This window comes from Paucilactobacillus nenjiangensis, assembly GCF_008632615.1.
Classification (GTDB): Bacteria; Bacillota; Bacilli; order Lactobacillales; family Lactobacillaceae; genus Paucilactobacillus; species Paucilactobacillus nenjiangensis.
On record NZ_CP043939.1, the window covers coordinates 1 to 57,671 of the forward strand.

The 57,671-nt window shown below is 38.2% G+C and carries 52 protein-coding genes, 1 tRNA gene and 3 pseudogenes (1 of these 56 running past the window's edge); 44 read left to right on the plus strand and 12 right to left on the minus strand.

Annotated elements, in window-relative coordinates; genetic code table 11:
• From dnaA to F0161_RS00070, 14 genes and pseudogenes are all read left to right on the plus strand, one after another.
• A complete protein-coding gene (gene dnaA, locus F0161_RS00005) occupies positions 1-1,317 on the plus strand; it encodes a chromosomal replication initiator protein DnaA (protein WP_150202939.1) in 1,317 nt (438 codons plus the stop codon).
• A gap of 165 nt (positions 1,318-1,482) precedes the next feature.
• Entirely contained in the window at positions 1,483-2,622 is a 1,140-nt protein-coding gene (dnaN, locus tag F0161_RS00010; RefSeq protein WP_150202941.1) for a DNA polymerase III subunit beta, read from the plus strand.
• A gap of 244 nt (positions 2,623-2,866) precedes the next feature.
• Positions 2,867-3,091 (plus strand): S4 domain-containing protein YaaA, encoded by a 225-nt coding sequence (gene yaaA, locus F0161_RS00015; protein WP_137601945.1) that lies wholly within the window; start codon positions 2,867-2,869, stop codon positions 3,089-3,091.
• A gap of 8 nt (positions 3,092-3,099) precedes the next feature.
• Positions 3,100-4,218, plus strand: a complete 1,119-nt coding sequence (recF, locus tag F0161_RS00020; RefSeq protein WP_150202943.1) for a DNA replication/repair protein RecF — start codon at positions 3,100-3,102, stop codon at positions 4,216-4,218.
• Positions 4,219-4,265: 47 nt separating this feature from the next.
• Positions 4,266-6,209, plus strand: a complete 1,944-nt coding sequence (gyrB, locus tag F0161_RS00025) for a DNA topoisomerase (ATP-hydrolyzing) subunit B (RefSeq protein ID WP_150202945.1) — start codon at positions 4,266-4,268, stop codon at positions 6,207-6,209.
• A gap of 82 nt (positions 6,210-6,291) precedes the next feature.
• Entirely contained in the window at positions 6,292-8,772 is a 2,481-nt protein-coding gene (gyrA, locus tag F0161_RS00030) for a DNA gyrase subunit A (RefSeq protein WP_390904537.1), read from the plus strand.
• A 206-nt stretch (positions 8,773-8,978) separates the two neighbouring features.
• Positions 8,979-9,275, plus strand: coding sequence for a 30S ribosomal protein S6 (gene rpsF / locus F0161_RS00035; RefSeq protein ID WP_137602803.1), 297 nt, complete (start codon positions 8,979-8,981; stop codon positions 9,273-9,275).
• A gap of 40 nt (positions 9,276-9,315) precedes the next feature.
• Positions 9,316-9,837, plus strand: a complete 522-nt coding sequence (gene ssb, locus F0161_RS00040) for a single-stranded DNA-binding protein (protein ID WP_137602802.1) — start codon at positions 9,316-9,318, stop codon at positions 9,835-9,837.
• 27 nt (positions 9,838-9,864) lie between these two features.
• A complete protein-coding gene (gene rpsR, locus F0161_RS00045; RefSeq protein WP_137602801.1) occupies positions 9,865-10,107 on the plus strand; it encodes a 30S ribosomal protein S18 in 243 nt (80 codons plus the stop codon).
• 480 nt (positions 10,108-10,587) lie between these two features.
• The gene (ltrA, locus tag F0161_RS00050; protein WP_150204603.1) at positions 10,588-11,973 is read left to right on the plus strand and encodes a group II intron reverse transcriptase/maturase; all 1,386 of its coding nucleotides are present in this window, start codon (positions 10,588-10,590) and stop codon (positions 11,971-11,973) included.
• A 178-nt stretch (positions 11,974-12,151) separates the two neighbouring features.
• Entirely contained in the window at positions 12,152-12,478 is a 327-nt protein-coding gene (locus F0161_RS00055; RefSeq protein WP_137602800.1) for an Arc family DNA-binding protein, read from the plus strand.
• A 10-nt stretch (positions 12,479-12,488) separates the two neighbouring features.
• On the plus strand, positions 12,489-13,313 hold the full coding sequence (locus tag F0161_RS00060) for an SPFH domain-containing protein (RefSeq protein ID WP_150202949.1): 825 nt from the start codon (positions 12,489-12,491) through the stop codon (positions 13,311-13,313).
• 107 nt (positions 13,314-13,420) lie between these two features.
• Positions 13,421-14,185: an IclR family transcriptional regulator gene (locus tag F0161_RS00065; RefSeq protein ID WP_150202952.1), complete on the plus strand. Its 765-nt coding sequence runs from the start codon at positions 13,421-13,423 to the stop codon at positions 14,183-14,185.
• 128 nt (positions 14,186-14,313) lie between these two features.
• Positions 14,314-14,960, plus strand: a pseudogene (locus tag F0161_RS00070) (bifunctional 2-keto-4-hydroxyglutarate aldolase/2-keto-3-deoxy-6-phosphogluconate aldolase).
• A 139-nt stretch (positions 14,961-15,099) separates the two neighbouring features.
• Here F0161_RS00070 and ltrA (F0161_RS00075) read toward each other — a convergent pair.
• From ltrA (F0161_RS00075) to F0161_RS00090, 4 genes and pseudogenes are all read right to left on the minus strand, one after another.
• A pseudogene (gene ltrA / locus F0161_RS00075) lies at positions 15,100-16,397 on the minus strand (group II intron reverse transcriptase/maturase).
• A 493-nt stretch (positions 16,398-16,890) separates the two neighbouring features.
• Positions 16,891-18,240, minus strand: a pseudogene (locus tag F0161_RS00080) (PTS galactitol transporter subunit IIC).
• Between the two features lie 34 nt (positions 18,241-18,274).
• Positions 18,275-19,081, minus strand: coding sequence for a gluconate 5-dehydrogenase (locus F0161_RS00085; protein ID WP_318635343.1), 807 nt, complete (start codon positions 19,079-19,081; stop codon positions 18,275-18,277).
• 272 nt (positions 19,082-19,353) lie between these two features.
• On the minus strand, positions 19,354-20,301 hold the full coding sequence (locus tag F0161_RS00090) for a sugar kinase (protein ID WP_150202956.1): 948 nt from the start codon (positions 20,299-20,301) through the stop codon (positions 19,354-19,356).
• Positions 20,302-20,491: 190 nt separating this feature from the next.
• On the opposite strand from F0161_RS00090, the gene F0161_RS00095 reads away from it, so the two are divergent.
• The 4 genes from F0161_RS00095 (at position 20,492) to F0161_RS00110 (ending at position 25,621) form a co-directional block, all read left to right on the plus strand.
• A complete protein-coding gene (locus F0161_RS00095) occupies positions 20,492-22,516 on the plus strand; it encodes a DHH family phosphoesterase (protein ID WP_137601301.1) in 2,025 nt (674 codons plus the stop codon).
• Between the two features lie 5 nt (positions 22,517-22,521).
• Positions 22,522-22,974, plus strand: a complete 453-nt coding sequence (gene rplI / locus F0161_RS00100) for a 50S ribosomal protein L9 (protein WP_137601259.1) — start codon at positions 22,522-22,524, stop codon at positions 22,972-22,974.
• A gap of 19 nt (positions 22,975-22,993) precedes the next feature.
• Positions 22,994-24,379 carry a replicative DNA helicase gene (gene dnaB, locus F0161_RS00105; protein ID WP_150202958.1) on the plus strand — a complete coding sequence of 462 codons (1,386 nt, stop codon included), beginning with the start codon at positions 22,994-22,996 and terminating at the stop codon, positions 24,377-24,379.
• 66 nt (positions 24,380-24,445) lie between these two features.
• Positions 24,446-25,621: an MFS transporter gene (locus F0161_RS00110; RefSeq protein WP_225423144.1), complete on the plus strand. Its 1,176-nt coding sequence runs from the start codon at positions 24,446-24,448 to the stop codon at positions 25,619-25,621.
• Between the two features lie 44 nt (positions 25,622-25,665).
• Here the strand turns inward: F0161_RS00110 and F0161_RS00115 are convergent, their stop codons facing one another.
• Positions 25,666-26,127: a phage tail protein gene (locus F0161_RS00115; protein ID WP_150202962.1), complete on the minus strand. Its 462-nt coding sequence runs from the start codon at positions 26,125-26,127 to the stop codon at positions 25,666-25,668.
• A gap of 144 nt (positions 26,128-26,271) precedes the next feature.
• On the opposite strand from F0161_RS00115, the gene gloA2 reads away from it, so the two are divergent.
• Positions 26,272-26,652, plus strand: coding sequence for an SMU1112c/YaeR family gloxylase I-like metalloprotein (gene gloA2, locus F0161_RS00120; RefSeq protein ID WP_150202964.1), 381 nt, complete (start codon positions 26,272-26,274; stop codon positions 26,650-26,652).
• A gap of 87 nt (positions 26,653-26,739) precedes the next feature.
• Here gloA2 and F0161_RS00125 read toward each other — a convergent pair.
• A tRNA-Lys gene (locus F0161_RS00125) sits at positions 26,740-26,812 on the minus strand.
• A gap of 281 nt (positions 26,813-27,093) precedes the next feature.
• Here F0161_RS00125 and yycF point away from each other — a divergent pair.
• The 7 genes from yycF to rlmH all read left to right on the plus strand — a co-directional run bounded on the left by yycF (position 27,094) and on the right by rlmH (position 35,148).
• The gene (gene yycF / locus F0161_RS00130) at positions 27,094-27,795 is read left to right on the plus strand and encodes a response regulator YycF (RefSeq protein ID WP_137601263.1); all 702 of its coding nucleotides are present in this window, start codon (positions 27,094-27,096) and stop codon (positions 27,793-27,795) included.
• 14 nt (positions 27,796-27,809) lie between these two features.
• Positions 27,810-29,675 (plus strand): cell wall metabolism sensor histidine kinase WalK, encoded by a 1,866-nt coding sequence (gene walK, locus F0161_RS00135; protein ID WP_137601264.1) that lies wholly within the window; start codon positions 27,810-27,812, stop codon positions 29,673-29,675.
• On the plus strand, positions 29,656-30,966 hold the full coding sequence (locus F0161_RS00140) for a YycH family regulatory protein (RefSeq protein ID WP_190318878.1): 1,311 nt from the start codon (positions 29,656-29,658) through the stop codon (positions 30,964-30,966). Before walK ends, F0161_RS00140 begins: the two co-directional genes overlap by 20 nt.
• A gap of 17 nt (positions 30,967-30,983) precedes the next feature.
• On the plus strand, positions 30,984-31,820 hold the full coding sequence (locus F0161_RS00145) for a two-component system regulatory protein YycI (protein WP_150202968.1): 837 nt from the start codon (positions 30,984-30,986) through the stop codon (positions 31,818-31,820).
• 13 nt (positions 31,821-31,833) lie between these two features.
• On the plus strand, positions 31,834-32,640 hold the full coding sequence (locus F0161_RS00150; protein ID WP_225423145.1) for an MBL fold metallo-hydrolase: 807 nt from the start codon (positions 31,834-31,836) through the stop codon (positions 32,638-32,640).
• Positions 32,641-32,726: 86 nt separating this feature from the next.
• Positions 32,727-34,028: a S1C family serine protease gene (locus F0161_RS00155; RefSeq protein WP_150202972.1), complete on the plus strand. Its 1,302-nt coding sequence runs from the start codon at positions 32,727-32,729 to the stop codon at positions 34,026-34,028.
• 640 nt (positions 34,029-34,668) lie between these two features.
• Positions 34,669-35,148, plus strand: a complete 480-nt coding sequence (rlmH, locus tag F0161_RS00160) for a 23S rRNA (pseudouridine(1915)-N(3))-methyltransferase RlmH (RefSeq protein WP_150202974.1) — start codon at positions 34,669-34,671, stop codon at positions 35,146-35,148.
• A 43-nt stretch (positions 35,149-35,191) separates the two neighbouring features.
• Here rlmH and F0161_RS00165 read toward each other — a convergent pair whose 3' ends face one another.
• The gene (locus tag F0161_RS00165; protein WP_150202976.1) at positions 35,192-36,052 is read right to left on the minus strand and encodes an FUSC family protein; all 861 of its coding nucleotides are present in this window, start codon (positions 36,050-36,052) and stop codon (positions 35,192-35,194) included.
• Positions 36,053-36,421: 369 nt separating this feature from the next.
• Here F0161_RS00165 and F0161_RS00170 point away from each other — a divergent pair, with 369 nt between their 5' ends.
• The 12 genes from F0161_RS00170 to F0161_RS00220 all read left to right on the plus strand — a co-directional run bounded on the left by F0161_RS00170 (position 36,422) and on the right by F0161_RS00220 (position 47,981).
• Positions 36,422-38,368 carry an elongation factor G gene (locus F0161_RS00170; protein ID WP_150202978.1) on the plus strand — a complete coding sequence of 649 codons (1,947 nt, stop codon included), beginning with the start codon at positions 36,422-36,424 and terminating at the stop codon, positions 38,366-38,368.
• A gap of 633 nt (positions 38,369-39,001) precedes the next feature.
• Positions 39,002-40,384 carry an Nramp family divalent metal transporter gene (locus F0161_RS00175; protein ID WP_150202980.1) on the plus strand — a complete coding sequence of 461 codons (1,383 nt, stop codon included), beginning with the start codon at positions 39,002-39,004 and terminating at the stop codon, positions 40,382-40,384.
• A 13-nt stretch (positions 40,385-40,397) separates the two neighbouring features.
• Entirely contained in the window at positions 40,398-40,859 is a 462-nt protein-coding gene (locus tag F0161_RS00180; RefSeq protein ID WP_150202982.1) for a universal stress protein, read from the plus strand.
• Positions 40,860-41,186: 327 nt separating this feature from the next.
• Positions 41,187-42,146: an FAD:protein FMN transferase gene (locus F0161_RS00185; RefSeq protein ID WP_150202985.1), complete on the plus strand. Its 960-nt coding sequence runs from the start codon at positions 41,187-41,189 to the stop codon at positions 42,144-42,146.
• Between the two features lie 22 nt (positions 42,147-42,168).
• A complete protein-coding gene (locus F0161_RS00190) occupies positions 42,169-42,798 on the plus strand; it encodes an NADPH-dependent FMN reductase (protein ID WP_137601276.1) in 630 nt (209 codons plus the stop codon).
• The gene (locus tag F0161_RS00195) at positions 42,798-44,093 is read left to right on the plus strand and encodes an NADPH-dependent oxidoreductase (RefSeq protein ID WP_150202987.1); all 1,296 of its coding nucleotides are present in this window, start codon (positions 42,798-42,800) and stop codon (positions 44,091-44,093) included. Before F0161_RS00190 ends, F0161_RS00195 begins: the two co-directional genes overlap by 1 nt.
• Before the next feature lie 171 nt (positions 44,094-44,264).
• Positions 44,265-45,119, plus strand: a complete 855-nt coding sequence (locus F0161_RS00200) for a helix-turn-helix transcriptional regulator (RefSeq protein ID WP_137601278.1) — start codon at positions 44,265-44,267, stop codon at positions 45,117-45,119.
• Positions 45,120-45,444: 325 nt separating this feature from the next.
• A complete protein-coding gene (locus F0161_RS00205) occupies positions 45,445-46,650 on the plus strand; it encodes an MFS transporter (RefSeq protein WP_150202989.1) in 1,206 nt (401 codons plus the stop codon).
• A gap of 79 nt (positions 46,651-46,729) precedes the next feature.
• Positions 46,730-46,912, plus strand: a complete 183-nt coding sequence (locus F0161_RS00210) for a MarR family transcriptional regulator (protein ID WP_150202991.1) — start codon at positions 46,730-46,732, stop codon at positions 46,910-46,912.
• Between the two features lie 181 nt (positions 46,913-47,093).
• Positions 47,094-47,249, plus strand: a complete 156-nt coding sequence (locus F0161_RS11510; protein WP_225423147.1) for a TetR/AcrR family transcriptional regulator — start codon at positions 47,094-47,096, stop codon at positions 47,247-47,249.
• Between the two features lie 6 nt (positions 47,250-47,255).
• Complete coding sequence (locus tag F0161_RS00215; protein ID WP_225423149.1) at positions 47,256-47,660, plus strand: LmrA/YxaF family transcription factor; 405 nt, start codon at positions 47,256-47,258, stop codon at positions 47,658-47,660.
• A gap of 12 nt (positions 47,661-47,672) precedes the next feature.
• Positions 47,673-47,981: a winged helix-turn-helix transcriptional regulator gene (locus F0161_RS00220; protein WP_150202993.1), complete on the plus strand. Its 309-nt coding sequence runs from the start codon at positions 47,673-47,675 to the stop codon at positions 47,979-47,981.
• Between the two features lie 60 nt (positions 47,982-48,041).
• Here F0161_RS00220 and F0161_RS00225 read toward each other — a convergent pair whose 3' ends face one another.
• Together F0161_RS00225 and F0161_RS00230 are read right to left on the minus strand one after the other, a co-directional pair.
• On the minus strand, positions 48,042-48,521 hold the full coding sequence (locus F0161_RS00225; protein ID WP_137601283.1) for a helix-turn-helix domain-containing protein: 480 nt from the start codon (positions 48,519-48,521) through the stop codon (positions 48,042-48,044).
• 60 nt (positions 48,522-48,581) lie between these two features.
• Positions 48,582-49,811 (minus strand): FAD-dependent oxidoreductase, encoded by a 1,230-nt coding sequence (locus F0161_RS00230; protein ID WP_225423262.1) that lies wholly within the window; start codon positions 49,809-49,811, stop codon positions 48,582-48,584.
• A 265-nt stretch (positions 49,812-50,076) separates the two neighbouring features.
• On the opposite strand from F0161_RS00230, the gene F0161_RS00235 reads away from it, so the two are divergent.
• Entirely contained in the window at positions 50,077-51,006 is a 930-nt protein-coding gene (locus F0161_RS00235; RefSeq protein WP_150202997.1) for a DUF7916 family protein, read from the plus strand.
• Between the two features lie 62 nt (positions 51,007-51,068).
• Here the strand turns inward: F0161_RS00235 and F0161_RS11370 are convergent, their stop codons facing one another.
• The gene (locus F0161_RS11370) at positions 51,069-51,209 is read right to left on the minus strand and encodes a hypothetical protein (protein ID WP_170175896.1); all 141 of its coding nucleotides are present in this window, start codon (positions 51,207-51,209) and stop codon (positions 51,069-51,071) included.
• A 231-nt stretch (positions 51,210-51,440) separates the two neighbouring features.
• Between F0161_RS11370 and F0161_RS00240 the strand changes: the two genes are divergently transcribed.
• Both F0161_RS00240 and F0161_RS00245 read left to right on the plus strand, forming a co-directional pair.
• A complete protein-coding gene (locus tag F0161_RS00240; RefSeq protein ID WP_150202999.1) occupies positions 51,441-53,234 on the plus strand; it encodes a heavy metal translocating P-type ATPase in 1,794 nt (597 codons plus the stop codon).
• 105 nt (positions 53,235-53,339) lie between these two features.
• Positions 53,340-54,011 carry a YoaK family protein gene (locus F0161_RS00245; RefSeq protein WP_137601286.1) on the plus strand — a complete coding sequence of 224 codons (672 nt, stop codon included), beginning with the start codon at positions 53,340-53,342 and terminating at the stop codon, positions 54,009-54,011.
• A gap of 1 nt (position 54,012) precedes the next feature.
• Here F0161_RS00245 and F0161_RS00250 read toward each other — a convergent pair whose 3' ends face one another.
• Positions 54,013-54,255 (minus strand): DUF1905 domain-containing protein, encoded by a 243-nt coding sequence (locus F0161_RS00250; protein WP_225423264.1) that lies wholly within the window; start codon positions 54,253-54,255, stop codon positions 54,013-54,015.
• Positions 54,256-54,721: 466 nt separating this feature from the next.
• Here F0161_RS00250 and F0161_RS00255 point away from each other — a divergent pair, with 466 nt between their 5' ends.
• Together F0161_RS00255 and F0161_RS00260 are read left to right on the plus strand one after the other, a co-directional pair.
• Positions 54,722-55,657: a 2-dehydropantoate 2-reductase gene (locus F0161_RS00255; RefSeq protein WP_150203001.1), complete on the plus strand. Its 936-nt coding sequence runs from the start codon at positions 54,722-54,724 to the stop codon at positions 55,655-55,657.
• A gap of 181 nt (positions 55,658-55,838) precedes the next feature.
• Positions 55,839-56,501, plus strand: a complete 663-nt coding sequence (locus tag F0161_RS00260; RefSeq protein WP_137601289.1) for a Crp/Fnr family transcriptional regulator — start codon at positions 55,839-55,841, stop codon at positions 56,499-56,501.
• A gap of 67 nt (positions 56,502-56,568) precedes the next feature.
• Here the strand turns inward: F0161_RS00260 and F0161_RS00265 are convergent, their stop codons facing one another.
• Positions 56,569-57,222, minus strand: coding sequence for an NAD(P)H-binding protein (locus F0161_RS00265; protein ID WP_150203003.1), 654 nt, complete (start codon positions 57,220-57,222; stop codon positions 56,569-56,571).
• A 324-nt stretch (positions 57,223-57,546) separates the two neighbouring features.
• Here F0161_RS00265 and F0161_RS00270 point away from each other — a divergent pair, with 324 nt between their 5' ends.
• Positions 57,547-57,671 carry the 5' portion of an ABC transporter ATP-binding protein gene (locus F0161_RS00270; protein ID WP_150203005.1) on the plus strand. It continues 1,612 nt past the right edge of the window, so 125 of the gene's 1,737 nt are visible here — the first part of the coding sequence; its start codon is at positions 57,547-57,549; the stop codon falls past the right edge of the window.

The window sequence follows — 57,671 nt, forward strand, 5'->3', positions numbered from 1 at the left end:
TTGACTGATTTAGAGTCATTTTGGAACAAAATTAAAGAATCTTTTAAGAATGATGTCACGAGTGTGACTTATAACAATTTAATAGACCCCGCCAAAATCATTTCTTTTGACGATGATCTATTAACTATTGAACTACCTTCGACTTTTCATAAAGATTACTGGGTAAAATCACTAACGCCCAAGGTACAACAGTATACCTTTAAAGAAATTGGCCGTAATATCACTCCTTACTATATCGTGGAAAGTGATCAAATAACCTCAAGTACCCCATCAAAGGATATTCGCTCATTTAAAGTTGATACTGCTTTAAATCCACGCTATACCTTTGATACGTACGTGATTGGTAAAGGTAACCAGATGGCCCATGCTGCTGCCTTAGTCGTTTCTGAAGAACCTGGTAAAATGTACAATCCACTCTTCTTCTATGGTGGCGTTGGCCTTGGTAAAACGCATTTGATGCACGCCATTGGTAATAAAATGATGGAAGATAATAGTAATACACGAGTTAAGTATGTTACTAGTGAGGCCTTCACCAACGATTTTATTAACGCTATTCAAACCGGGCAACAAGAACAATTTCGGCAAGAATACCGGCAACTAGATTTATTATTAGTTGATGATATACAATTCTTTGCTGATAAAGAAGGTACTCAAGAAGAATTTTTCCATACCTTCAACGCTTTATATGAAGAAAACAAACAAATTGTACTAACTTCGGATCGCTTACCAAACGAAATCCCAAAGCTTCAAGATCGCTTAGTTTCTCGTTTTAAATGGGGCTTATCCGTTGATATCACCACCCCCGATTTAGAAACACGCATTGCCATCTTGCGTAGTAAAGCACAAGCCGATCATATCGATATCCCGAATGATACTCTCAATTATATTGCCACCCAAGTAGATTCAAACGTTCGTGAGCTTGAAGGCGCTTTGTCCAGAGTTCAAGCCTTTTCTCATTTAATGAAAAAAGATATCACGACCGAATTAGCGGCAGAATCATTGAAAGCATTAAAATTAGAGGGTGTCCAAAACCTCACGGTAGATGTGATTCAAGAAAAAGTCGCCGCTTACTACAACTTATCGGTGGCGGATTTACGTGGTAAAAAACGAGTTAAGCAAATTGTTGTCCCAAGACAAATCGCGATGTTCCTCACGCGAGATTTAACCGATAATTCATTACCAAAAATTGGTGAAGCCTTTGGTGGTAAAGATCATTCCACTGTTTTACACTCGATTGATAAAATCGAAGGTGAGATTAAAACCAATGCTAATTTGCAAGAAGACGTACAAAACCTTAAAATAGAACTTAAACCTTAGTTGTGGAAAACTTTAGGTAACTCACATAAGTTTTCCACAGGTTATCAACAGTGGAAAACTCTTGATACTAATAAGTGCACCGCAGTTATCCACAATATGAACAGGGCCTACTACTTCTACTGTTTTTAAATATAATTATATATAGACTGGCGAGGATTAAAATTCATGAAATTTACAATCAACCGTTCCGCATTTATTAATAAACTAAATGACGTATTAAGAGCAATCTCTTCAAAAACAACGATTCCAATATTAACGGGTATCAAAATCGTCGTTACTGATAATGACGTTACACTGACAGGTAGTGATGCGGATATTACGATTGAATCTGTGTTAGCTAACAGTGATGAAAAATTAGAATTAGATGTAGCATCAGCTGGATCAATTGTCTTACCAGCACGTTTTTTTAGTGAAATCATTAAAAAATTACCTGACAAACAAGTAACCATTGAGGTAACAGATGGTTTTCAAACACAAATTACATCAGGAACAGCAGCTTTTACTATTAATGGTCAAGATGCTAACAATTATCCTCATCTACCTGAAATTGATGGCGATAATACAATTAGTCTGGCAGGCGATGTTTTAAAAGAAGTCATTGGACAAACTGTTTTGGCTGTTTCTACCCAAGAAAGTCGACCAATTTTAACTGGAGTTCACTTAATTTTAAGCGAAAATCAATTATTAGCCGTTGCGACTGATAGTCATCGTTTAGCTCAACGAAAAATTGCTTTACCAGCTGCCGTTGCAGAAACCCATGATGTGATTATTCCAGGTAAGAGTTTACAAGAATTATCACGAATGATTGCTGATGGTAATCAGGAGATTCAATTACGAATAGCTGACAATCAAGTGTTATTCTTATTAGGCGACACACTGTTTTATTCACGCTTACTGGAAGGAAACTATCCTGATACGACACGGTTGATTCCAGATTCATCAGATACAACTGTTGAATTAAATGCTGCGACCTTTTTAGCTGCAATTGAACGGGCATCACTACTGTCACATGAAAGTCGTAATAATGTTGTCAAACTTAATGTGCAGCCGGAAGATCAATTAGCAGAAATTAGTGGTAACTCTCCAGATGTCGGAAATGTAGAAGAACAAATTGGTGTTGAAAATGTGGACGGGCAACCCGTTGAAATCTCATTTAACCCTGATTATATGAAGGATGCACTCCGGTCATTTGGACAAAGCCAAATTAAAATGTCATTTACTTCTGCCTTACGACCATTTACGTTAGTACCGACAGAAAATGAAGATAATTTTATTCAATTAATTACGCCAGTTCGAACATATTAATGTGACAAGTAAGCTTAAACGACTATTCTACGGAATAGTCGTTTTTTTGTTGTCGAGCAGAAAAAAACAAACCGATAAAATTGAATTTAACGTTATAACAAAAAATTAGCGCATTTAAGGCATTTAGGTCAAAAATATCAAAAAACGGTTTGCACGCTGAAATCGCAAAAATTAACGACGGTAGATTGTTTTTAACTTGTGTAAAAGGTATAATAGAGGTTGAATAAAAAAGTAGGTGAAAAGTTTGGAAGAACCTGTAATTGTGTACAATGATCAACCATTTATTACTGTTGGCCAGTTGTTAAAAGAAGAGGGCATTATTCCAACTGGTGGCGCAGCCAAATGGTTTTTAAGTGAAAATGAAGTTTTTGTAAATGGAGAACAAGATCAACGACGTGGTAGAAAACTATATACCGATGACTTTGTCGAAGTTCCTGGTTTTGGTTCTTATGTTATTAAGGATAAGTAGGCAAACGAATGATTTTAACTGATTTACATTTACGAAATTTTCGCAATTATGATGATTTAGAGGTGGCTTTTTCTCCAGGGATTAATGTCATGATTGGTGAAAATGCTCAGGGTAAAACAAATTTGCTAGAATCAATTTACGTCTTAGCCTTAACCAAAAGTCACCGGACTGCTAATGATAAAGAATTAATCAAATGGCAAGCTAACGAAGCTTTTCTCAGTGGACATGTCAAAAAAGAAAATGACAAATTCCCACTAGAATTAATTTTTAGTTCGAAAGGGAAAAAAGCCAAAGTTAATCACTTGGAACAAGCAAAATTATCTCAATATGTTGGGCAGCTAAATGTGATTTTATTTGCTCCAGAAGACTTATCGTTAGTTAAAGGGGCGCCAGCCATGCGTCGGCGTTTCATGGATATGGAATTTGGTCAAATGAGTAATAAATACTTGTATAACTCTGGTCAATATCGAACCATTTTGAAACAGCGCAATCAATATTTAAAACAGTTACAACAGCGGAAACAAAAAGATCGGGTTTTTCTACAAGTGTTATCGGATCAACTAGCTGCCTATGGGGCGGAAATCATGGTTGCTCGTGTCACTTTTTTAAAACAATTAGAAACGTGGGCACAGGTTATCCATGAAGAAATTTCACAAGGCAAGGAACAGTTAACTTTCCAGTATGCGTCACAAATTGAGGTAGCTGAGAATGCAACGGTTGAGTCGGTTTACGATTTGTTATTGGCAGAATTAACCAAAAATGAGGAACGTGAAATTGAACAGGGAAGTACAATGTACGGACCACAACGAGACGATTTAAAATTTATGGTGAATGGTAATAATGTGCAGACTTATGGTTCACAAGGACAACAACGAACCACGGCATTATCAGTTAAATTAGCTGAAATTGATTTAATGAAAGAACAAACCGGAGAATATCCGCTGTTACTGTTAGATGATGTGTTGTCTGAACTAGATGATGAGCGCCAAACACATTTACTGACAGCGATTCAAGATAAGGTGCAAACCTTTTTAACCACCACTAGTTTAAGTGGAATCGCGCGACAACTAATTAAAGAACCCAAGATTTTTGAAATTGAGCACGGTGTGTTACTAAACGAGGACTAAAAATATAGGTTTTATGGGAAATATTTGGACATTTTAGGAGGGCTAGAATGAGTACTGAAAAGGAAACAAAAGCAGAATTAGCTAAAGAATATGATGCCAGCCAGATTCAAGTGCTGGAAGGGCTTGAAGCCGTTCGTAAACGTCCCGGGATGTATATTGGAACAACGACATCACAAGGTCTCCATCATTTAGTATGGGAAATTGTTGATAATGGGATCGATGAAGCACTGGCAGGATTTGCTAATCATATTACGGTCACGGTTGAAAAAGATAATAGTGTGACGGTGACTGATAATGGACGGGGAATTCCAGTTGATGTCCAAGCCAAAACAGGAAAATCAGCTCTCGAAACTGTCTTTACGATCTTGCATGCCGGTGGTAAATTTGGCGGCGGTGGATACAAGGTTTCAGGTGGTCTTCATGGGGTTGGGGCATCGGTTGTCAATGCACTGTCTACAGAACTTGATGCCAAAGTTATTCGTGATGGTAAAGAATACTACGTCGATTTTTCACGTGGTAAAGTTGTGACCCCAATCAAAGTTATTGGAACTCGACCTGAAGATGAACACGGCACAATTGTCCATTTTGTACCCGATCCTGATATTTTCCGTGAAACTACGACGTATGACATTAAGGTGCTAACGACTCGGATTCGTGAGTTAGCTTTCTTAAATAAGGGCCTTAAAATTAGTATTACTGATAATCGTCCTGAAGAACCAACCACTGAAGTTTTCCATTATGAAGGTGGAATTCGTCATTACGTTGAATATTTAAATGCAAACAAAGAAGTTCTTTTTGAACCGCCAATTTATTTGGAAGCACAAGAAAAGGGAATCACAGTTGAAGTTTCGTTACAATATACCGATGATTTCCATAATAACTTGTTGACCTTTACTAATAACATTAATACCTATGAAGGTGGAACTCATGAAACTGGGTTTAAAACGGCGTTAACACGGGTCATTAATGATTATGGTAAGAAAAATGGAATTCTAAAAGATAATGATGATTCATTGTCTGGAGATGATGTGCGTGAAGGTTTAACCGCTGTCGTATCAATCAAGCATCCGGATCCTCAATTTGAAGGACAAACCAAGACCAAATTAGGAAATTCTGATGCGAGAACGGCTACGGATCACTTGTTTAGTGAAACGTTTAGTCGCTTTATGATGGAAAATCCTGACGTGGCAAAGAAAATTGTTGAAAAAGGAATTTTGGCTTCTAAAGCACGAATTGCCGCTAAACATGCTCGTGAAGTTACGCGGAAAAAGAGTGGTTTAGAAATCAGTAATTTACCTGGTAAATTGGCTGATAATACTAGTAAAGATCCTGCAATTTCAGAATTATTTATCGTCGAAGGAGATTCTGCTGGTGGTTCTGCTAAACAAGGGCGGTCACGATTGACTCAGGCAATTTTACCTATTCGTGGGAAGATCTTGAACGTTGAAAAAGCTAGTTTGGATAAAATTCTGGCTAATGAAGAAATTCGTTCATTGTTTACTGCTTTAGGTACTGGTTTTGGAAATGAATTCGATGTTTCAAAAGCTAACTATCATAAATTAGTCATCATGACGGATGCCGATGTCGATGGAGCACATATTCGTACCTTATTGTTGACGTTGTTCTATCGCTTTATGCGGCCAATGGTTGAAGCAGGATACGTTTATATTGCTCAGCCACCTTTGTACCAAGTTCGCCAAGGAAAATTCGTGCAATATATTGATTCCGATGAAGAATTAGATACTGTGCTTGGTTCATTACAACCATCACCAAAACCAGTAATTCAACGATACAAAGGGCTTGGTGAAATGGATGCTGAACAGCTTTGGGAAACAACGATGGATCCATCAAAACGTCGCTTATTGCGAGTTAGTTTAGATGACGCTATCGAGGCAGATCAAGTCTTTTCAATGTTGATGGGTGACAAAGTTCAACCACGACGTGAATTTATTGAAGAAAATGCAACATTCGTAGAAAACTTAGATTTATAAAATGTTTTAAAAGGGAGGAACAGTCGTGGCTGAAGATGATATTTCAGGAACAAAGATAACCGACGTAAACCTATCGTCACAGATGAGAACGTCATTCTTGGATTACGCAATGAGTGTCATTGTCGCTCGTGCGTTACCAGATGTTCGTGATGGGTTAAAACCGGTTCATCGTCGAATTTTATACGGTATGATTGAATTAGGAGTCACTCCAGATAAGCCATATAAGAAATCCGCTCGTATTGTTGGGGATGTTATGGGTAAGTATCATCCTCATGGGGATTCTGCAATTTATGAATCTATGGTCCGGATGGCGCAAGATTTTAGTTATCGTAATATGCTGGTTGACGGGCATGGAAACTTTGGTTCTGTCGACGGTGATGGTGCTGCTGCCATGCGTTATACCGAAGCTAGAATGAGTAAGATTGCCATGGAAATGGTGCGTGATATCAATAAAGACACCGTAGATTTTGTTGATAATTACGATGGTACCGAACGCGAACCTTCAATTTTACCAGCTCGTTTTCCTAATTTATTAGTGAACGGTGCTTCTGGTATTGCCGTGGGGATGGCGACAAATATTCCAACTCATAATTTAGCAGAAGTCATTGGTGCCATTCATATTTTGATGGATAATCCAGATGCTACTACTGCTGATTTGATGGAAGCTGTCCCAGGCCCTGATTTCCCAACTGGTGGGATTGTGATGGGTAAATCGGGAATTCGTAAAGCATACGAAACCGGCCGTGGAACAATTATTGTTCGTGCGAAAGTTGATATTGAAGAACTTAAAAACGGTAAACAGCGAATTGTTGTGACTGAATTGCCTTATATGGTTAACAAGGCAAAATTAATCGAACGAATTGCTGAATTAGCCCGGGACAAGCGAATTGAAGGAATTACCGATGCTAACGATGAATCTGACCGTGAAGGAATGCGGATTTCCATTGATGTTCGTCGTGATGTCAGCGCGGAAGTTGTTTTAAATAATTTATACAAATTAACGTTATTGCAAACATCATTTAGTTTTAATATGTTGGCGATTGTTAAGGGAACGCCAAAAGTTCTCAGTTTAAAGCAGATTCTAGTTTATTATCTGGAACATCAAGAAGAAGTCGTACGTCGTCGGACTGAATTTGATCTTAAAAAAGCTCAAGCTCGTGCACATATTCTTGAAGGATTACGAATTGCTTTAGATCATATCGATGCCATTATCGCCATCATTCGTGGTTCACAAACCAGTGAAATCGCTAAGAATCAATTAATTGAAAATTATTCTTTATCAGAACGTCAAGCTCAAGCTATCTTAGACATGCGTTTGGTACGTTTAACAGGTTTGGAACGAGACAAGATTGAGGATGAATATAACGGATTAATGGATTCAATTGCCGATTATAAGGATATCTTGGCGCATCAAGAACGTATTCAACAGGTTATTTACCAAGAATTGCTTGAAATTCAAGAAAAATTTGGTGATCCTCGTCGAACTGAATTACAAGTTGGAGATGTGACTAGCATTGAAGATGAAGATTTGATTGAAGAGGAAGATGTGATTGTTTCTTTAACCCATAACGGTTATATTAAACGATTGCCAGTTGATGAGTTCAAAACTCAAAACCGTGGTGGTCGGGGAGTTCAAGGTATGGGCGTGCATGACGATGATTTCATTGAGCAAATGATTTCTACATCAACTCATGACATGCTACTGTTCTTCACGAACACAGGTAAGGTATTCTCGATGAAGGGGTATGAAATCCCTGAATACGGGCGTACCGCTAAGGGAATTCCAATTATTAACTTGCTGGGAATTGATTCTGAAGAAAAAATATCAGCCGTTGTCAATGTTTCACGTGAAACAAACAATGATGATAACTTCCTATTCTTTACGACTCTTAAAGGTACTGTGAAGAGAACTCCAGTTTCAGAATTTACTCATATTCGTAATAATGGTCTCAAATCAATTACCCTTAAAGAAGGGGATTCATTGATTGGAGTTTCAATTATTGCTGAAAATCAAAATATGATTATTGGAACTCACTTAGGATATGCGGTTAGCTTTAGAGGTTCCGATGTTCGTTCGATGGGACGTTCCGCTTCAGGTGTTCGAGGAATTCGTTTACGTGACAATGATTACGTGATTGGTGTAGATATTCTAGAAGCCGACAGCAAAGTCTTTATCATTAGTGAAAAAGGGTTTGGTAAGCAAACTAGCGCTAGTGAATATCCTATTAAGGGCCGTGGTGGTAAAGGAATCAAGACAGCCAATGTTACTGCGAAGAATGGTCCTTTAGCGGGAATGACAACTGTTTCCGGGGACGAAGATATCATGTTGGTTACAGATAAAGGTGTGATTATTCGTTTTGATGTAGCGAACGTTTCACAAACTGGTCGTGCAACCTTAGGAGTTCATTTAATTAAAATGGATGACGATACACACGTTGCGACGATGACCAAAGTTGCGAAAGAAGAAGACGAATCTGAAGACGATTCAGAAGCAACAACTGAGGGCACTGAAGCTACAGTAAACACTCCTGAAACAACTGATGATTCATCAACTGACAAATAATTTAAATAAATAAAATGTAAAACCTGAATTGCGAGCGTATATAATATATGTATCGTAATTCAGGTTTTTTTGTCTTTATGTCCTTGTTTTATTTTTAGTAGCATGCTATAATTTTTGTTTGTGAGTATACGTTTTTTACGTTTTACTTTCCTTGTTCCACTCAATTGGAAGTGGGACCAATAGTCCATAAGGAGGTGTAACAGTCAATGGAAGCAACGCGTTATGAAATTACGTACATCGTTCGTCCTGATCTTGATGATGCAGCTAAAACTGCCCTTGTTGAACGTTTTGACAAGATCGTCACAGACGACGGTGCTACTATCGTTGATTCAAAAGACTGGTCTACTCGTCGATTTGCATACGAAATCGCAAATTATAATGAAGGTACTTACCACATTATCAATTTGACAGCAAATGACGACAAAGCTTTAAACGAATTCGATCGTTTAGCTAAGATCAGCGAAGATATTCTTCGTCACATGATTATTAAACGTGAAGACTAATATCCAGTAGAAAGATAACTTTAGAAGGGAGTATTTAGCTATGATTAATCGTGCAGTACTTGTTGGACGTTTAACTAGAGATACTGAGTTGCGATACACAACTAGTGGAACAGCAGTGGGAACTTTCTCACTCGCAGTTAACCGTCAGTTCACTAACCAAGCTGGTGAACGTGAAGCTGACTTCATTAACTGTGTAATTTGGAGAAAATCTGCAGAGAATTTCTCTAATTTCACACACAAGGGATCTTTAGTTGGTATCGAAGGACGGATTCAAACCCGTAACTACGAAAACCAACAGGGACAACGGGTTTATGTTACTGAAGTAGTTGTTGAAAACTTCTCACTTCTTGAACCTCGTTCACAAAATCAAAACTCTGCCCAAACCGGCAATTCAAGTTTTGACAATCATGCATCAAATACCCCCCAGGGTGCGTCAACTAATGATAATCCGTTTGGTTCACCAAGCAGCACTGGTAACAAAGATTCTAGTGCGGCAGCTAACGATCCATTCGCTAGCAATGGCCAATCAATCGACATTTCTGATGATGACCTACCATTTTAATTACTTTAGAATGAGGAGGGAACTTCAATGGCTCAACAACAAAGAAGAGGTGGCGCCCGTCGCCGTCGCAAGGTAGATTTTATTGCTGCCAATCATATCGAATACATCGATTACAAAGACACTGATTTGCTCAAGCGTTTCATTTCTGAACGCGGTAAGATTTTGCCACGTCGTGTTTCTGGCGTTAGCGCTAAGAACCAACGTCGTTTGACTCAAGCAATCAAACGTTCACGTATCATGGGATTATTACCATTCGTTGCAGAAGACTAATAATCAAACCAATAACTAGTCCATTTGGATTAGTTATTTTTTTGGGTGCACCCGGCATGGGCGCCAACTAGGTGGTGAAAGTCCACTGTGGGCCGTAGTAGTCGGAACCACTAGCCAAGGACAAGGGTGTCCACTGTGAAGTGGAATCTGAAGGAAGTCTGAGGAGCAAAATACCGCACCAATGAACAAGAAGTAGCTATAAGGCCAGAACTGATTGGATAAGATTGCCCAACAAATCGAAGTCCGATACTACTCAAAATCACGATGGTAAAGCTAATGGTGACATGGTATGAAAGTTGACGTTCTTACCCGGGGAGGCCTGATAGACAAGTCCCGACAAGAAGAGCAATCAAGTTCTACAGGACAACTGTTTCAGTGATGGAATACTGAGTTTATCAGGAGTCAGCCGAGGCCATAGTAGTGACTTCGTCACGAAGGGCTGAACAGTAATAACTCACATTGATTATGGAGGTGGAATTTATGCGACGATCGCAGAAAACAGAAAACAAAGCTGACCACCAGTGGATGGTAGGTCTGGAAGACCAAGAACAAACTGTGGCGCGTAGGATGAATTCTAATGAAACAACGATGATGAGTGGCATTAAGTTTGAACAACGCGTGTTGGATCGAGATAACTGGAATCTGGCCTATCAACGGGTTGTGCGTAATAAAGGTGTCGCAGGCATCGACGGAATGACCATCGATGATCTGTTAGGTTATTTGAGAGTTCATAAAACTGAACTTATTCATCAGTTGAATGATGGGACGTACCGGCCGAAGGCGGTTAAACGGGTAGAAATACCCAAACCAAATGGTGGCGTGCGAAAATTAGGCGTGCCAACGGTAATTGACCGAATGGTACAACAAGCAATCGCACAAGTGATGTCTCCGATTTTTGAACAAGTTTTCTCAAATAATAGTTTTGGTTTTCGACCTAATCGAAGTGCGCAAGATGCAATTAAACGAGTGGTATCGCTGTATAACGAGGGTTACCACGTCGTGGTTGATCTTGATTTAAAGGCATACTTCGATACAGTCAATCATGATTTACTGATCAAGTATATCGAACAATATATTGATGATCCTTGGTTGATTAAGCTAATTCGAAAGTTTTTGACTAGTGGTGTTATGACTGGTTCAACCTTCGAAGCGAGTGTCGTGGGAACCCCGCAAGGCGGACCACTGTCACCACTATTGGCGAATATCTATCTCAATGAGCTGGATAAAGTATTAACGGAACGAGGTCTCCACTTTGTCCGATATGCGGATGACTGCAATATTTACGTTAAGAGTAAACGAGCAGGTCACCGGGTACTTGAGAGTATTAGTAGATTTCTGGAAAAGGATCTTAAAGTAACCGTCAATCGTGACAAAAGTAAAGTCGGGTCACCATTGAGATTGAAATTTCTGGGATTCTCACTGAGAGTTGGTAGGGGTGGTGCTTTCTCAAGGCCGTCAAAACAATCCCAAATACGGGTCAAACAGGAACTCAAACGAATTACGAAACGCAATCGCGGAATTTCACTTGAACAAATGTTTATGGAAATCACACGAAAAATGCGCGGATGGATTCAATACTACTCATCTGGTAAGATGACAAACTTCTTGAAACGAATAGATCAGTGGCTACGGTCTAGAGTTCGACAATACATCTGGAAATCATGGAAGAAAATCAAAACGAAGATCACTAACCTGAAACGACTAGGTTTGAATCAGAATGATGCTCGGCTAGCTGCTTATACCCGCAAGGGTTACTGGCGCACAGCACATAGCAAAACACTACTTTATACGTTAACAAACGAAAAACTGGAACAACTTGGATTGATGAATCTCTCCAAGGTATTCCAGCCTATTCAAAATGCTTAAATTACTGAACCGCCGTATACGGAACCGTACGTACGGTGGTGTGAGAGGTCGGTAGCTGAACTAATCAACTGCCTCCTACTCGATTTTTTTTCCTTACATATAAGATAATTTGCCTTTTTGATACCAATATAATATCATTATTGTAATATCAGATTGATATCAGAAAGGATGATGTTAGTTGACCGAAGACAAAAAGAAGTTTTTATTACGGCTCGATCAAGATCTGTATGATCGGTTAGCACAAGATGCACAACAAAAAAATCGCAGTATCAATGCTCATATTGAACATATTTTAGAAGAATCTGTTCGTGGAAAAAGTTTTGAACATCGACAAATAACGGGTCAAGTTGTGAATGGCAAAGATATTAGTTTGGACACCGGGTTAGTTCAAGTTTCAGGAATCTATTATCGCTATTTAACCAGTGACAACTCAATTGCAGAAAAAGCTGCACAGTATGCAATTGTGGACGCTGTTGGCAACATCTTAACGTTACGGAAAATATAGGAGGGCTATCATGCCATTTGGATTGAAAATTGTACCGCAAAATAATCAGGGTTTAGTTGAAACATTAGGAAAATACCGGCGAAGCGTTGAATCAGGGTTACATTTGTATGTTCCCATGATTCAAAAAATTAGAAAAGTAAGTTTAGCTATGGAACCACTGTCACTACCAAACTATTCAATTATTACTAAGGATAATGCAGACGTATCAGCCAGTGTCACGTTGAACTTTCATGTGACAGATGGCGTGAAATATCAGTATGAGAATACCGACTCAGTTGAATCGATGGCACAATTAGTGCGAGGCCATTTACGTGATATTATTGGCCGTATGGACTTGAATGAAGCTTTAGGGTCAACTGCTAAGATTAATCAAGAACTGGCCTTAGCAATTGGTGATTTAACGAATACGTATGGTATTAATGTTGATCGAATCAATATTGATGAATTGACTCCTTCCAAAGCAATTCAAGAAGCAATGGATAAACAATTGACGGCGGATCGTGAACGGGTGGCAACAATTGCTAAAGCTGAGGGTGAGGCTAAGTCAATTGAACTGACAACCAAGGCAAAAAATGATGCACTAATGGCGACGGCTAAGGCAGAAGCTGATGCAACTCAGACACGTGCAGATGCAGAAAAATATCGGATTGATACGATTCAATCGGGACTTAGTCACGCTGATGAAAAATATTTTCAAAATCAGTCGATTAATGCCTTTTCTGATTTAGCCAAGTCACCCACGAATTTGGTGGTTGCACCTACAGATAATGCCAGTGAATTTGGAAAGTTACCAGTTATTGGTAAATTATTGGGCGAAGGCATTAAAAAAGCCTAAATTTAGCTTAAAGGTTATGAAATAAACCAACTATTATCTCTAGAACGTTGCGTAAATTGCAAAAAAACGATACAATATTTCTATATAGGAAATTTATGGAGAATAATATGGCTGAACAAAAAGAAGAAGTTTTTTACGGTACGGTATTAATTAAAGCGAAAGAAATTATGGATTTTATTTTGGAGTCTCGGGTATCTCCAACACTAAAAGAAATTAGTGAAAATGTTGATATGACCAAATCAACAGTACTTAAAATCTTAAAGACACTGGAACACTGTGGCTATGTACGACGGACTGAGGACGCAAAACAATACTACCTTGGTACGATGTTTTTAGCTTACGCACAAAAAGTTAATCATACATTTGATATTCGTCAAATTGCGATGCCACATTTGGCAACGTTAGTGAGTGAAATAGAAGAAACTGTTAATCTTGGAATCGTTGAAAATCAACAGATTACTTTGCTAGATAAAATTGAAAGTAATTCGACCGTGTATCTTGTTGCCAGAGTTGGTGGTCAAATGCACATGTACTCCTCATCCATGGGAAAGGCAATTCTAGCAGAATACTCAGATGATGAGATCTCTAGGTATGTATCAGCCACCTCTTTTGAAAAGCTAACCCCAAACACGATGACCGATATCAGTTCGTTAATTGAAGATGTTGGTAAGGTGAAAAAAAGAGGTTATGCCTTTGATAATGAAGAGAATCAACCAGATATTTTTTGTGTTGGCTTTTCATTGTGCAAGAATAACCATATTTATGGTGCCTTTAGTGTTAGTATGCCAAAGTATCGTGCAAGTGAAGAAAAGATTGCTAATATCATTGAAGAGGGCAAAAAGATACAAGCCAAAATATTAAGTGAGCTTTAGTAATGACAGTGAATTACTTGTATTTTATGGATAATCCTTTATAATAAAATAGTAAAAAACATTTTTAGAAACTTGATTTCTTATAAAGAAATATACTAATTCGTTAAATCGAAAGGAAGAAATAAATCATGCAAAAAGCAGATATTCTTGGTCGTATTGAAGATGCTGGTGTTATCTCAGTTGTTCGTGCAGCTACACCTGAAAAAGCTAAAAAAGTTGTCGAGGCAGTTATTGCTGGTGGGGTTAAAGGAATTGAATTAACTTTTACAGTTCCTCATGCTGATCAAGTTATTGGAGAATTAGTTGCTAAGTATGGCGATACAGACGCCGTTATTGGAGCTGGTACCGTTTTGGATGCCCCACAACAGCACGTTTAGCAATTATCGCTGGTGCTCAGTATATTGTTAGTCCCGCATTTGATGCAGACACAGCTGAACTATGTAACTTATACCAAATTCCATATCTTGCAGGATGTATGACAATTACAGAAATTACTCGTGCTATGCGTGCAGGAGTTGATATTGTTAAGTTATTCCCTGGTAGTCAAGCTGGTGCTGGTACTGTTAAAGCAATCAAGGCTCCACTTCCACAAGCCAACATCATGCCTACTGGCGGCGTTAACCTTGAAAATATGAAAGACTGGTTTGCTGCTGGCGTTGTTGCTGTTGGTGCTGGTGGCGGGATGGTTGGACCTGCTGATCATGATGATTATGATCAAGTTACAAAGAATGCAGCAGCCTATATAGCTGAATTAAAAGATATCCGTAGTAAATAATTAATATATAAATAGTAATCTCTTACAAGTGTAACTTGTGAGAGATTTTTTTGAAATCGAGTAGGAGGCAGTTGATTAGTTCAGCTACCGACCTCTCACACCACCGTACGTACGGTTCCGTATACGGCGGTTCAGTAATTTAAGCATTTTGAATAGACTGGAATACCTTGGAGAGATTCATCAATCCAAGTTGTTCCAGTTTTTCGTTTGTTAACGTATAAAGTAGTGTTTTGCTATGTGCTGTGCGCCAGTAACCCTTGCGGGTATAAGCAGCTAGCCGAGCATCATTCTGATTCAAACCTATTCGTTTCAAGAAGTTTGTCATCTTACCAGATGAGTAGTATTGAATCCATCCGCGCATTTTTCGTGTGATTTCCATAAACATTTGTTCAAGTGAAATTCCGCGATTGCGTTTCGTAATTCGTTTGAGTTCCTGTTTGACCCGTATTTGGGATTGTTTTGACGGCCTTGAGAAAGCACCACCCCTACCAACTCCCAGTGAGAATCCCAGAAATTTCAATCTCAATGGTGATCCGACTTTACTTTTGTCACGATTGACGGTTACTTTAAGATCCTTTTCCAGAAATCTACTAATACTCTCAAGTACCCGGTGACCTGCTCGTTTACTCTTAACGTAAATATTGCAGTCATCCGCATATCGGACAAAGTGGAGACCTCGTTCCGTTAATACTTTATCCAGCTCATTGAGATAGATATTCGCCAATAGTGGTGACAGTGGTCCGCCTTGCGGGTTCCCACGACACTCGCTTCGAAGGTTGAACCAGTCATAACACCACTAGTCAAAAACTTTCGAATTAGCTTAATCAACCAAGGATCATCAATATATTGTTCGATATACTTGATCAGTAAATCATGATTGACTGTATCGAAGTATGCCTTTAAATCAAGATCAACCACGACGTGGTAACCCTCGTTATACAGCGATACCACTCGTTTAATTGCATCTTGCGCACTTCGATTAGGTCGAAAACCAAAACTATTATTTGAGAAAACTTGTTCAAAAATCGGAGACATCACTTGTGCGATTGCTTGTTGTATCATTCGGTCAATTACCGTTGGCACGCCTAATTTTCGCACGCCACCATTTGGTTTGGGTATTTCTACCCGTTTAACCGCCTTCGGCCGGTACGTCCCATCATTCAACTGATGAATAAGTTCAGTTTTATGAACTCTCAAATAACCTAACAGATCATCGATGGTCATTCCGTCGATGCCTGCGACACCTTTATTACGCACAACCCGTTGATAGGCCAGACTCAAGTTATCTCGATCCAACACGCGTTGTTCAAACTTAATGCCACTCATCATCGTTGTTTCATTAGAATTCATCCTACGCGCCCTAGTTTGTTCTTGGTCTTCCAGACCTACCATCCACTGGTGGTCAGCTTTGTTTTCTGTTTTCTGCGATCGTCGCATAAATTCCACCTCCATAATCAATGTGAGTTATTACTGTTCAGCCCTTCGTGACGAAGTCACTACTATGGCCTCGGCTGACTCCTGATAAACTCAGTATTCCATCACTGAAACAGTTGTCCTGTAGAACTTGGTTGCTCTTCTTGTCGGGACTTGTCTATCAGGCCTCCCCGGGTAAGAACGTCAACTTTCATACCATGTCACCATTAGCTTTACCATCGTGATTTTGAGTAGTATCGGACTTCGATTTGTTGGGCAATCTTATCCAATCAGTTCTGGCCTTATAGCTACTTCTTGTTCATTGGTGCGGTATTTTGCTCCTCACACTTCCTTCAGATTCCACTTCACAGTGGACACCCTTGTCCTTGGCTAGTGGTTCCGACTACTACGGCCCACAGTGGACTTTCACCACCTAGTTGGCGCCCATGCCGGGCGCACCCAAAAAAACATCCATCTTTTTTGATGGATGCTTTTAGTATTAAAAATATATATTGTCTTATTTTGCTGCTTGTTCTTCTTTGATAATTTTTGAACGGTTATATAACATGAATGCCAATGTGGCAACTGCTAAAACAACAGGTCCAATAATTGGAAGATGTGCAGTCATTTCATAGGTAATCCATGTTAATGGTGAGGCAGCAAAGTCAACACTAGCTACAGAAGTTGTGCCTGCAGTAATAAGTGATTTTTGAACAACTTTAACTGCTTCAGTAAAGATACCTGCGATACCAGTGGCAAACATAACACCGAAGATCATTGTAACTAATCCAGTAATGAATGTTCTTAGTACGTTACCTTTAGTATATGGCAAGACTAATGGGAAAATGTAAATTAAACCAGAAAGACTCGCTAATGGTAGGAATTCATTACCAGGAATAACTACAGAAAGGAACAAGATAACTGGTACAAGTAACAATGCACAAACCAATGTAACTGGATGTCCAATGACAAGTGCAGGAGTCATACCAATATTGAAAGTCCGTCCCTTGAATCGTGAACTAATTAATTCTTGTGAACGTTTTGAAATTGGATTTAAACCTTCGATAAACAAACTAGTAATACGTGGAATTAATACCATTACGGCAGATAAAATAATACTCAACTGGAGAGTCTTAGCCACTTTATAATAAGCCGATACACCCAGTAATATACCGATAATAACTCCAAGTAAAATTGGATCGCCTAAGATACCAAATCGTTTTTGAAGTTTTTCAGCGTCAACATCAATTTTGTTAACGCCAGGGATTCTTTCCATAATCCAATTAACTACAATTGCAAAAGGAATGAAGCCGACACAGAATGCTTGAGGAATAGAAATTCCTTTTAAGTCATCACCATAAAATTTTTCAACCATTTTTTGTGAACGGTCAGCACCACATAGAGTGATGATGTAAACGATGATTGCTGCAAATGCACCCCATAGGAAGCTGTGAGTTGCAATTGATACAATTGAGCCGATGAAAGCAAAGTGCCAATAGTTCCACAAATCGATATTCAGTGTTTTTGTTGTCTTAGTTAGTAACATTAAAATATTAACACCGAGTCCCAATGGGATAATAATTGCTCCAACTTAAGTACCGAAAGCAACAGTCGAAGCTGCTGGCCATCCGATATCTAAAGTGTGTAAATGTAATTTGTAAATTTTAACCATCGAATTAACGGCAGGCCCTAAGTTGGTAGTTAAAAGTTGTGTCACGACACTTAGTCCGACAAACCCAACCCCAACTGAAAGTCCTGATTTTAATGATTTTCCAACACCTAATCCAAGTAAAAGACCAAAGATAAGGAATATGATGGGCATCATTACGCTCGCTCCGAGCGACATAATATAAGATATTGCACTCATGATAATCTCCTCCAAAGTAATGATTTAGTTTTTTCTATGGTTGTTTTCCGATATAAGCTAAGATACCGCCATCAACATATAAAATATGTCCGTTAACAAAATCTGAAGCTGGTGATGCTAAGAATACTGCAGGTCCTTGGAGATTACTTGGTTCGCCCCAACGTGCAGCTGGTGTTTTGGCAATAATAAATTGATCAAATGGATGACGTGAACCATCAGCTTGCTTTTCAAGTAATGGTGCTGTTTGTGGTGTTGCAATGTAGCCGGGCCCGATACCGTTACATTGGATGTTCGCTTCACCATATTCTGAACAAATGTTACGGATAAGTATTTTAAGACCACCCTTAGCAGCAGCGTATGCACTAACAGTTTCACGACCTAATTCACTCATCATTGAGCAAATATTAATAATTTTTCCGTGACCTTTTTTAATCATTGAAGGAATAATTGCTTTTGAAACGATAAAAGGACCTGTTAAATCAATATCAATGACCTTACGCCATTCTTCTGCGCTCATTTCTACCATTGGGGTACGTTTGATAATTCCGGCATTGTTAACCAAAATATCAACTGAGCCAACTTCTTTTTCAATTTTTGCGACAACTTCTGTCATAGCTGATTCACTTGTTACATCAGCAACATAACCGTGTGCTTCAATACCAGCTTCTTTGTATGAAGCCATACCTTTGTCTACAAGTTCTTGGTTAATATCGTTGAAAACGATTTTTGCACCATATTTTGCGTATGCACTGGCGATTGCAAAACCAATACCATAACTAGCACCTGTAACGAAAGCAACTTGTCCGTCTAAGCGGAATGAGTTTTCTGTAAAATCTGAAATTATATAATCTCCTTAGATATTTTTTTAATTTCCAATAAAGAAATGATAGTTCTTATTAAGATATCTCAACAAGAGTATATAATGTCATTAATTATTTTTCAAGTCTTAAATTAAAAAAATCACAAATTATTTTAAAAACAGAAATCGTTTCCATTTCTGTTAAATTAAGATTATTAAAATTGACATAGAACAATAAACCTACAAAAATGATTGAATGAGCAAATTAATGCAAAAAAATAGCACATTTTTATGTGCTATTTTTACATCAGAAACTATTTGTTATAAAAGTCCGATAGCTCGCTAGGTGTGGGGTACCCATCGTTATCACCGGGCCTCATAACTGCAAGAGCACCAACGGCACAACCTCTGCTGACAGCGTCGGAAATCGATTGACCTTCAAGTAATCCGGTAATCATACCTACTGCGAAACCGTCGCCTGCGCCCACGGTATCAATAACTTGATCAACTTTGAATCCAGCAACTGTCTCACTGCTTCCGTCTTTATGTTTAATAAATGCGCCTTTGGACCCTAGTTTGACCACAACAGTTTTTGTGATTTTACTTTGATTTAAGTAAAAATCAGCAATTTCATTAGGATCTCTTGAGCCCATTAATATTTCACCTTCATTAATTCCTGGCAAGACAAGATTTGCGTTCATTGCTATTTTATTTGTAGTTTTGACCATTTCTTCTTGTGATGGCCACAAAGCCGGACGTAAGTTAGGATCGAAGGTCGTAAAAATATTGTGTTGAATTAATAATTGATTGAGACGATTTAAGGAATCTAAATCATTTTGCGAGAGTGCAGCAAAAATACCAGACAGATGAGCAATCTTCAAATCACTAAAATCAAATTTTGATAAAATTTCATGATTAAAGTTAGCTGCTGCTGAGCTTTTTCTAAAGTAATAGGTACTTGGGTCACCCTTAGTTACACGTTGTTTCATATAAAAGCCGGTCCAATGGTCTTTGTCTAAGTCGATTAAAGATGAATCGATTCCACTTTCGTGGACTTCGTTAATAATAAATTGTCCGAGCGGGTCATCACCTACAGCGGATAGATATTGTGATTGATGACCTAATCGTTGAACACCGATAGCGACGTTTAATTCAGCTCCAGCAACAAACTTTTTGAAATTTGTTGCGTCAACCAAAGATAAGTCTGGGTTTTCAGAAGCAAAAACGGCCATTGGTTCGCCAATAGTTAAGAATTCTGACATAGTGAAAGCACTCCTTTACATTTCTTTATAAGACATAATGTTTCCTTTAAAAATAGTATAATTCACTTGTTCAGTTATTATCAAGACATTTTTATTTTTGGCTATAATTTTTATACGGTACAACTTGTGATAAAATGTAAGTACTTTACAATGCGTGCAAATGGCGAATAAAAGTATGATGGGAGCTACAATGAAAGACTTCTTTGATCGAGAAAATTTATCAATCTTTATTAAAAATACTAATGTGCGTTCCCTGGCAATATTTTTGGTCGTGGTTTCAGGGTTAGGCGTTATTTTTGCGTTCATGACTAGTTGGATTTATGGTCTAATTATGCTGGTCTTAATTGTAATTGGACTGTATTTTTCAATTGAGTTATTACAGCGAATGGCAACGGATACACATGAATATTTAAAAGATTTAGCATACCGAATTAAAAATGGTGAGCAGCAAGCATTATTAGAGATGCCAATTGGTATCTTGGTGTTTGATGAAACTAATAAAGTCGAATGGATTAATCCTTACTTAGCTAAGTTTGTTGGTGACGAGGATTTAATTGGGTTTCAACTTGAAGATGTAGAACCTGAACTGTATGCAGAATTGCAAACTCATCAAAATGATGAAGGGTTCCAAACAATTAATTGGCAAGATAAACAATTTAGTTTACTGGTTCAGCCTGATTTTAATATTGCCTATCTAATGGATATTACTCGCTATGCGGACATAGAAGAACAATATGAAGATGAAAAACTTATTTTAGGAAACATCTACTTAGATAATTACGCTGAAATCAGTCAGGGAATGAGCGATTCCGATATATCGAATTTACGGAATTATATTACTTCGGAGTTAAATGAGTGGGCTGAAAAGTATGGACTATTTATTAAAACAATCGATGACGATTATTATTTGATTTTAGGGCATCAAAGCTCATTAAATTTAGTTGAACAAAACAAATTTTCAATTTTAGATGTTATTCGAGAGAACACGACGAAACAAAACTCACCAGTTACCTTAAGTGTTGGGGTGGCTTATGGTGATAATGATTTAAATAATTTATCTAAATTAGCTCAAAGTAACTTGGATTTGGCACTTGGTCGAGGCGGAGATCAAGTTGTGGTTAAGGCAGATGGGATGCAAGCCCATTTCTATGGTGGAAAAACGAATCCGATGGAGAAACGTACTCGTGTGCGTGCTAGAATGATTAGTCAAACATTACAAGATTTGATGACTGAATCTGATCAAATTTTTGTTCAGGGACATCGAATACCCGATATGGATTCAATTGGGGCTTGTTTAGGAATTCGACGGATTGCTAAAATGAACAATCAAGAATGCTGGATTGTCTTAGAAGATGATCACATTCATTCTGATGTGGCTAAGTTACTTGAAAAAATTGATGAAGATGGATATCAAGATATACGAGATCATATCATCACTGCAAGTCAGGCATTGGACCAAGCAACGGATAACAGTTTATTAATTATGGTCGATCATTCTAAACCAAAAATTTCAATGTCTGAAGCGTTATTTGAACGTTTGAAGAGTCGTGTTATGATTATTGATCACCATCGTCGTGGTGAAGAATTTCCTGAAAATCCAATCTTAGTATATATCGAACCATATGCTTCTTCGACGTGTGAATTGATTACAGAAATGATTGAATACCAACCACGGGATGCTGAAGGTATTAATAAGCTGGAAGCCACTGCAATGTTAACAGGGATCCAAGTCGATACTAAGTCATTCACTTTAAGAGCTGGGACACGGACATTTGATGCTGCTAGTTATTTACGGTCAGCTGGTGCAGATGGCTTGCTAATTCAGGAATTGATGAAAGAAAACGTTGATAGTTATATGCAACGGAATTATTTAATTTCCCGGGTAACTTTATTAAATAAAACCATGGCTTTAAGTGCAGGTGAAGATGATGTTGTTTATGATTCAGTCACAACTGCACAAGCAGCTGATTCGTTATTAAATATGACTGGAATTGATGCGTCGTTTGTAATTACATTGCGAGACGACGGAGCAGTTGGTGTATCCGCACGGTCAGTTGGTGACTTCAATGTGCAAGTCATTATGGAAGAAATGGGCGGTGGTGGACATTTATCAAATGCTGCTACCCAAATTAAAGATCAATCAGTTTCACAAGTTAAAGATAAGTTAATTGCTATTTTGACAAGAACTGAAGATGAAGAAAAAGATGAGGAGTGATTAGCATGAAAGTTATTTTTTTAGAAGATGTTAAAGGTCGAGGTAAACGTGGAGAAGTTAAAGACGTTCCTGATGGATATGCACAAAACTTTTTAATTAAAAAAGGTAAAGCTAAGCAAGCTAACAAGGCAGCGATTAGTGCGTTAGAAGGTCAAAAACATGCTGAAGATAAAAAGCATGCGGAAATGATTGCCGATGCTGAGAAGGTTAAGGCGCAACTGGAAGATGATAAGACGGTGGTTGAACTGAAGGCAAAGGCTGGAACTGATGGCCGTTTATTTGGATCAATTCCAAGCAAACAAATTGCGCAGGGCTTGGAAGAGCAGTATGGTATTAAATTGGATAAACGTAAAATGGAAATGAATGATGCTATTAGGACGATGGGATATACGAATGTTCCAGTTAAATTATTTGCTAATATCGTTGCCACCATTCGAGTGCATGTTTCCGAGAAATAAGAGTTAGGGATAGTAAACCATGAATAATGATGTTCTAATCGATCAAACACAACCACAAAATATTGAAGCTGAAAAAGCAGTACTTGGTGCTATTTTTTTGAGCAACGATGCGTTAGTCGAGTCAATGGAGTATTTAACTGCAGATGACTTTTTTAAGCGTGCCCATCAAATAACTTTCGAAAAAATGGTCGATTTGAATGATCGGGATAAACCGATTGATGTCCTGACTATTCGTGAGGAATTAGAAAAAGCCAACCAAGTTGATGATATTGGCGGTGTCAGTTATATTGTTGAATTGGCTGAAACCGTGCCAACCGCAGCAAATGTTGTCTATTATGCGAAAATCGTTCAAGAAAAATCAGTTCTTCGTAAGCTGATCAAAACTGCGACCACAATTGTGACTCGTAGTTATGTGGGTGAAGAAGAAGTCTCTGATTTACTTGATGAGGCTGAACGTTCAATTATGAACGTTTCGGAAGCCACTAATAAAGAAGGATTCAAGAACATTCGGGATGTTTTGAGTGATAACCTGAAGGAACTTAATCGATTGGCGACCGATGATTCTGAAGTAACCGGGTTATCGACCGGTTTTACAGAATTGGATAAAATGACAACCGGGTTACATGACGATGAATTAATTATTTTAGCTGCTCGTCCGGCTGTTGGGAAAACTGCCTTTGCACTTAATATTGCTCAAAATGTTGGAACGCAAAATGATACTCCAGTTGCTATTTTTAGTTTGGAAATGAGTGCCCAATCCTTAGTCAGTCGAATGCTGTGTGCTGAAGGTAGTATAGATGCTAACCATTTTAGAACCGGTAACTTGACGCCGCAAGAATGGGATAATTTAATGGTTGCCATGGGTAGTCTATCTAAAACGAAGATCTTCCTTGACGATACCGCAGGAATTAAAGTAGCTGAGATTCGGGCGAAATGTCGTCGCTTGGCTAAAGAACAAGGCGGAATCGGACTGATTGTCATTGATTATTTACAACTAATTGAAGGTACTAATCATGAAAATCGGCAACAAGAAGTTTCTGATATTTCACGTCAATTAAAGAAGCTCGCTAAAGAATTACATGTACCAGTTATTGCGCTATCTCAATTGTCTCGTGGCGTTGAACAGCGTCAAGATAAGCGGCCGGTGCTGTCTGATATTCGTGAATCTGGTTCAATTGAACAAGATGCAGATATCGTTGGATTCTTATATCGAGAAGATTATTACGAACGCGATAATGATGCAGAGGATAGTAATCAAGATCCACGTGATAATGATGAAAATGTCGGTGAAGTAGAAGTTATTATTGAAAAGAACCGTAGTGGTGCACGAGGGACTGTTAGACTGTTGTTCGTAAAGTCGTATAATAAGTTCTCTTCGATTGCATATATGCCAGATGGACATTAAAATAAACCCTAATTCGAGTAGTTTGCGAATTAGGGTTTAACTTTGCGGCTTAAAAGGAGTATGGCCTTGAAAAATGAAATACGCTTGCGTTGGTTAGTTTTGGGCTCGTTTATTAGTAGTTTGGGCACGAGTTTCATTTGGCCACTAACCACGATTTACTTGCATAATCAATTACACCAATCACTGACTACTATTGGTGTTGTGTTATTAATGTATTCAGGAATGAATGTGGTCGGAAGTTATCTAGGCGGGATGTTGTTTGATGCTGCGGATCCACGAAAATTAATTATTGGCGGCTTGATTATTGATATCCTTGCGATGGCAAGCTTAATAGTTTGGAATAGTTGGCCAATTTACCCCATTTTGCTTGCCGTAGTTGGTTTCTTTAACGGATGGCTGACGACTTTAATTAACTCTCTAGGAACGCTCATTCGAAGCGTTGATGGACGCTATGTGTTTAATATGATCTATTTTGCTAGTAACTTGGGAATTGTTTTGGGAACTTCGGTGGTTGGGTTTATTTATCGTGGCAATGTGGCACCACTTTTCGCACTGACCGCGACATTATATTTAGCCTATTTGTTTGTTGCTTTCAAACATTTTCGAGTGGTTCGTTTGGCGAAAGGATTCAGACAGCAAAAAAGTACTGAAACTGTGACTATACCTAAACCAAATTTGACGATTATGTTGACATTTTTCATCTCACTCGCGATTGTTTGGATTATGTATGAGCAATGGGTCAGCAATATGTCGGTCTATGTGACTGATACCGGAGTATCGATGGCTAAATATAGTTTACTTTGGACTATGAATGCCGGGTTAATTGCTATTATTCAGGTTGTCATGAGTAAAATGACTCGTTTCCTGAAAAATCCTTATTATCAAATCTATGTAGGGATACTGTTCTGTGCGGGATCGTTCTTTGTTTTAATTTTTGCGCATTCATATTCAGCTTTTGTTGTGGCAATGATTATCCTAACTGTAGGAGAGGCAACCGCTTTTCCAACCGTGCCGGCAGTGGTCAATATGTTATCACCTCAATCAGTTAAGGGTAAGTATCAAGGCTTAACGAATGCATTTTCCTCGGTTGGTAAGGCATTAGGTCCTTTATTTGGTGGTTTAATTATTGAAGGGGCTTCTTATAAAATCTTGTTTATCGTCTGTGCGTCATCAATTGTGGCCGTTGATATTATCATCATAACCGTAGTTGGTTGGAAGAAAAAGCACTTAACAATCTATTAATAATGTTTCATGTGAATACTAAAAAACAGCCGGTCGGCTGTTTTTTAGTATTCACCTTTAATGACGAAGAATGACCCGCGGATGGTACCGGCTAATTTAGACTTTTGTCGAGCAAATTTAAATTTACCCTCAAACTCTTTAGGAATTTCCATACCATCGGTTAATTTAAATCCGACCGCCCGTTTAGAACCTGGTTCCGGACCGTATAAAACATTGACTTCGAGCCCGTTTTCGTAAAATACAAATGACCATTTTGTACCCTCTACTTCGAGTTCATTGACTTCTAGTGGCTTATAAGGGAAAACCATATCTCGTTCTTTTAAGATAGTCTCAATCCACTTCAATATTTCAGGGGCCTCTGCGGCTGGTGTGGTGATAAATTCATGTTTATATTTATTCCAGAAGTAACGTGCTTCGTTAGCGCGAAGACCTGCAAAGGCTTCTGCTACTGGAGATGATTCCAAACCAATGGTGCTAACTTCTTTAAAATCTACTTTATATGTCATGTCAAGGACTCCTAGTAAGTAAAATTTGGATACTGTATTACTCAGATTAAAACGTGCTAGAATAGCATTAAATTGGCCCGTAGTATTTTAAAAGGACCAAGTTTAGCGATATTATACCATAGACTAAATTGATGGGAGTAACACATGAAACTTAATCAACTTGATCACATTTCAATAATTGTGAGTGACTTAGTACGAGCAAAGGAATTTTATGTTTCTAAGTTAGGCTTTACGATTAAACGTGAAGTAGAACGTGTGAATAAACGAGACATAATGTTAGATTTAGAAAATGGTCAAGTGCAGTTAGAAATTTTTGTCAAAGCGAATGCACCAACTCGCTTGAATTATCCAGAAGCTCGAGGATTACGTCATTTGGCGTTCCGCGTTGAGCAAATCGAACAAGTCGTTGATGAGTTGAAGCAAAAAGGCATAGATTGCGAACCAATACGTCGCGATGATTTTACAGGAGAAAAAATGACGTTTTTATTTGATCCAGATGGTTTACCACTGGAGTTGCATGAATAAAGTAAATTAAGCGAAAAACAGGCACAAAAAAAGCTTGCAACCACGGCGACCAACACGCATCGTGATAACAAGCTAATATAGGTTTAATGGGCAGCCAGGGGATCGAACCCTGGACCCACGGATTAAGAGTCCGTTGCTCTGCCAGCTGAGCTAGCTGCCCATAAGTAATAATTTTTTCAACTCAAATATAGTATCATGGATTTCGTAGTATCGTCAATACTATTTTGTAATAAAAGTTAATAAAACGCATTTAATTGGCCTTTTTCCATAAAAATCCAAAGATATTGGTGAAATATGACGAAAATAATGAGCAAAAAATATGAAATTTTACAATTGTGGTATAATAATTCACAAGGCGTCAGTTCAGAAAAGTGAACTATCTGACTGTCCAATATGAAGAGAAAATAAAAAAATTACATACCTCCGGAGGGGTTAGCCAATATGAAGAAAGTTTTAGTTGTTGATGACGAAAAACCAATTTCAGATATAATTAAATTTAACCTAGAAAAAGAAGGCTACGATGTTGTCGTAGCTTATGATGGTGAGGAAGCACTACAAAAAGTTGAAGATGAAGATCCTGATTTGATTGTTTTGGATTTGATGCTTCCTAAAATTGATGGCCTAGAAGTGGCCAAACAAGTCCGTGCCAAGAAGACGACACCAATTATTATGGTGACCGCTAAAGATTCAGAATTAGATAAAGTCCTTGGCCTTGAATTAGGTGCCGATGATTATGTGACCAAACCATTTTCAAATCGTGAGTTAGTCGCACGTGTGAAGGCTAATTTGCGTCGTCAAGAATCCGTTGAATCGGCTGTGCCTGACGAAAATGCTGATATTGAAGTGGGTGATTTAACAATTCATCCCGATGCTTATACTGTCAGCAAACGAGGAGAGAGTATTGATTTAACTCATCGTGAGTTTGAATTGCTCCATTACTTAGCGCAACACATCGGACAAGTAATGACCCGTGAGCATCTACTACAGACTGTGTGGGGATATGACTACTTTGGTGACGTGCGAACGGTTGATGTAACGGTTCGTCGCTTACGTGAAAAGGTAGAAGATAATGCGAGTCATCCAACATGGCTCATTACGCGTCGTGGGGTCGGTTATTATTTAAACAACCCTGAAAATGATTAGGAGTAACTGAATAATTGAACAGTAAGATTAAATTCTTTCAATCGATTCATTTTAAAATCGCTTTGGTATTCGCTCTGGTTTTGTTAATCACGATCGAAATTATCGGGGCGGTTTTTGTGCGTCAATTGGAGCGACAAAACTTAAACACATTTAAACAACAAATAGAGTTACCGGCCTATATTGAAAATTCTATTTCTGAGCAACTCTCAAATACAGATACAAAAGCTGCCAATAAAAAAATCAAAGCAATTTTGTCTGATGTCAATAACGCCAATATCACTGAAATCCGTGTAATTGATAGTAAAGGAATTATTCGCGGGACCAGTAGCGTCAATAATCAATCAATTGTTGGCCAAAAGACCACGAATGAAGATATCAAAAAAACAATCTCGAATAATCGGTCCTATGACCAAAACGTGTATGACGACAAAACCAATACACGATATTATGTTTCATCCTTACCGTTATTAAATAGTTCCACCAATAGTAGTGTGGCTGGTGCGCTGTACATGAGGGCTAATTTGGAAAGTGTTTACGCCAGCATTAATAAAATCACCCTCTTAAGTTTATCGGCAGCGTTAGTGGCGATTGCGTTAGGGTTATTTGTCGCAATTGTTATTTCCCGGGCAATATCAGTACCAATTGATGAAATGAAGAAACAATCGATCCGAATTGCTCGTGGAGATTTTTCTGGTCACGTTAAAGTCTATGGTAATGACGAGTTGGGACAATTAGCTGGAGCAGTTAATAACTTATCCGTTCGTGTTGAAGAAGCTCAAGATTCTACTGAAGCAGACCGTCGTCGATTAGATGGAGTGTTGCGCCATATGTCTGATGGTGTGCTAGCGACCGATCGTCGTGGAAATGTGACGATTATTAATGAAACGGCGACTGATCTGCTTAGTTCCTCGTCAGAAACTACCGTCGGGACTTCAATTTTAGATGTATTGCATATTCGAAAAGATTATACCATTCGTGAATTACTGGAAAGTGAAGAAGAAATTATCATTGATCTTTCTACTGAAGCTAACGAATTGATTTTGCATGCTTATTTTTCATTAATTCAACGCGAATCTGGATTTATCAGTGGCTTGGTCTGTGTGCTCCATGATGTCACCGAACAACAACGAGAAGAACAAGAACGTCGTCAATTCGTTTCCAACGTTTCTCATGAATTGAGAACACCTTTGACTAGTGTACGTAGCTACGTCGAAGCACTTAGTGATGGTGCCTGGAAAGACCCAGAACTAGCACCTAACTTTTTAGCCGTGGTCCAGGATGAAACTGAACGCATGATTCGGATGATTAATGACCTACTGAGCTTGTCTCGGATGGATGCCGGAACATCTAAGTTAAATTTTGAATACATCAATTTAAATGAGTTAATTAATTATATTTTGAACCGATTTGATATGATTTTGAATAATCCTGATGATTCACAACCAAGTAAGACGTATAAAATTGAACGGATTATCACCGATAAAGATCTTTGGGTCGATATCGATACTGATAAATTCACCCAAGTTGTTGATAATCTGATGAACAATGCGATTAAATATTCTCCTGACGGGGGCACGATTACCGTCCGCTTGTTAGAGACACATAATCATGTGATTTTGACGGTTTCTGACCAAGGATTAGGAATTCCACGTAAAGATATTGCCCATGTCTTTGATCGCTTCTTCCGAGTGGATAAAGCGCGCTCACGTAAGCAAGGTGGGACTGGTTTAGGCTTGGCAATTTCTAAGGAAGTCATTAACTTACTGGGTGGTCAAATTTGGGTCGATAGTGTGGAAGGTAGAGGATCGAACTTCTATATTTCACTACCTTATGTACCTTATGAAGGGGATGAATGGGACGATGATTCGGAAAATTCGTAGTAATTGGTTACCAATCTTATTAACCATTGCGATTGTTGTGAGTTTACTGTTGTCTTGGGCAACGTGGACTAATCCGTCGCGAGACAATAGTACCGATACTGACGAGTCATCGTCGACCACCGCTAAAGTCACTAATCGAGCCATTAGCGATGTCTTTTTGCCAACCCAAATTATTAAAAATAATACTGATGGTACCCAAAATTTAATGTATCCCAAAAAACGTAACTTAGTGGTTTCAGCACAGCAAATTTTACAAAAATGGAAGTTTGGTCGTGTTGAAAAGTTATCGACGGGTAGTCATAGTAAATATTTAAGTTATTTACAGCGAAAAGATTCATTGGTCATGAGTTACAACGATGCGGTGACAACCAGTGTCTTGAATAAAGTTTACGATCAATCCATTAATACTAAAAAAATCAGTAAAGTACAACGAATTGTGGTGCCAAGACATAATCCAAAATACATTTATTTGTTAAATGACGATGGCTTTAAAGTTTATCGCGCGAAGATTAGTAAATTTAGCAGCATGAAACTACTTCGTCAAATTACTGGTGAATCGGCGAAACGTTATCCAATTAAAACACGACTGTTAAACAAGACGATTATTATTGATTATACAAAGCCAATCAAAGTACCGACATATAGCTATTTGTTGAGTAAGCAAACAGGGAACAGCTTCATGTCAACGTTGATGAATGCAGATCAAAATGAATCAGTTTCGATGCATACCGAGGACAATGTCACCACTTACACTGATGGAACTGATAAACGGATGAGTGTGGATAATAGTACGAGCATGGTAACTTATGAAAATTTTGCTTCGAAGGATCGAAGCTATTCCGATTCAGAATTACTGACTGACAGTTTTAAAAAGTTGACTACCATTGGAGTACCACTGGATAATACTCGGTTTGAGAGTGTGGATAACAGTAAAAATGTGGTCACTTATCGTGATTATGTCGGTGGGATTCCAATTTATAACTCAAACAACTATGGAACTATGACAGTTTCATATTCAAGTAACAACGTGCAACGATATACATTTTCTTTATTTAGTTTACAAGTGCCAGTACCAAATAAGCTTGACAGTAAAGAGTTACCATCAACCGATGAAGTCATTAGTAGTCTTGAAGCTAAAGGCATCAATGAAAAAGATATCAAAGGAATTCGTCTTGAATATGAGTGGAAGGCGAGTGAGTCGTCTGATATGGTGATTGACCTCGAGGCAAATTACTATGTTAATTACAATAATCAATGGGTTAAATACACCGATGTCACTAATAGTGACTAGAAAGGAGGGAACTGAAGATGAACTTTAGAAGAATTCAGTGGATTTTTCTGGTGGCATTTATTGCCTTAGATGTATTTTTGGGTTATTCGTTTATTTCCAATAATGATTTCACCATCAGTGTTGCTCAGACAACTCGGGAGCAAACAATTGTTAATGAAATGAAAGCAGATGGCATTGAAACTGGTAAACTTTCAACAAATCGGCAATCTGGTTATTATATTTCCACGACTGGTAGTGGGATTTTACAAGATAAACTAGGTAATTTGAAGGGTCAAACACCAAGTTATAACAACGGTGTTTTGACGAGTAACTTCGATCAACCAGTTAAGATTAACGTTAAACATCCAGAAAAGACGCTTAACAAAATTGTAGCTGATAAAAACAAAGTTCTGTTCGGTTCCCAATATGTATATGATGCTGAGTTATCCTCAGATTATGACAACGACGTAATATATGTCCAAAAAGGCCCATCATTGAATGTTTCAGGAACGGAAGGCCAGATTAGGTTCCGAGTGAATTCAGAAAATCAAATTATTAGTTATAGTCAGTCGTATTTGAACAATATCAAAACTTTACGTGAAAAGGCTAAATTAGTCAGCGAGCGTAAAGCCGTGTTATATTTGTACCAACATGATAAAATTTCTAATAATTCAAAGATTAAATGGACTAAGCTAGGCTATACCCGTCTGTTAGCATTAGATGATGATAATGCAGTTTACATTCCAACCTGGATGGTGGCCATTCAATCTAAAAATAGTGATAGTATAGAAATTAAACGAGTTAATGCCTTTACTGGGACATTAAGTAAGACCGATGCAGATACGCTTGATGAAGCCGCATCGGAATCGAACTAAGGAGATTTTTAACGTGCAAGCAGTTGATCAATTACAATATAGTATTTTAGCTAGTGGAAGTTCTGGGAATGTGACTTATTTGGAAACCCCAGAACATAAGATTTTAATCGATGCTGGCTTGAGTGGCAAAAAAATTAAAGAATTAATGAGTTCCATTGGTCGTAATATTGAAGACGTGGACTCATTATTTGTGACCCATGAACACTCAGATCACGTGCACGGGGTTGGTGTTTTGGCTCGTAAATATGGAATGGATGTCTACGCCAATGAAGGCACCTGGAAAGCGATGGCTAAAAAGGTTGGCGAAATTCCATTTGAGCAAAAAAATATCTTTGGTATCAATACCACACTAGATTTTGGAGATATGGATATCGAAAGTTTTGCGGTGTCGCATGATGCCGCAGAACCCATGTTTTATCAAGTTCATCATGATGGAAAAGCACTTTGTATTTTGACTGATACAGGGTACGTTTCCGATAAAGTCGCAGGAACCATTCGGAATGCGGATACTTATTTGATGGAGTGTAATCATGACATTCAAATGTTACGGGCAGGATCATATTCGTGGCCATTAAAGCAACGAATATTAAGCGACGAAGGGCATTTATCTAACGAAGATGGTGCTAACGCTATTATGTCAGTTGTTGGAGACCATACTAAGCAAATTTATTTGGGCCATCGAAGCCCAGAAAACAATCTCCGTTCTTTAGCACATTTAACCGTCTCAACGATGCTGCAAGAACATGATTTTGGTGTGGAACATGACTTTTATCTTCACGATACCGAACCTGACCAAGCAACTAAATTGAGTTCATTGTAGAAGAGTTATAGTTTCGTGGCATTTATTTCATAATATATTCAAATTTAATTGTTATTCTATTCATAACAACTAAACGGGAGGATAACATGCAAAATAATGATGAAGAAACACCTAAAAAGAAAAGACGTTTCAAACTTAATTTGTGGTGGAAAGTTGGCTTAATTGGTTTGGCTGCCGGATTGATTGGTGGTGGGGCAGCTTATGGCGTTGGGTCATATCTTTCTGATGGTAATGTTAGCAGTTTACTGTCGACACCATCTAGTTCGAATAAAAAAGGTGGCACGAAAGTTAACCAGAGCAAGGTAACTGGAACTAGCCAGTCGACAAAAGCCTATAAGTCAGTTAAAGCTGCTGTTGTGTCAGTTGAAAATTTACAGGCAGAATCAAGTAGTTCGGACAGTCTGTACGGATATACCACTGGTGATAGTTCTTCATCAGATTCTAGCAGCTCAGATAGCTCCTTAGAAGCTGCCAGTGAAGGCTCTGGTGTCATTTACAAGAAGGATGGAGACACGGCTTATATCGTTACTAACAATCACGTGGTGACCGGATCATCAGCGATCCAAGTGATTTTAAGTAATGGTAAAAAAGTGACCGCTACAATTGTCGGAACTGACTCAGCAACTGATTTAGCTGTCTTAAAAATTAGTTCTAAAAATGTAACTGCAGTCGCTAGTTTTGCCAATTCAAATGAAATCGATGCTGGACAAACGGTCTTAGCAATCGGCTCACCATTAGGTTCTCAATATGCCTCATCAGTGACCCAAGGAATTATTTCAGCCACTAAGCGAACAGTGCAAGTGCAAGATAATTCTGGTAATACCACTGGGAACGCAACCGTTATTCAAACGGATACCGCCATTAATCCTGGTAATTCAGGAGGACCACTGATTAACTTAGCTGGACAGGTAGTCGGCATCAATTCGATGAAATTAACGACTGATGATTCTGGTACGAGTGTTGAGGGGATGGGCTTTTCAATTCCAAGTAATGAAGTTGTGACGGTGATTAATAAATTAGTGAAGGACGGCAAGATTACACGGCCGGCTTTAGGTATAGAACTGGTTAGTTTAGATCAAGTCACTAGTTCACAACAATCTTCAGTATTAAAATTACCTTCAACAGTGACTAGTGGGGTCGTGGTGATGTCCATCTTGTCACCATCAGCTGCTGGAAATGCCGGCTTAGCTAAATATGACGTGATTACTAAAATGGATGGTAAAAAAGTCACTGACGAAGCTTCACTGAAAGATGTGTTGTATGACCACAAGGTTGGTGATTCCGTTTCCGTCACGTATTATCACAATGGTGAAAAGAAAACCGCAACAATCAAACTCTCTGAATCAACCTCAACGTTGAGCAGTAGTAGTGATAGCAGTAGTTCATAATAGAGATTCAGATAAAACTCCGTCTTGGAGTTTTTTTTTGAAGTAAAATCCGAACGATGTGAAATAAGGACACGCTAGGGATGAAAGTGCATATACATTTTAAAAGAATGAATATTTGACCAGAAAGAACAAAAATACGACACATTTAGCGTATATATCGGATTAATCACGAACAATAAATAGAATTATATTCTAAAATTAGAGATTAATAGGCAGATATTGAAATATTTTCCGAACAAAACTTAGTTCAAAAAACCATGTAGTTCATGCTGAATTATGCAAGATATTTTCTAATAAATTTGGATGTGGAAAACTATGTGGAAAACTTCTGTTATAATTATTAAGAAAATATAAATGCCGCAGAATGGGCATTAACACCTGGTGTAAAACTTATCCACAAAGACGTGGATAAGTTGTGGATAACTTTTTAAAATAAAAAAAAAGAATGCAATAATCGTTGATATATCAGTCTTTGAAAGCGTGTTAAACGAACGCTTGTTTCTGTGCAAAACTGTGGATAACATTTTTGTATAAAATAACGGTGTCAATAGAGTTTGAAGATTATTTGAACTTTTTTTATACATTTTAGAAGTCTGCCTGTGGAAAACTCTGTGGATAACTTGTGGAAAAAGAGGTAGTTATGAACATCAAAATAATTGGGGTTGGAAAACTCAAAGAAAAGTACTTTAAAGATGGCATCGCGGAATACGCCAAACGACTAGGAAGGTTCACTAAATTTCAAATTGTGGAAGTTCCTGATGAAAAAGCACCGGAATCACTGAGCTCGTCGGAAATGGAGACCGTTAAGCAAAAAGAAGGCGAGCGGATCTTGAGCAAAATTAAAGACAAAGAGTATGTTTTTGCGTTAGCGATTGAAGGTAAGGAGCGTTCTTCTGAGGAGTTTTCCAAAGAACTAACCCAATTGGCTACTTATGGCCATTCAGATATCACGTTTGTGATTGGTGGCTCGTTAGGCTTGGATGCCGCTGTCATGAAACGTTCAAATGCACAAATTTCGTTTGGTCGATTTACATTACCACACCAATTAATGAGATTAGTGTTAACGGAACAGATTTATCGGGCGTTTATGATAAATGAAGGCAGTCCTTATCATAAATAATCGGATAAAAAAGGCCAATCTTGCGATTAGCCGTTAGAGTCTATTAAGCGTGCTTGAATTGCATTTGTCCGATGTTATGCAAAACATTTTGTATGATTTTAAAGCCAAGGATACACAATAATGCAATGAAGATACCCACACCATTATCGAAAATTCTCAATTCACTGGAAGCAGATAGGCCGTAAATACTTGTCGCTAAGGTTAATGCGCCAAAGCAATTAAAGACACTGTGTAGAAAGTAATTGATGGTTAATCCAAGCCCAAAACCTGCTGTTGGTGCTAAAATGAAAAACCATTGTTCCGGCAAATAAGTGACGCTTAAAACAAAGAGTATTGAACCGATAACTATCCCTGCAAAGCGATGTGTTGCGCGGCCTAGATAACCACCAGATTGAGGTAATAAGATCGACATGCAGGCATAACCTAGCCAAACTGGACGGTTGATATTGGCCCAGTCAGCAATCGCGATGACAGAACTGACACCAAAAGCTAGGCGAAGCTGCCAGTGCTTTAATTTAGTCTGTAGGTTAAATTGAGAAAAGACATGGTGTAATCGGTGCTGCGAATCAAAAGCACTATGTTTGAAAATCATAATGAAGGATAGAATAGTAAACACGGTAATCAGTGCGATGGCTCTTGTTTTAATCAAGCTACCCGTCACCGTCATTCCGGTAATGAAAATATAACTGAAGACATACACACCGGCATTACCAAATTCTGGGCGAGCACTAGTTAAGATGATTATCAGAAGTAAGCTCAGAAAATTGGCAATAAATCCTAACGAAGTTGGCAGTGCAAACCAAGCTATGCCACCGATAAACATAATGAACAAAACGATGGCCAGTGATACAATGCTATCACTTGCACGATAGCCGAACCCGACAAAGTGCATTGCGATAATCATACAAAAACTGGCCACGGCTACGCTACTATTAGCTGATCCAAACAATTTGATAAATAAGGTAATATAGACGATGGCAAATGAGAGTAGAGAGACGTCTCGGAGCAATAGAGCTTGAATATAACGTTTCTTTTCTTGTGATTTTGCGTTTGCTATTTTAATTCTCAGTGCACCGGGACTGAGTTGAATTAATTGGTAAATAAGATCCCCTCCAAAAAGTAGTGTTGAGGAGTATAGCAAGTTATCATTGGAAGTATCAATATTTCCTTTGGTAATAGCTGATAAATATTAGCTATTTTTAAGAATATATTTTAAATTGCACAGTGCAGATTTAAATCAAATCAATTTGTCGTATGAGTGGAAGGAATAAGCATGAAACAAATAGTTATTGGGACTGTTGCCCATGTTGATGCTGGCAAAACGACGTTATCTGAGTCGTTGTTGTATCAAACGGGTGAAGTTCGTACAATGGGACGCGTTGACAATGGGGATGCTTTTTTAGATCCAGATTTGTTGGAAAAAAAGCGTGGCATTACAATTGCCTCTCATCAAGCCAATTTTAAGACAGATAAGCTCGAAGTAACGTTGCTAGATACTCCAGGGCACGTGGACTTTGCGAATAAAACTGAGCAAGTTTTAGATGTGTTAGATTACGCTATTTTAGTTGTTTCAGCGACTGATGGAGTTCAAAGCTATACACGAACTCTGTGGCGATTATTAGAGCGTTATCAAGTACCTGTGTTTATCTTCGTTAATAAAATGGATGCTGCAGGGGCCGATAAAAATAAAATACTCGCCGAATTAAAATCAGTGTTATCCGACGTCTGTGTCGATTTTACGGAGCCTCTAAAAGATGAACGTTATGATGAGATTGCGATGCAGGATGATGCAGTTTTGGATGATTACATGGAAACTGGTGTGATTCAGGATGAACAGGTCCAAAATTTAATTAAACAACGACGAATAATGCCAGTTTATTTTGGTTCAGCGTTAAAATTGAACGGTATCGACGAGTTAATTAGTGGATTAGAACGCTGGACTGTCGCTTCTTCTCAAACCAAGGCAGATTTCGGAGCGCGAGTTTTTAAAATTTCGTACGATTCTCAAGGTGAACGGTTAACTTGGATTAGAGTGATTGGCGGGACGCTGAATAATAAAGCAGTACTATTTAATGACGAAAAAGCAAATCAATTGCGAATCTATAGTGGAAGTAAATATGATTTGAGTCAGCAAGTATCAGCTGGTGAAGTTTGCGCTGTCACGGGGATTAAGACTTCATTTCCAGGCCAGGGATTAGGGAGTGAAAAAAATAGCCAACCGCTATCGACACAGCCAGTACTGAACTATGCTGTAGATTTAAATGGTCATGATGTCAAAGAATGTTTGGTGGCACTTAGGGAACTTGAGGATGAGAACCCTCAGTTACATGTGACTTGGTCTAGTCATTTACAAGAAATCCATGTCCAAATCATGGGAGAGGTTCAGTTGGAAATCTTACAACAGATTTTGGCGAGTCGATATCACTTGGACGTTGAGTTTGGCGAGAGTAGTATTTTGTATCAAGAAACGGTTTCTCAAGATGTCGAAGGGGTTGGTCACTTTGAACCACTGAGACATTATGCGGAAGTTCATTTGCTATTATCACCAGGCCCTCGCGGCAGCGGGTTAACATTTGCTTCTGACTGTAGTGTAGATGTTTTACCTAATAATTATCAGCAGCAAATTTTAACCAGTTTAAAAGCCAAAGAACATTTAGGTGTGTTAACCGGATTACCTCTAACTGATACGAAAATTACGTTGATTAATGGCCGGGCTAGTATTAAACATTCAGTAGGCGGCGATTTTCGAGAAGCTACTTGGCGTGCAGTTCGTCAAGGACTCATGATGTTAAAACAATCAGGCAACGTTCAATTATTAGAGCCATGGTATCAGTTTAGAATTGAAGTTGATCAAACGCATGTGGGTCGGGTGATGAATGATGTACAACGAATGAAAGGCATTTTAGATTCACCCAAAACTAGCGATGCTAATAATGGTTTATCTATTTTGACCGGTACGGCCCCGGTATCGGAAATGAATGATTATAGCCAGGAAATAAATAGCTTTACTCACGGACAGGGTCAATTTGAATGTGTTTTCACCGGTTACCAACCATGTCATAATACAGAAACGGTGTTAGAACAATTTGATTATGAGCCGGTTTCAGATTTAGATAATACACCGGACTCATTGTTTTGTGCGCATGGAGCTGGTTATCCAGTTAAGTGGAGTGACGTTCCGGCCGCAGCGCACGTCGAATATACAAATTTACCAAATTAGAATCAACGAAAGTTGGTTCTTTTTTTGACTTTGATTGAGCGAACTTCGCCGTAGTTCAATGGACATAGAGGTATAACGATAATCGGTGAAATAACTCAACTCACTGCGTTTAACTACAGATTATTCGATTTCTACGAAACGAAATCATTCATAATCTTAGATTAATCCTCGTGAGCTTTTCGAGTTATTTCATACCTAAATTTAGTTTATATTAAAAAGAATTTTAGGGTTGCCATTTGAACTGGCGAACTGCGCCATAGTTCAATGGACATAGCGGTAATAGTGATAATCGGTGAAATAACTCAACTCACTGCGTTTAATTACAGATTATTCGATTTCTACGAAACGAAATCATTCATAATCTTAGATTAATCCTCGTGAGCTTTTCGAGTTATTTCACACGTAAATTTAGTTTATATTAAAAAGAATTTTAGGGTTGCCAAAACTTTTATAAGCATATATAATGTTTAACGGACGGAGGACTAGTCCATGGTTAAATGAAAGTCATAAGCTTCCAACTGTAATGCAGTTGGACGAAAATCTTTATGAAATTTATTTAGCTGTTTTGACAAGTTAATATAGTACTGGGGAAAGTACTCGTCCATCAAATTTATGATGGTAGGAGGTTTTGTCATGGCAGACGAAACAAAGAAAAAAAGCGTGAGTAAACTTGATGCGGAAAGCTCAAGTTTAGGTGAAGTAAATGGTTCGATTGCTGCACCAAAGGATGGCTCATTTTGGAGAAAATTACTCGCTTTCTCAGGACCAGGAGCTTTAGTAGCTGTTGGTTACATGGATCCAGGTAACTGGGTTACTTCAGTTAAAGGTGGGGCAACCTACCAATATACGTTGCTGTCCGTTGTCTTGATTTCATCATTAATTGCGATGATGTTACAGTATATGGCGGGAAAGCTTGGTATGGTTAAGCACGAAGATTTGGCACAAGCGACTCGAGCAAGAACCAATAAGTTCGGCGGGATTGTACTTTGGGTAATTTCGGAACTTGCACTGATGGCGACCGATATTGCCGAAGTTATTGGGGGCGCAATTGCGCTTCACTTATTATTTGGCTGGTCCATGATTGCTTCAGTTCTGACCACAGCGTTAGATGTATTGCTATTATTGTTACTGATGCGGTTTGGATTTAGAAAAATTGAAGCTATTGTTGTTACTTTAATTTTAACGATTTTGTTGATTTTTAGTTATTTAGTCATTTCAGCTTCGCCAAATGTTGCTGCGATTTTTGGTGGTTACTTACCCCAATTACAAGCAATCAGTAATCAAGGAATTCATGGAGCTGATTCACCACTCTTAATGGCATTAGGTATTATCGGGGCAACGGTTATGCCTCATAACTTATATTTGCACTCTTCAATTTCTCAAACACGTAAAGTGAATCGTGATGATAAAAAAGAACTGCGCGAAGCCGTTCGTTTCATGACTTGGGATTCAAATATTCAACTTTCATTAGCTTTTGTTATTAATTCGATGCTGTTAGTTTTAGGGGCAGCAATGTTCTTTGGTCATGGTGATTCAGTTGGAACGTTCAGTTCTATGTACAATGCGCTTGGTGATAAAACAATCGCTGGTGCAGTAGCATCACCAATACTTTCAACGTTATTTGCAGTTGCCTTGTTAGCATCTGGTCAAAATTCAACCATTACTGGGACACTGACTGGTGAAGTCGTCATGAATGGCTTCCTACGTTTGCAGATTCCAATGTGGCTACAACGTTTAATTACTCGTGGATTTGCCTTAGTACCAGTTGTCTTCTTCACCTTGCTGTATGGTGGAAATGAATCAAAATTAGATCAACTTTTGGTTTATTCACAAGTGTTCTTGTCCGTTGCGTTGCCATTTGCAATGGCACCACTAATTATTTTTACCAGCTCTAAGAAAATTATGGGTGAGTTCGCTAATTCTAAATGGATGACTATTATGGCATGGATTGTCTTCGCTGTGTTAACATTATTGAACATTCAATTAGTCGTTCAAATTATTGGAAGCATTTTCTAGGGGGATGAATAAAATGGATAATAAATTATCATTAGATATTGAACCTAAACATTTTCATACGGTTTTAGTTGGTGTTGATGAATCTCATCAAGGCTATGTTGCACTCGCAAATGCAATTCATCAAGCGAGTGAGGATAGTGCCAAGTTAGTCATTGCTTCGATTCTAGAATTAGGCGATTTATCTACTTTTGATGCGATGAGTATCCCAGTGATTCGGGAAAAAGAAGATGAACTTCAAAAGCATTTGGACCGATACAAAGAATATGCATTGTCTCAAGGCTTGACGGATGTAGAGACAATTGTTGGTAATGGTAGTAAAGCAGGCGCAGTCTTAGTACAAGATCTAATTCCTGAAACTAACGCTGATTTAATTATTATTGGAGCTCATTCAAAAGATGGATTTTTAGATTATCTTGGTTCACAAGCCGTTTACGTTGCTCGTAATGCTAAGATTTCATCAATGATTGCTCGTTAAAATGTTTCACGTGAAACAAACATACTTTGGCCACGCAGAAGCGTGGCTTTTTTGATATATTTAAATATTTTTTAAATTGAGTTACTTACTATTTATTCCAATAATATATATTGAGATATTCTCAAAAATATGGTTTAATAATGGCAAAGACTTTTGTTTGCATTTTATCGTAACTTGTGAAAATATGAACATTGAAAACTAGTTGGATAATAATGTTAAGCAAATATCAGTAAATACTTTACAAAGTAACTTGTTGTAGCGTTTTTATGAATATTTTTTTGATATCATTTGAAAACGGTTTCGGTTCGACTATAATAACGGCAATTAATGGAGGCGATAATTATAGAATTAATAAAGCAAAAGTTTCGAGGCTTGGGGACTGTAATTACGCTCTCGATTGCGCCGGCAGCGAATCAAACCCAGTTGCAAAAAGCAGAGCAAATGATTAACCGTTATGAGGATACTTTGACTGTTAATCGAGATCAATCCGAAGTGATGAATATTAATCATCAAGCCGGAATTGCCCCAGTCCAAGTGTCAGAGTCGACGTACGAATTAATTAAAACGGCTGTTCAAGTTAGTCGTAAGCACTTGGGATTTAACGTTGCCATTGGTCCATTGGTTAAGCTTTGGAAAATTGGATTTGATGGAGCGAATAAACCTAGTGAAGAGGCGATTAAGCACTGTTTGCAGTTGATTAATCCGGATGCGATTGAATTAAGTGATGAAGAGCATAGCGTTTATTTAAAATTTACCGGTATGGAACTGGATTTAGGTGGAATCGCGAAGGGCTATATCGCCGACGCAGTGAAGCAAATGTGGATTAAAAATGGTGTTCAGACTGGCATTATTGATTTAGGTGGAAATGTTTTGCTGGTGGGAAACAGTATTCATGATAATCAGATGTGGAACGTCGGGGTTCAGAATCCAGTTAAAGATCGACATATCCCTATTGGTATTCTGCACATACCAGAAAAATCCATTGGCACTTCAGGAATTTATGAACGGAAATTGGTGATTGATGGTCACGAATATCATCATATGTTTGATTCATTGACTGGGTATCCAATTGCGAATGATTTGGCCAGTGTCACGATTGTTAGCAATCAATCAATTGATGGTGAAATCTGGTCGACGATTGCTTTTTATCAGGGAATTGACCACGGTAAAGAGTTGATTGAAGCAGAGCCAGGTGTTGAAGCTATATTTATTAAGCGAGATTTAAGTGTTGAAGTAACAAGTGGTTTGACTGAAAGTTTTCAGCTGACTACGTCGTTAACGAGTTAATTAATTGAAAGAAGGGTGTTTCATGAAAAAATATATCGCTATTGTTGGATCAAACTCGAAATTATCGACTAATCGTCGATTGTTGGAATATATGAAAAAGCGTTACAAGGATGATGTTGAAATTGAATTAGTTGAAGTTGCAGGTCTACCAATTTTTAAGAAAACAGTCGAAATGACGGTCCCACAACAAGCTAAAGATATGGCAGAAAAAATTACGGCGGCTGATGGTGTAATCATTGCCACGCCTGAATATGATCACGCCATTCCAGCAATTTTATCCAGTGCATTGGCTTGGTTGTCATATGGGATTCAACCATTGTTAGACAAACCGGTATTAATTACAGGGGCATCATTTGGTAACCTTGGTGCATCAAGAGCACAAGCACAATTACGTCAAATTTTGGATTCACCGGAAATCAAAGCACGTGTGATGCCAAGCTCTGAATTTTTACTATCAAATTCATTGAAAGCATTTAATAACGACGGCTTTTTAATTGATGAAACACAGGCAAAATGGTTAGATTCTTTGTTTGTTGATTTTGATGAGTTTATCGACATTTCAGCACAGTTAAACCATACTCACGACGATGATGCAGCCAAAATGAGTAGTTTTTCTTGGGATGAAGGTTCGAATTCTGGGGAGGTAAAATAATGAGATTAGTCGCAATTGCAGGCTCCATTGGGGAGCAATCATATAACAGAATGCTGGTTCGTTTTATTGCCAGACACTACAAAGATGAAGTTGAAATTGAAGTTTTAGATATTGATGATATTCCTGTTTTTACCCAGGATGAGGATTTAAGTGATTCAGTGGCTGTACAAAAGTTGTACCAAAAAGTTTTCAGCTCTGATGGTGTAATTTTAGCAACGCCAGAACACAACCATACTGTACCGGCAGCAATGAAGAATGTCATTGAATGGTTATCATTTAAATTACATCCATTCGAAGTCAAACCAGTTTGGATTGTCGGTGCTTCATACCACAGACAAGGCTCATCTCGAGCACAGCTACACTTGAAACAAATTATGGAATCACCAGGTGTAAATGCATACGTGATGCCAAGTAACGAATTCTTGTTATCAGACGCCAAACACGCTTTTGATGATGAGGGCAATCTGAAAGATGCTGGCACAGTTAAATTCTTAGATTCAATTTTTGAAAAATTCTTACATTATGTGAAGGTGATTGATTTGTTAGATACTCCAGATCCAAAGAATTATCTTGATGAAGATCTAGAATCGAACCACAAAGTAAATACGACAATTGATGGTGTCGATATGAAGGCAGAAGATTGGGTTGAACGCGCTGCTGAAAAGGTTCACGCTGTGGATGGTCGAACATATGTAAAACTTGATCGAGGAATTTTAACCGTTAACCAATTGAATTATTTCTTAAATTCAATGCCAATGGAATTGACGTACGCAGATGATAATAATCAATTTATTTATTATAATCACTACTTGCCAGCCAATAAAATGTTGGCACCACGTCAACCGGGACAAGCTGGAGATCCATTATCCAACGTACATCCTGGGCGTGCAGTAAATCATGTTAAACAAGTTATCCATGCTTTGAGAAATGGAACTGATTTAGTTAGTATGCCAGTTCCTGGCAATGGCCCAGACAAGCACATTATGCATTATTATAAAGCGATGCGTGATGAAAACGGACGTTATCGTGGTGTAAATGAATGGGTATTGGATATTATGCCTATTATCAAGTACTATCTTGCGGTCACAGGCCAAAAATTAGTGGATGATCCAACGGCTAAAAGAATTCCACCAGTTACGGGCTTAGATGTTACGTCTGGAGCTTCAGAGGCTCCTAAAGCACCGCAAACTGATGCCGACACTGGTGCGTCAGAAGAAGAAACACCTGCACCACAAGCTGAGGTTAAACCAGATATTCCTGCAACGGATGCAGATACTGGAGCCTCAGAAGGTTAACCAAAAAATGAAGTGAAGCCACTAATCATGGCATCGCTTCATTTTTTTATGGCATCCCAGATAATCGATTTAATGAGTTGAGATGAATATATTCAACTGGAATAGTGTATTATAACTATTTATCTGATAGAATGAAGTCATTAATAATAATGATATCGGAAGTATTTGATTATGAATATTGAGTTGTTTATTCAAACGAGAAAAGAATTAGGTTACTCACAATCACAATTGTGTGATGGTATTTGTACGCAAGCAACTTTGAGTAAATTTGAAAATTCAGAACAAATTCCTGCCATTCGAATTTTACTGAAATTATGTACGAGATTGGGACTTACACTGGATGATATTTTTCCGATTCAGCTACAGTCTCAAACAGAACAAACTAAAATTTTAGATCAGGCAGAGTTCACCTTGATTACTAGTGAATATGCCCAAGCAGAAAAAAGCCTTACGCAAGTTCAACCAGAGTTGTTAAATACAAATAGTCAATTACAATATTATTTTGTAAAAGGCTTTTTGTCAGCTTTGACTGACGCAAATGTGGTTGATACACTCTATTATTTTGATCAAATCATTAATAATTTAGACGAACAACATCGAACGATTTTTACGCAGTTAGCGTACACAGGAATTGGAGTGACATATAGTCGCTCCGGATCTGTTGAGAAAGCTGAATTCTACTTTCAAAAAGTTTTTTCAGGCTTATACGAACTACTATTGATTGATGATAAGTCAATTTGGCGAGCGCTAAACATGATTTTTTATACTGCCGAGTATTTTGCCCATGTCAGTGACTACAAAATTAGTGATTCACTGCTCGAATATGGTTATAATGTCTGTGCGAAAAATCATGTGACTTATTATGTCGCTCGAATTCTTTTTCGACAGGCACAAAATGCAAAAGCTACCAAGCAGCCAACAGAGGTGATTGATGAATTACTCAATGACGCGCAAGCTTTTGCAAAAATAAATAAAAACGATGTATTGCTTACTAGAATTGAAAGTATGCGTCGTGAAGCGTACTAAAAGGAAACATTAAAATTAAATGAGTGTTGACGGCAGTTTCTTATTGTGTTTTAATAATAACGAAATCACAGGAGGAACAATGGTATGACAAAGAAACTAATTCAAGTTAATAATTTTTATTTTGGCTATTACTTTAGTTAGCGTTCGCAGCTTTGATGCGAACGCAACCAAACGCGTTTGCGTCTAAAGCTTAGTCATCCTTTGATGTGCCAGCTAGACGTGAAGTCCTAGCTGAAACTGTCATTGTCCACTCACGGATAAATACAAACCAGCTAGGAAACTCTCTAGCTGGTTTTTTTCTTGGAAAAAATGAGGAGTGGAAAATATGACAAACAAAATGAAATTACATTTATCTTTATCGTTATACATCAATTATATTATTCATGGTTTTGGACTAATTATTTTAGCACAAAACATGGCGTCGTTAGGACATCTGTGGAACGCGCCAATTGCAACGGTTTCTTATGTTGTATCGGGAATTGGAATCGGTCGCTTGTTAGCGTACTTTACGTTTGGCTACTTATCAGATCGATTTGGGCGTAAACTCTTGATTTATATTGGTATGGGAACTTACTTGATTTTCTTTACTGGTATTCCATTTGCACCCAATATCCAAGTAGCCTACGTCCTCTCTATTTTAGCTGGGGTAGCTAACTCGGGGTTAGACTCAGGGACTTACCCAACATTTATGGAAATGGGCGGTAAAGAAAGTGCATCAAACGTCTTCATCAAAGCCGCAATGTCTCTTGGAGAATTCGTCTTGCCATTGCTTGTCACGATGTTAGAAGCTAAATCAATGTGGTTTGGCTGGTCATTCATGTTGCCTGTTGCATTATTAGTGATTAATTTAATTTTAGTAACGCGGGTCCAATTTCCTCAACGCAATCAGGCACATCAAACAGGGGTTGTTCGTGAAGGCAACATTTCGAGCGCTAAAAAATGGATTGCTAGTGGCGCGTTATCAATTTACGGTTACTCTTCAATGGCAGTGATGATTTTGTTTACTCAATGGATCACGATGTATTCGACAAAAGAATTGGGTTATAGCTCGCTAGTTGCCCATGGGCTATTGTCATTGTATAGTCTTGGGTCAATTTCAGGGGTTGTCATTGTCTTTGCGCTCTTGCGTCGACAAGTTTCTGAATCATTGTTGTTGATTGTGAATAATTTGATTTCATTACTAGCGTTAATCGTAATTTGTATGACAACAGTTCAAATGGTTTCCGCTGTGGCAGCCTTTATCTTTGGGTTTACTGCTGCGAGTGGAATGATGCAAGTGGCTTTAAATATGTTCTTACGTTTATTCCCAACGCATAAGGGGATTGTTACAGGAACTTACTTTATGTTTGGTTCGATTGCCACATTTACGGTACCGATTGTTACTGGCTGGTTATCAAAAACAAGCATCGCGTTGGCAATGCAATTTGATATCTTGATTGCAATTTTAGGAACGATAGTAGTAATTGTCGCTGCCGTGATGTTAAGAGAAAAGCATGCGTTAAGTACAATGGAACGAGTAGTATTAGAATAATGTTTCATGTGAAACATTTGATGTAATTTGTTATAGTATCTTTGTAAAGTATTTAAACAAATCTATAGGAGGCAATTACATGTCATCAGAAGAAATTGTTTTAAAAACCCTAAAAGAATCAGTTGAGCCACTTAAAAGTGGTGAAATTGCGACGGCAACAAAACTTAGTTCAAGTGATGTAGCCAAGGCAATTAAATCATTGAAAGCGTCAGAACAAATTATTAGTCCAAAACATTGTTACTATGCTTGCAGTGATAACTAATTTGAATATGACAGACGTGGTACTAATCTAATTATGGGATTAGTACCATTTTTATGCAATATTTGTTAAGGGGAAAGTGTTTATTCTTGAACTGAGTTAATTCTAGTGCTAAATTGATTGTACCGACCGGTAGGTTTTTACATACTGGTAAAAATTCGATATAGGATTGGAATTGATTAATATGCCTAAAGAAAACAAAGTAAAAAGTGAAATTATTACTGCTGCTAGAGGCCTGATTTATGAACAAGGCTATTTAGAAACTTCTATTACTGATATTATGCGCAACGCAGATGTGGGGAAAGGCCAACTTTACTATTATTTTGATACTAAAAAATAAATTGGGATGGATGTACTGGAGCAGCTTGATCAAGAATGGCGTGCCGATTTAATTGGCGAAATTTTAGCGCCGCAACGACCAGCCACTGAATCAATCAAATTGATGTTTGAATGGCTCTTGGATTTTCATCAAGAACAAGATCATTATTATGGTTGTCCGATTGGAAATGTCATTATTGAAATGTCGAACAAAGACGAAGATTACCGATTGTTATTAAAAAATTTAATTGAAACCTGGGAATCAGCGTTGGATGCTAAGTTAATGCAATTAGAAATACGGGATACAGATATATCGGCAGAATATATTATTTCTACACTGCAGGGGGCGATTATGTTGACCAAATTAGATGAAACTAATCGACCATTGGAACGCGCAATCAGCAAATTATCGACACAGTTAAATATCGTTTAAGGGTGAATTCAAATGACAGTACGTGATATTAGTTTTGGCTCCAAAGTGGGTTTGTCTATTTTATCGGATAAGTGGTACATGTTAGTGTTACAATTTTTAACCGAAGAAAGTAAACCACTTATGGCAGTTAGAAACGCGATTCGTGGCATATCAACGTTTAATTTACTAATTATATTGAGTAAGCTAGAAAGCATGAAATTACTTAGTAGTGAAGATTATGAATATCAGTTAACGTCGGATGGTGTTAAGGCGCAAGCGTTAATTTCACAAATCGAGCAATTTGGTAATCAAGAAGTGGCAAGCTTAAGTGATGATTTTTAAGTTAGCAAAATAAGTTTCACATGAAACAAAACAGCCAGGCATTTGCCTGGCTGTTTTTACTTACGGATTCGGACGGAAATTGATAAAACTATCTAAAAATTTAACAATAACTTGCTGATCTTCAATCGATAAACCTTTTAAAATTTGATTTCGAAAAGCAATTTCTAATTTATGATGCATTTCATCATGTGCCTGGGCAAGATTTGCACCATCGGCCGTTAGACGATAATAGATTTTTTTCTTGTCGTCGTGTGGTTGAAAGGATTGGATTAACTGATATTCAATTAATGTTTTCGCGGCCCGTGAAATGCCACCCCGTGTAGCTTCAAGCAAGTTAGCGAGCTCAATGCCGGTTAATGGCTCATCCTCCAATGATGATAAAATGTGCAACCCAAGGATAGAAATGTTTTCGGCTATTGTTTGTAACTTAGGGTCATTAAGTTCTAGGGCCAATTTACGATGTTCATTAACAACGTCTTGGTTACGTTCGCGAATTTTGTGTAATTGATTCGAAATCGTTGAATAATAATCTTCAGTCATTCTGTCTTCTCCTGAAATGAATTGATAGTTTCATTATAATCCATTCATAGGCAAACTAGGTTAATTATTTAACGCTCTCATGGCAGCGACGTTGATCACATTCCAAAGATTAGTCAATTTAGGTTGGAAAAACAAGTCTGCATCGGCCAGTTGTTTTAGAGTCATTTCCATTTGGATGGCCACGGAAATGATGTTAATTTGTTGTGTTTCATTGGCCGTAGACATAATGGCGGCACCTAATATTTTATGTGATTTGGGCGCATAAAATAATTTAAATCTAACGGTTTGTGCTGGTTCTTTAGAGAAGCCGGGCATTGCATTGACTTGTTCAACATAAGTCGATTCAACGTCAATGCCACTACGGCCCGCCGTCAAAGTGTTCAAACCAGTACTGGCGAATAATTCACCAAATAGTTGTAAACCGCTTGAACCATGTACGCCGTGAATTGGCTTTGTTTGTTCAAATAAATTGCGAACGGCGACTCGTGCTTGCCGTTCGGCATTACTGGCTAATGAAATATTCATGCGTTGGTGAGTCGGATTATATAAAATTTCAGTTGAATCACCGATAGCGAAAATATCTTTATTGCTCGTTTTTGAATAATCATCAGTGACAATATATCCGCGCTCATTAATTGTTAATTCGCCACCAATCCAATCGGTATTTGGGCGTGTACCAGCAGAAACGACAACTAAGTCAGCATCGAAAACACCATGATTAGTTTGAACGGCAGTCACTTGATCGTGGTCATTTCCACTAAAGGACTCAACTTTGGTATTTGGAATAAACGCAATTTGTTTTTCACGCATATGGTTGTTCAAAATATCAGTGAAGTCAGCATCCAAATAAGTTGATAAAGGTCTGTCATTGATGTCGACAATCGTCACTTTTTTTCCAAACTGGCTGAGCTGGTCACTGACCATCATCCCAATATAACCAGCTCCTACAACGACGATATTTTTTATATTAGCTTGTTTGACGGTTGCCATCAGTTGATGCTGCTTACCGTGGCGAAGAGTCGCAACGTTATCTAAATCATTGCCAGCAATTGGTAAGTTGAATGCATGTGCACCAGTGGCAATGATTAATTTGTCATAATTAAAGCTTTCTGTTGCTCCGTCTACAACGTTGACAAATTGTACGCTATGGTTCGTAGGATTTATTGCCGTTGCTTCATAAAAGCTGTGGACATGGATATTATGAGTTTCTAGTTCTTCGCGATTCATTTGATTGACAGCAGGATTGTTAATTGCTCCTCTTTGTTCTGCCCAGTTAACTGAATGTTCGATGTCTGCAGTGTCAAACTAATCAATCTGAGCATCGACAATCGTTTCGTGAATTGCTTGCGCTGCTTCATAGCCGGCGTGTGATGCGCCAATAATCATTATTTTCATTTTTAAAGCCTTCTTTTTTATTTTTGTTGACGGGCAACATAATAACCTTGTTTTTGTTGCTTGTCAACAAAAACTAAAAATTAATTGACATTTATTTTTAGTAAACCTATATTATCGGTAAGGAATGTACTGTTTGCTGACTTAATAAAGGAGAATCCGAATGACGGTTAAACGATTAATTAGTTGTAATGCAAGTGATATTTTAGGATTCAATGCTAGTGAACTGAAACAAAGTATTAAAGCATCAGAAGGACGGGTCATTTTATCAGAAACAATTGTCATTAAAGAACCGTTGGTTGGTGATATTACTGATGCGGAAGTGGCTAAGTCAGCTGGGGCGGATTTAATATTATTGAATATGTTTGATGTCTTCAATCCACGTATTTTAGGACTTTATCCAAATGAAGAAACTTTACAAACCGCGAAAATTCATTCTGACGCCGTAAATAGATTACGTAATTTGGTTGGCCGCCCAGTGGGGGCGAATCTTGAGCCTTTATCGAAAGACACCAAGTTAATGAGTAATCAAGAACAGTTAACTCCAGGTCGATCAGCCACAGTCGAAACATTTCAATCTGCGGCAAGCTTAGGCCTCGATTTTATTTTATTAACTGGTAATCCGGGAGTTGGAACGGACAATGCGGCCATTGTAAAAGCGTTAAAAGAAGCCAAGCAATATTTCCCGGGTATTATTATGGTCGGAAAGATGCACTCAGCTGGTGTTGATGAACCAATTGGCGATGTAAAATCAATCACCGAATTTATTGAAGCTGGGGCAGATGTGGTACTAGTACCCGCAGTTGGCACGGTACCAGGTTTTACTGAAGCAGATTTAACAAGCATCGTTCAATTGGCACATCTGCATGATACGTTAGTTTGCTCAGCAATCGGTACGTCTCAAGAAGGCAGTTCAACAAGTGTCATTGAAAACATGGCAATTAGAAATAAAATATGTGGAGTGGACATCCAACATATTGGTGATTCTGGTTTTTCAGGAGTGGCGCCCGTCGAAAATATCTACACGATGAGTCAAGCAATTCGTGGTAAACGTCATACGTTGTCGATGATTGCTCGTTCAGTTTTACGTTAATATCAAAAAAACACATCTGCACGAAGCAGATGTATTTTTTATGCGGAGCCGGTTAGCTCGTCTTAGTTTTCGGCGGTTAGTTTAGCGGCTTCTTTATCCAATTCAGCGAATCCAGAAACTTTTTTGGTTTGTGGATGTTTGGCGCGTTCTTGGGTGGCTTTTTCGATCAAAGCTTTACGTTCTTCCTTACTGAGTTTTGCCATTTGAATCACCTCTTTAGTAGGTGGGACAAAAGTTGCGGTGACTCTCGTTAGACGAAAAGTATCGGCTTTTGAAGCACTTTGAGGAAATGAATATTTCACTTCCTGACACTATAATAGTTCCATTTCCAATTAATATCAAATATATTTACCATTCTAGCAATCGTCTTTCTTGTACATAAAATGTATTCCAATTATAATTGAATTAAATAATATATTCACAAGGAGGGGACTATGAAAAAGTTAATTCAGTACCGAAGACTAGTTGCAGTTGGGGTAGTTGGATTGATTGCGTTAATTTTGGAGTTTATCCTTCAAATGCCTTCGATTGCCCAAATTGTGGTGACAATATTGGGATCAATTATCACTATTCTAATGGTTATTGATATGGTGAAGACAATTCGCTCAGGTAACTTTGGTGTGGATTTATTAGCCATCACTGCCATCGTTGCAACTATGGCGATTGGTGAATATTGGGCGGCTTTGATTGTGTTGTTGATGTTGGTTGGTGGGGATGCCTTAGAAGATTACGCAGCCACCAAGGCCAACTCTGATTTACAAGCCTTACTGGAGAAAGCTCCACGTAAAGCGCATTTGTTAAATGAAAAGCAAGAAATCACCGATGTTGAAATTAATGAAGTCAAGATTGGTCATCGTATTTTGGTTAAACCAGGGGAAGTGGTTCCAATTGATGGCCACATTATTGAAGGAGCGTCATTAGTCGACGAGGCTTCAATTACTGGTGAATCAAAACCAATCGATAAAAAAGTAAATGACGAAATTTTATCTGGGGTTGTTAATGGTGAGTCAGCCTTAACGATTGAAGCAGATAAAATTGCTGAGGATAGTCAATATCAGGGAATTATCAAATTAGTGAAACAAGCTGAATCACAGCCAGCCCATTTCGTGCGCATGGCTGATCAATACGCAATTCCATTTACCATTCTAGCGTACGTCATTGCCGGAACTGCATGGTATTTGTCCGGTGATCCAGTTCGTTTCGCCGAAGTCCTGGTGGTCGCATCCCCTTGTCCATTAATCTTGGCCGCACCAATTGCATTGGTTGCGGGGATGAGTAAAGCGAGCGTCAGTGGTGTCATAGTTAAATCAGGTACTACATTGGAAAAATTAGCTAAAATCAAAACCATGGCGTTTGATAAGACAGGAACAATTACTCAAGGAAATCTGCAAATTCAAGATGTATTACCTGTTGCAGGAACATCAGAAAAGGAGCTATTATTTTTAACGGCGGCGGTCGAACAACATTCCAATCATATTTTGGCTCAATCAGTTGTAGATGCCGTGTATGAAGAATTACCTAGTGTCACCGATGTGACTGAGATACCGGGCAAGGGAATTCAGGGTACCGTGAATGGTCAGTTGGTTCAAGCGGGAAACGCTAAATTAGTTGATAATGAACAAGTCAAACAGATTCAAGATACTGCCATTTATGTTGCAATTGATGGTAAATATATCGGATGTATCACTTTTGCCGATGAAGTACGGACTGAAGCTAAAGAGACGATGTCAGAATTGAAAGACTTAGGGATTAAAAATTTGGTCATGATTTCAGGTGATCGCAAAGCCATTGCGGATAAGATTGCTAATTTAGTTGGGATTACTCAAGTCTTTGCTGAGAGGTTGCCTGCGGAGAAAATTAAAGTCCTTAATGAAATTCCAAGTACGCAACATCCAATTGCGATGGTGGGTGATGGAGTAAACGATGCGCCTTCTCTAGTGATTGCGGACGTTGGGATTGCAATGGGGAAGAGCGGTGCGACGGCAGCAAGTGAATCCGCTGATGCAGTGATTTTGAATGATGATTTAGCTAAGATACCGGCAGTCATTCAAATTTCTAAGTATACGATGAAAATTGCACGACAGGCGGTGTTGATTGGTATTTTGATTTGTACTATTTTAATGTTAATTGCGAGTGTTGGGGTGATTCCAGTAATTTTCGGTGCGATGCTGCAAGAACTCGTTGATACCGTTACGATTTTATATGCCTTGAGAGCAAAAGGTAGTTAAAAGTTTACAAAATTGATAACAATGATAAGGTTCACGTTCGATTGTGCGTGGATCTTTTATTTTGTGGTAAATTAGTTATATCAGTTTTAAGGACGGGTATGAATAATGGAAAGAAATCCAACAATCAAGAATTATGAACTGCAAGAAATCGCCATGGGATTAACCTTTGTTGGTGGCTTTATGGACGCTTACACGTTTATTCAACGTGGTGGGGTGATGGCGGCAGGACAGACTGGCAATGTCATTTTTATCATGAGTGATCTGGTTGATGGCCATTGGGGTAATGTGTTCATTAAATTAATGACGATGCTTTCATTTATGGTGGGCATTTCGGTGACGAATGTGATGAATTATAAACTACAACCAACTAAACTACATTGGCGTGTGATTCCTTTGGTTTTAGAGATTATTGTCTGTATTGTGGTGGGATTTATTCCTACAAGTGCCTCCAATTTACTTGTGACCCCACCATTGGCCTTTGTGATGGCAATGCAAATTTCCGCCTTTACCCACATTGATGGTCGGACATATAACAGTACCTTCACGACCGGGAATATTCGTAATATGGTCAATGGCTTTACGCGCGGGATCGTTGCAAATAGTTCTGATGATATGAGTAAGGGTGTGACTTATACAAAAATTGTTGTTAGTTTTGTAATTGGGGCGTTGGCATCCGCATTAATTCAAAAAGTAGTTGCGATTCGTTCAATTTGGATTGCGGCAGTTATTTTAGGCCTAATTTTGGCTTATTATTGGTTTATTGTCCGTAAACGCTAGTTTATGGTATAACGTCGACTTCAACGTTTACGTTGTCACCAATTTCCTTTTGAATTTCCTTGCGAATGGCCTTGGTAATACCGAGAATATAACAAACATTCCCGTCATTATCTTTAAGACCCATGTTTACGACGCTGCCACTGTAACTGACGCCATCAAATTTGGCATTCACTTTGACACGACCTTTATCAAACATGGCTTTAATATTAAATGGAAAAATCACAAAGGCACCGCCTTTGCCGATTTATGATTGTTGAATTTTAGTATCATATGTAAAATGTTTTGATTCCATAGTCAATACCTCGTGATAATTTAATGTCTAAATTATCAGCTTTCCCAGAGCTGCAGTCAATCAAACGCGGGTGATAACAGACACTTTGTTTCACGTGAAACAAGACCAAACCTTTTGTTTGAATTTGATAGTAAATGGTGCTATATTTTACACAACAAAAAGGGGGTGATGTCTTTTGACTAGTGGAATACAACTTAAGACATCAGCATCCGTATCTAATGGTGCAGTGTGCTGATGTAATTAAGGAAGGGCCGGCAAATCTAATGCTGGTCTTTTTTGTTGGCAAAATTTGTTTATTAAGTCGGAATAACGAGAATTTGATGAGAAGACGATTAGGATGTTATAAGAGTTAAACACCTACGTCTTAATTCGTGATATTCTGGCAAAAAGAATATTTTTGAAACGGAGAAATCGCCTTATGAAAATCGCAATCGCCGGTTCTGGCGCCTTAGGTAGCCGCTTTGGATTTGCCTTACATCAAGCAGATAATGAAGTTGTTTTAATTGATAATTGGGTTGACCATATCAATGCAATTCGTGAGCACGGCTTGAAAATGACTATTGATAATCAAACGCATAATGCCGCGATACCGATAATTACACCACAAGAAATACCGGCTAATGTGACTGTCGAATTATTAATTGTGTTCACTAAAGCCATGCAGCTTGATCAGATGTTGCAAGACGTGAAACCCATTATGAACGACAATACCAAAGTGTTGTGCTTATTGAATGGCATTGGCCATGAAGATATAATTGCAAAACACGTCAGTCGTAAAAACATATTTATTGGTAACACGATGTGGACAGCTAATTTAGTTGCTCCGGGGCACTCCGAATCTTTTGGAGCAGGGAGTGTCAATTTACAAAATTTAGCACCAGGTGAAGAAAATATGGCAATTGCCATTGCAGATGTTTTAACTGAGGCTGGTTTGAATGCGCACTTTACTGAAAATGTTCATAACACCATTTATTTAAAAGCATGTGTTAATGGAACGATGAATGGTTTATGCACGCTTCTTGATGTGAATATGGCTGATTTTGGCGCAACTAAAGATGCACACGATATGGTGGCTAGTATTGTTAAAGAATTTGCCGCCGTGGCTGCCTTTGAGAATGTTCAGTTGGACGTTGAAGAAGCGATTGAATTCGTAGAGAAATGTTACGACCGTACTACGATAGGGGAACACTTTCCATCTATGCATCAAGATTTAATTAAGAACCACCGACTGACTGAAATTGACTATATTAATGGTGCAATTTCGCGTAAAGGTCGTAAATATGGTGTCAGCACCCCATACTGTGATTTCCTTACTCAATTGATTCATGCTAAAGAAGATATTATTTTAAAATAAAATTTACTTTCTTGATAGGTATCAAGTATTTTTAAATCAGGTTACTTTACAATTTGAGTTAATAAGTAGTTATGATTTAAAAAAATAAGTGAGTGTGTTATTTTGAAACTTAGATAATATTCGTTAATGATTTCTAATATTATCAGTCAAAAAGTTAACGAATAGGAAATGGGGTCGTGGTATGTTAAAAGAAGATCATTTATGTGTCACCCTTGTACCATTGTTTGATGTGTTAGATGTAGAAGACCAAAAGCGCATCAACGACCTGGTTAGTCATCGTACTTTGTCAAAAGGGGAAGTCGTGATTGATCCAAACGAAGAAGCTCAATTAGTGATTGTTGCTAGAGGAGATCTGAAGATTTATCAGTTGTCTGCCAATGGGCATGAACAATTGATGCGAATTGCTGAACCAGGTGATTATGAAGGTGAAAGTGCACTACTTGGTGCTCACAATGAAAATGTATACGGTGAGGCACTGGAGAAAACGGAAGTTTGTATTTTGAAACATTCTGATTTTCATGATTTGCTCGAAAGCTATCCAGAGTTGGCACTTAAACTATTGTCAATTAATGCAGATAAAATGAAACAAATTGAGCAGCAATCACAATTTTTAACAATGGAGAAGGTCGAAGAACGCTTAGCTAATTACCTGTTAAACCTAAATAAGGTGGCAGATGATGAGAATGTCGTCATTCCAATGAAAATGAAAGATTTGGCAACGTTTTTAGGTACGACACCAGAGACCTTGTCACGTAAATTAAAATTATTAGAACAAAAGAAATTAATTAAAAAAAATCATAAACAAGTACGACTGTTAGATATTGATGCATTGGAAGATGTTTAAAAATACTCAAAAAGGTTGGAATCAAATGCGAATTTGATTCCAACCTTTTTAGTTACAAAAATTAAGATTAGTATTTCATTGGAGAGTCGCCGTCGGTATTTGGTTTGTTAACCCCAATTGAACGGCCACGATATGGCTCAGGATTGGCTATGATTTTAGCGATGAACGTACCAACGCTTTTACGTGAAACAACAGTACCCTTAAAGGTTTCATCAGCTTCTGTGGTTTCATAATCGACGTCAGTATTATCGGACAACCAAGCAGGCCTGATAATGGTGTAGTTCACATCAGAAGTTTGAATTAATTTAGCGGCATCTGCATACGTCGTCAGATAACTATTTTTGACACCGCCACCTAACGTTGTATTGTTAAATTCACCAAATTTTCCAGGGACTTCGTCGTAAATTCCCAGTGTGGAAACCCAAATCAGTTGTTGAACTTTGGTAGCTTTGATGGCTTTGACAACATTCTCGGCTAATGGAACGATACTGTTACTGGCTAAATTAGCATATACCAAATCGATCCCATACATGGCTTCGGTCAAAAATTGTAAATCAGAAACATCACCGACGACAATTTTGACTTGATTGTGGAGCTTTTCAGGCACTTTGTTGGCATCTCTGACTAATAATGTAACATCAGCACTACTGTCGTCTAATAAGCTTTGTGTTGCAAATTGAGCAATACGGCCATTACCACCTAAAATTAATACTTTTTTCATGTTCAATACTTCCCTTCTAAATGTTTACAAGTTAGTGATAAACAAGATTCAGGCGGTAGGTCAAGAAAAAGTACTTTTTAAGTCAAATTGGGGATTATTTGTTAATTAGGGTTCGTATTTTTACCATTTAGTAATGGTAATTAACCACTTAACTAGTTTAGGTTTACTTGTGCCAGTTATTATGGTGTAATAAGACTTGCGAAAAATGCGATGCGACGGTAAATATTGGGAGAAACAGCTCAGATTAGTCTTAAGTGAGTTTGGAATTTATCACTTGGACACCGTTTGTGTGCGTATGATTTTATGTTTCAGGAGGAAAATTAAATGGTTTTTAAGGCGATTGGTAAGTATAAATTACTCGTCTGTGCAGCGTTGGTCACGATGATTATTCAAGTAGCCGCGATGCTCTGGCAACCACAATATTTAAAAAGCATTATGAAGGTCATGGT

Coding starts and splice junctions, on each gene's coding strand:
- F0161_RS00180 (WP_150202982.1), top strand. CDS start 40,398: ATGGATAATAAATTATCATTAGATATTGAACCTAAACATTTTCATACG.
- F0161_RS00255 (WP_150203001.1), top strand. CDS start 54,722: ATGAAAATCGCAATCGCCGGTTCTGGCGCCTTAGGTAGCCGCTTTGGA.
- F0161_RS00115 (WP_150202962.1), bottom strand. CDS start 26,127: ATGACATATAAAGTAGATTTTAAAGAAGTTAGCACCATTGGTTTGGAA.
- F0161_RS00195 (WP_150202987.1), top strand. CDS start 42,798: ATGAGATTAGTCGCAATTGCAGGCTCCATTGGGGAGCAATCATATAAC.
- F0161_RS00140 (WP_190318878.1), top strand. CDS start 29,656: ATGATTCGGAAAATTCGTAGTAATTGGTTACCAATCTTATTAACCATT.
- gyrA (WP_390904537.1), top strand. CDS start 6,292: ATGAGAACGTCATTCTTGGATTACGCAATGAGTGTCATTGTCGCTCGT.
- F0161_RS11510 (WP_225423147.1), top strand. CDS start 47,094: ATGCCTAAAGAAAACAAAGTAAAAAGTGAAATTATTACTGCTGCTAGA.
- F0161_RS00215 (WP_225423149.1), top strand. CDS start 47,256: ATGGATGTACTGGAGCAGCTTGATCAAGAATGGCGTGCCGATTTAATT.
- rpsF (WP_137602803.1), top strand. CDS start 8,979: ATGGAAGCAACGCGTTATGAAATTACGTACATCGTTCGTCCTGATCTT.
- rplI (WP_137601259.1), top strand. CDS start 22,522: ATGAAAGTTATTTTTTTAGAAGATGTTAAAGGTCGAGGTAAACGTGGA.
- F0161_RS00210 (WP_150202991.1), top strand. CDS start 46,730: ATGTCATCAGAAGAAATTGTTTTAAAAACCCTAAAAGAATCAGTTGAG.
- F0161_RS11370 (WP_170175896.1), bottom strand. CDS start 51,209: ATGGCAAAACTCAGTAAGGAAGAACGTAAAGCTTTGATCGAAAAAGCC.
- F0161_RS00260 (WP_137601289.1), top strand. CDS start 55,839: ATGTTAAAAGAAGATCATTTATGTGTCACCCTTGTACCATTGTTTGAT.
- F0161_RS00170 (WP_150202978.1), top strand. CDS start 36,422: ATGAAACAAATAGTTATTGGGACTGTTGCCCATGTTGATGCTGGCAAA.
- rlmH (WP_150202974.1), top strand. CDS start 34,669: ATGAACATCAAAATAATTGGGGTTGGAAAACTCAAAGAAAAGTACTTT.
- ssb (WP_137602802.1), top strand. CDS start 9,316: ATGATTAATCGTGCAGTACTTGTTGGACGTTTAACTAGAGATACTGAG.
- F0161_RS00220 (WP_150202993.1), top strand. CDS start 47,673: ATGACAGTACGTGATATTAGTTTTGGCTCCAAAGTGGGTTTGTCTATT.
- F0161_RS00245 (WP_137601286.1), top strand. CDS start 53,340: ATGGAAAGAAATCCAACAATCAAGAATTATGAACTGCAAGAAATCGCC.
- F0161_RS00185 (WP_150202985.1), top strand. CDS start 41,187: ATGGAGGCGATAATTATAGAATTAATAAAGCAAAAGTTTCGAGGCTTG.
- F0161_RS00095 (WP_137601301.1), top strand. CDS start 20,492: ATGAAAGACTTCTTTGATCGAGAAAATTTATCAATCTTTATTAAAAAT.
- F0161_RS00060 (WP_150202949.1), top strand. CDS start 12,489: ATGCCATTTGGATTGAAAATTGTACCGCAAAATAATCAGGGTTTAGTT.
- F0161_RS00190 (WP_137601276.1), top strand. CDS start 42,169: ATGAAAAAATATATCGCTATTGTTGGATCAAACTCGAAATTATCGACT.
- F0161_RS00200 (WP_137601278.1), top strand. CDS start 44,265: ATGAATATTGAGTTGTTTATTCAAACGAGAAAAGAATTAGGTTACTCA.
- recF (WP_150202943.1), top strand. CDS start 3,100: ATGATTTTAACTGATTTACATTTACGAAATTTTCGCAATTATGATGAT.
- ltrA (WP_150204603.1), top strand. CDS start 10,588: ATGCGACGATCGCAGAAAACAGAAAACAAAGCTGACCACCAGTGGATG.
- F0161_RS00240 (WP_150202999.1), top strand. CDS start 51,441: ATGAAAAAGTTAATTCAGTACCGAAGACTAGTTGCAGTTGGGGTAGTT.
- dnaB (WP_150202958.1), top strand. CDS start 22,994: ATGAATAATGATGTTCTAATCGATCAAACACAACCACAAAATATTGAA.
- F0161_RS00145 (WP_150202968.1), top strand. CDS start 30,984: ATGAACTTTAGAAGAATTCAGTGGATTTTTCTGGTGGCATTTATTGCC.
- dnaN (WP_150202941.1), top strand. CDS start 1,483: ATGAAATTTACAATCAACCGTTCCGCATTTATTAATAAACTAAATGAC.
- F0161_RS00065 (WP_150202952.1), top strand. CDS start 13,421: ATGGCTGAACAAAAAGAAGAAGTTTTTTACGGTACGGTATTAATTAAA.
- F0161_RS00265 (WP_150203003.1), bottom strand. CDS start 57,222: ATGAAAAAAGTATTAATTTTAGGTGGTAATGGCCGTATTGCTCAATTT.
- F0161_RS00155 (WP_150202972.1), top strand. CDS start 32,727: ATGCAAAATAATGATGAAGAAACACCTAAAAAGAAAAGACGTTTCAAA.
- rpsR (WP_137602801.1), top strand. CDS start 9,865: ATGGCTCAACAACAAAGAAGAGGTGGCGCCCGTCGCCGTCGCAAGGTA.
- yycF (WP_137601263.1), top strand. CDS start 27,094: ATGAAGAAAGTTTTAGTTGTTGATGACGAAAAACCAATTTCAGATATA.
- F0161_RS00205 (WP_150202989.1), top strand. CDS start 45,445: ATGACAAACAAAATGAAATTACATTTATCTTTATCGTTATACATCAAT.
- gloA2 (WP_150202964.1), top strand. CDS start 26,272: ATGAAACTTAATCAACTTGATCACATTTCAATAATTGTGAGTGACTTA.
- F0161_RS00235 (WP_150202997.1), top strand. CDS start 50,077: ATGACGGTTAAACGATTAATTAGTTGTAATGCAAGTGATATTTTAGGA.
- gyrB (WP_150202945.1), top strand. CDS start 4,266: ATGAGTACTGAAAAGGAAACAAAAGCAGAATTAGCTAAAGAATATGAT.
- F0161_RS00090 (WP_150202956.1), bottom strand. CDS start 20,301: ATGTCAGAATTCTTAACTATTGGCGAACCAATGGCCGTTTTTGCTTCT.
- F0161_RS00225 (WP_137601283.1), bottom strand. CDS start 48,521: ATGACTGAAGATTATTATTCAACGATTTCGAATCAATTACACAAAATT.
- F0161_RS00175 (WP_150202980.1), top strand. CDS start 39,002: ATGGCAGACGAAACAAAGAAAAAAAGCGTGAGTAAACTTGATGCGGAA.
- F0161_RS00165 (WP_150202976.1), bottom strand. CDS start 36,052: ATGATTATCGCAATGCACTTTGTCGGGTTCGGCTATCGTGCAAGTGAT.